General features: G+C 68.3%; 61 protein-coding genes and 3 pseudogenes (2 of these 64 running past the window's edge). 21 read left to right on the top strand and 43 right to left on the bottom strand.

Annotated features, from left to right (window positions below; translation table 11 throughout):
- A protein-coding gene (urtB, locus tag DI276_RS25900; RefSeq protein WP_112267864.1) for an urea ABC transporter permease subunit UrtB crosses the window boundary here: on the bottom strand, nt 1–739 show its 5' portion. The gene continues 146 nt to the left of window position 1, outside the view; the window shows 739 of its 885 coding nt (coding positions 1–739); its start codon is at nt 737–739; the stop codon falls past the left edge of the window.
- 73 nt (nt 740–812) lie between these two features.
- The gene (gene urtA, locus DI276_RS25895) at nt 813–2066 is read right to left on the bottom strand and encodes an urea ABC transporter substrate-binding protein (protein ID WP_198680902.1); all 1254 of its coding nucleotides are present in this window, start codon (nt 2064–2066) and stop codon (nt 813–815) included.
- Nucleotides 2067–2326: 260 nt separating this feature from the next.
- On the opposite strand from urtA, the gene DI276_RS53450 reads away from it, so the two are divergent.
- Nucleotides 2327–2575, top strand: coding sequence for a hypothetical protein (locus DI276_RS53450; RefSeq protein ID WP_112267860.1), 249 nt, complete (start codon nt 2327–2329; stop codon nt 2573–2575).
- A 335-nt stretch (nt 2576–2910) separates the two neighbouring features.
- On the opposite strand, the gene DI276_RS25885 is transcribed toward DI276_RS53450, so the two are convergent.
- From DI276_RS25885 to DI276_RS53445, 14 genes and pseudogenes are all read right to left on the bottom strand, one after another.
- Nucleotides 2911–3600, bottom strand: a complete 690-nt coding sequence (locus tag DI276_RS25885) for a helix-turn-helix domain-containing protein (RefSeq protein ID WP_198680901.1) — start codon at nt 3598–3600, stop codon at nt 2911–2913.
- Complete coding sequence (locus DI276_RS25880) at nt 3554–4108, bottom strand: integrase core domain-containing protein (protein WP_198680900.1); 555 nt, start codon at nt 4106–4108, stop codon at nt 3554–3556. The genes DI276_RS25885 and DI276_RS25880 overlap by 47 nt, the downstream gene beginning before the upstream one ends.
- A 536-nt stretch (nt 4109–4644) precedes the next feature.
- The gene (locus tag DI276_RS25875) at nt 4645–8475 is read right to left on the bottom strand and encodes a cation-translocating P-type ATPase (protein WP_112267856.1); all 3831 of its coding nucleotides are present in this window, start codon (nt 8473–8475) and stop codon (nt 4645–4647) included.
- A complete protein-coding gene (locus DI276_RS25870) occupies nt 8472–8738 on the bottom strand; it encodes a hypothetical protein (RefSeq protein WP_112267854.1) in 267 nt (88 codons plus the stop codon). The genes DI276_RS25875 and DI276_RS25870 overlap by 4 nt, the downstream gene beginning before the upstream one ends.
- A 145-nt stretch (nt 8739–8883) precedes the next feature.
- Nucleotides 8884–9678 carry an HD domain-containing protein gene (locus tag DI276_RS25865; protein ID WP_232836917.1) on the bottom strand — a complete coding sequence of 265 codons (795 nt, stop codon included), beginning with the start codon at nt 9676–9678 and terminating at the stop codon, nt 8884–8886.
- 182 nt (nt 9679–9860) lie between these two features.
- Nucleotides 9861–10379, bottom strand: a complete 519-nt coding sequence (locus DI276_RS25860; RefSeq protein ID WP_112267852.1) for a flavodoxin domain-containing protein — start codon at nt 10377–10379, stop codon at nt 9861–9863.
- A gap of 22 nt (nt 10380–10401) precedes the next feature.
- Nucleotides 10402–10560: a hypothetical protein gene (locus DI276_RS51245; protein ID WP_198680899.1), complete on the bottom strand. Its 159-nt coding sequence runs from the start codon at nt 10558–10560 to the stop codon at nt 10402–10404.
- A gap of 66 nt (nt 10561–10626) precedes the next feature.
- The gene (locus tag DI276_RS50215; RefSeq protein WP_157984939.1) at nt 10627–10782 is read right to left on the bottom strand and encodes a DUF5994 family protein; all 156 of its coding nucleotides are present in this window, start codon (nt 10780–10782) and stop codon (nt 10627–10629) included.
- Between the two features lie 98 nt (nt 10783–10880).
- Nucleotides 10881–11039, bottom strand: coding sequence for a DUF6307 family protein (locus tag DI276_RS51240; protein WP_198680898.1), 159 nt, complete (start codon nt 11037–11039; stop codon nt 10881–10883).
- A gap of 195 nt (nt 11040–11234) precedes the next feature.
- Nucleotides 11235–11621, bottom strand: coding sequence for an HAD-IC family P-type ATPase (locus DI276_RS25855; RefSeq protein WP_232836916.1), 387 nt, complete (start codon nt 11619–11621; stop codon nt 11235–11237).
- Nucleotides 11622–12223: 602 nt separating this feature from the next.
- Nucleotides 12224–13321 (bottom strand): N-acetylglucosamine-6-phosphate deacetylase, encoded by a 1098-nt coding sequence (nagA, locus tag DI276_RS25850; protein WP_112267850.1) that lies wholly within the window; start codon nt 13319–13321, stop codon nt 12224–12226.
- Nucleotides 13321–13683 carry a carboxymuconolactone decarboxylase family protein gene (locus DI276_RS25845; RefSeq protein WP_112267848.1) on the bottom strand — a complete coding sequence of 121 codons (363 nt, stop codon included), beginning with the start codon at nt 13681–13683 and terminating at the stop codon, nt 13321–13323. Before DI276_RS25845 ends, nagA begins: the two co-directional genes overlap by 1 nt.
- 38 nt (nt 13684–13721) lie before the next feature.
- Nucleotides 13722–13916, bottom strand: a complete 195-nt coding sequence (locus DI276_RS52380) for a hypothetical protein (protein WP_232836915.1) — start codon at nt 13914–13916, stop codon at nt 13722–13724.
- Nucleotides 13917–13993: 77 nt separating this feature from the next.
- Nucleotides 13994–14098: pseudogene (locus DI276_RS53445) on the bottom strand (flavodoxin domain-containing protein); the annotation flags it as partial.
- 633 nt (nt 14099–14731) lie between these two features.
- Between DI276_RS53445 and DI276_RS25835 the strand changes: the two are divergent.
- Nucleotides 14732–15091 carry a hypothetical protein gene (locus DI276_RS25835; RefSeq protein ID WP_112267844.1) on the top strand — a complete coding sequence of 120 codons (360 nt, stop codon included), beginning with the start codon at nt 14732–14734 and terminating at the stop codon, nt 15089–15091.
- A 199-nt stretch (nt 15092–15290) separates the two neighbouring features.
- Here the strand turns inward: DI276_RS25835 and DI276_RS25830 are convergent, their stop codons facing one another.
- Nucleotides 15291–15836, bottom strand: a complete 546-nt coding sequence (locus DI276_RS25830; protein ID WP_408610576.1) for an RtcB family protein — start codon at nt 15834–15836, stop codon at nt 15291–15293.
- A 108-nt stretch (nt 15837–15944) separates the two neighbouring features.
- Between DI276_RS25830 and DI276_RS52375 the strand changes: the two genes are divergently transcribed.
- Complete coding sequence (locus DI276_RS52375; RefSeq protein WP_232836914.1) at nt 15945–16232, top strand: fructose 1,6-bisphosphatase; 288 nt, start codon at nt 15945–15947, stop codon at nt 16230–16232.
- A gap of 44 nt (nt 16233–16276) precedes the next feature.
- On the opposite strand, the gene DI276_RS52370 is transcribed toward DI276_RS52375, so the two are convergent.
- Complete coding sequence (locus tag DI276_RS52370) at nt 16277–16696, bottom strand: universal stress protein (protein ID WP_232836913.1); 420 nt, start codon at nt 16694–16696, stop codon at nt 16277–16279.
- Nucleotides 16693–17154 (bottom strand): universal stress protein, encoded by a 462-nt coding sequence (locus DI276_RS52365; protein ID WP_232836912.1) that lies wholly within the window; start codon nt 17152–17154, stop codon nt 16693–16695. The genes DI276_RS52370 and DI276_RS52365 overlap by 4 nt, the downstream gene beginning before the upstream one ends.
- 131 nt (nt 17155–17285) lie before the next feature.
- Here DI276_RS52365 and DI276_RS25815 point away from each other — a divergent pair, with 131 nt between their 5' ends.
- The gene (locus DI276_RS25815; protein WP_112267840.1) at nt 17286–17768 is read left to right on the top strand and encodes an adenosine-specific kinase; all 483 of its coding nucleotides are present in this window, start codon (nt 17286–17288) and stop codon (nt 17766–17768) included.
- Here DI276_RS25815 and phoU read toward each other — a convergent pair.
- The 4 genes from phoU to DI276_RS52360 all read right to left on the bottom strand — a co-directional run bounded on the left by phoU (nt 17765) and on the right by DI276_RS52360 (nt 20906).
- Complete coding sequence (gene phoU / locus DI276_RS25810) at nt 17765–18421, bottom strand: phosphate signaling complex protein PhoU (RefSeq protein ID WP_112268244.1); 657 nt, start codon at nt 18419–18421, stop codon at nt 17765–17767. The two genes, DI276_RS25815 and phoU, sit on opposite strands and share 4 nt — an antisense overlap.
- Nucleotides 18422–18455: 34 nt before the next feature.
- Nucleotides 18456–19115, bottom strand: a complete 660-nt coding sequence (locus DI276_RS25805) for a CBS domain-containing protein (RefSeq protein ID WP_232836911.1) — start codon at nt 19113–19115, stop codon at nt 18456–18458.
- Between the two features lie 160 nt (nt 19116–19275).
- The gene (locus DI276_RS25800; protein ID WP_232836942.1) at nt 19276–20118 is read right to left on the bottom strand and encodes a hypothetical protein; all 843 of its coding nucleotides are present in this window, start codon (nt 20116–20118) and stop codon (nt 19276–19278) included.
- Between the two features lie 44 nt (nt 20119–20162).
- A complete protein-coding gene (locus DI276_RS52360) occupies nt 20163–20906 on the bottom strand; it encodes an HAD family hydrolase (RefSeq protein ID WP_157984937.1) in 744 nt (247 codons plus the stop codon).
- A gap of 179 nt (nt 20907–21085) precedes the next feature.
- Here DI276_RS52360 and DI276_RS25790 point away from each other — a divergent pair, with 179 nt between their 5' ends.
- The 5 genes and pseudogenes from DI276_RS25790 (at nt 21086) to DI276_RS25775 (ending at nt 24741) form a co-directional block, all read left to right on the top strand.
- Nucleotides 21086–21967, top strand: a complete 882-nt coding sequence (locus DI276_RS25790) for an AMIN-like domain-containing (lipo)protein (RefSeq protein WP_112267832.1) — start codon at nt 21086–21088, stop codon at nt 21965–21967.
- Between the two features lie 61 nt (nt 21968–22028).
- Nucleotides 22029–22346: pseudogene (locus DI276_RS52355) on the top strand (nicotinate phosphoribosyltransferase); the annotation flags it as partial.
- A gap of 118 nt (nt 22347–22464) precedes the next feature.
- Complete coding sequence (locus DI276_RS25785; RefSeq protein WP_232836910.1) at nt 22465–23367, top strand: nicotinate phosphoribosyltransferase; 903 nt, start codon at nt 22465–22467, stop codon at nt 23365–23367.
- Between the two features lie 184 nt (nt 23368–23551).
- Complete coding sequence (locus tag DI276_RS25780) at nt 23552–23818, top strand: hypothetical protein (RefSeq protein ID WP_112267830.1); 267 nt, start codon at nt 23552–23554, stop codon at nt 23816–23818.
- Nucleotides 23815–24741, top strand: coding sequence for a hypothetical protein (locus DI276_RS25775; protein ID WP_157984936.1), 927 nt, complete (start codon nt 23815–23817; stop codon nt 24739–24741). Before DI276_RS25780 ends, DI276_RS25775 begins: the two co-directional genes overlap by 4 nt.
- Nucleotides 24742–25249: 508 nt before the next feature.
- Here the strand turns inward: DI276_RS25775 and DI276_RS25765 are convergent.
- From DI276_RS25765 to DI276_RS25750, 4 genes are all read right to left on the bottom strand, one after another.
- Nucleotides 25250–25693, bottom strand: a complete 444-nt coding sequence (locus tag DI276_RS25765) for an OsmC family protein (protein ID WP_112267826.1) — start codon at nt 25691–25693, stop codon at nt 25250–25252.
- Complete coding sequence (locus DI276_RS50210; RefSeq protein WP_157984935.1) at nt 25690–25953, bottom strand: DUF2180 family protein; 264 nt, start codon at nt 25951–25953, stop codon at nt 25690–25692. Before DI276_RS50210 ends, DI276_RS25765 begins: the two co-directional genes overlap by 4 nt.
- 67 nt (nt 25954–26020) lie before the next feature.
- Nucleotides 26021–26365, bottom strand: a complete 345-nt coding sequence (locus tag DI276_RS25755) for a hypothetical protein (protein ID WP_112267822.1) — start codon at nt 26363–26365, stop codon at nt 26021–26023.
- Between the two features lie 31 nt (nt 26366–26396).
- Nucleotides 26397–27137 (bottom strand): sulfite exporter TauE/SafE family protein, encoded by a 741-nt coding sequence (locus tag DI276_RS25750; protein ID WP_112267820.1) that lies wholly within the window; start codon nt 27135–27137, stop codon nt 26397–26399.
- Between the two features lie 427 nt (nt 27138–27564).
- Here DI276_RS25750 and DI276_RS53080 point away from each other — a divergent pair, with 427 nt between their 5' ends.
- Entirely contained in the window at nt 27565–27687 is a 123-nt protein-coding gene (locus DI276_RS53080; protein WP_269814304.1) for a hypothetical protein, read from the top strand.
- Nucleotides 27688–27755: 68 nt separating this feature from the next.
- On the opposite strand, the gene DI276_RS53440 is transcribed toward DI276_RS53080, so the two are convergent.
- Nucleotides 27756–27938: an alpha-L-fucosidase gene (locus tag DI276_RS53440; protein WP_408610582.1), complete on the bottom strand. Its 183-nt coding sequence runs from the start codon at nt 27936–27938 to the stop codon at nt 27756–27758.
- A 339-nt stretch (nt 27939–28277) separates the two neighbouring features.
- Here DI276_RS53440 and DI276_RS25740 point away from each other — a divergent pair, with 339 nt between their 5' ends.
- The 4 genes and pseudogenes from DI276_RS25740 to DI276_RS52350 form a co-directional block, all read left to right on the top strand.
- Complete coding sequence (locus tag DI276_RS25740; RefSeq protein ID WP_112267816.1) at nt 28278–29291, top strand: AraC family transcriptional regulator; 1014 nt, start codon at nt 28278–28280, stop codon at nt 29289–29291.
- A gap of 90 nt (nt 29292–29381) precedes the next feature.
- Nucleotides 29382–30281 carry an alpha/beta hydrolase gene (locus tag DI276_RS25735; protein ID WP_112267814.1) on the top strand — a complete coding sequence of 300 codons (900 nt, stop codon included), beginning with the start codon at nt 29382–29384 and terminating at the stop codon, nt 30279–30281.
- A 40-nt stretch (nt 30282–30321) separates the two neighbouring features.
- On the top strand, nt 30322–31089 hold the full coding sequence (locus DI276_RS25730) for an SDR family oxidoreductase (RefSeq protein WP_112267812.1): 768 nt from the start codon (nt 30322–30324) through the stop codon (nt 31087–31089).
- 203 nt (nt 31090–31292) lie between these two features.
- Nucleotides 31293–31760 (top strand): annotated as a pseudogene (locus tag DI276_RS52350) (AraC family transcriptional regulator); the annotation flags it as partial.
- 498 nt (nt 31761–32258) lie between these two features.
- On the opposite strand, the gene DI276_RS25720 reads toward DI276_RS52350, so the two are convergent.
- The 6 genes from DI276_RS25720 to DI276_RS25695 form a co-directional block, all read right to left on the bottom strand.
- Nucleotides 32259–33563 (bottom strand): cytochrome P450, encoded by a 1305-nt coding sequence (locus DI276_RS25720; RefSeq protein WP_112267808.1) that lies wholly within the window; start codon nt 33561–33563, stop codon nt 32259–32261.
- Nucleotides 33564–33983: 420 nt separating this feature from the next.
- Nucleotides 33984–35420 carry an NAD-dependent succinate-semialdehyde dehydrogenase gene (locus DI276_RS25715; RefSeq protein WP_112267806.1) on the bottom strand — a complete coding sequence of 479 codons (1437 nt, stop codon included), beginning with the start codon at nt 35418–35420 and terminating at the stop codon, nt 33984–33986.
- A 26-nt stretch (nt 35421–35446) separates the two neighbouring features.
- The gene (locus DI276_RS25710; RefSeq protein WP_112267804.1) at nt 35447–36871 is read right to left on the bottom strand and encodes an NAD(P)/FAD-dependent oxidoreductase; all 1425 of its coding nucleotides are present in this window, start codon (nt 36869–36871) and stop codon (nt 35447–35449) included.
- Nucleotides 36825–37508, bottom strand: a complete 684-nt coding sequence (locus DI276_RS25705; protein WP_269814302.1) for an HtaA domain-containing protein — start codon at nt 37506–37508, stop codon at nt 36825–36827. The genes DI276_RS25710 and DI276_RS25705 overlap by 47 nt, the downstream gene beginning before the upstream one ends.
- On the bottom strand, nt 37471–38787 hold the full coding sequence (locus DI276_RS25700) for an alpha/beta fold hydrolase (RefSeq protein ID WP_112267802.1): 1317 nt from the start codon (nt 38785–38787) through the stop codon (nt 37471–37473). Before DI276_RS25700 ends, DI276_RS25705 begins: the two co-directional genes overlap by 38 nt.
- A gap of 132 nt (nt 38788–38919) precedes the next feature.
- The gene (locus tag DI276_RS25695; protein WP_112267800.1) at nt 38920–39243 is read right to left on the bottom strand and encodes a 2Fe-2S iron-sulfur cluster-binding protein; all 324 of its coding nucleotides are present in this window, start codon (nt 39241–39243) and stop codon (nt 38920–38922) included.
- Between the two features lie 128 nt (nt 39244–39371).
- Between DI276_RS25695 and DI276_RS50205 the strand changes: the two genes are divergently transcribed.
- Nucleotides 39372–40463 carry a hypothetical protein gene (locus DI276_RS50205; protein ID WP_157984932.1) on the top strand — a complete coding sequence of 364 codons (1092 nt, stop codon included), beginning with the start codon at nt 39372–39374 and terminating at the stop codon, nt 40461–40463.
- A complete protein-coding gene (locus DI276_RS50200; RefSeq protein WP_157984931.1) occupies nt 40385–41113 on the top strand; it encodes a TetR family transcriptional regulator in 729 nt (242 codons plus the stop codon). The genes DI276_RS50205 and DI276_RS50200 overlap by 79 nt, the downstream gene beginning before the upstream one ends.
- A 206-nt stretch (nt 41114–41319) precedes the next feature.
- On the opposite strand, the gene DI276_RS25685 is transcribed toward DI276_RS50200, so the two are convergent.
- The 5 genes from DI276_RS25685 to DI276_RS25665 all read right to left on the bottom strand — a co-directional run bounded on the left by DI276_RS25685 (nt 41320) and on the right by DI276_RS25665 (nt 45923).
- Nucleotides 41320–42363 carry an aldo/keto reductase gene (locus tag DI276_RS25685; RefSeq protein ID WP_232836909.1) on the bottom strand — a complete coding sequence of 348 codons (1044 nt, stop codon included), beginning with the start codon at nt 42361–42363 and terminating at the stop codon, nt 41320–41322.
- Nucleotides 42324–43151 (bottom strand): MBL fold metallo-hydrolase, encoded by an 828-nt coding sequence (locus tag DI276_RS25680; protein WP_112267796.1) that lies wholly within the window; start codon nt 43149–43151, stop codon nt 42324–42326. Before DI276_RS25680 ends, DI276_RS25685 begins: the two co-directional genes overlap by 40 nt.
- 136 nt (nt 43152–43287) lie before the next feature.
- Nucleotides 43288–44478: an NAD(P)/FAD-dependent oxidoreductase gene (locus DI276_RS25675; RefSeq protein WP_198680897.1), complete on the bottom strand. Its 1191-nt coding sequence runs from the start codon at nt 44476–44478 to the stop codon at nt 43288–43290.
- Nucleotides 44475–44672, bottom strand: coding sequence for a ferredoxin (locus DI276_RS25670; protein WP_112267794.1), 198 nt, complete (start codon nt 44670–44672; stop codon nt 44475–44477). Before DI276_RS25670 ends, DI276_RS25675 begins: the two co-directional genes overlap by 4 nt.
- Before the next feature lie 45 nt (nt 44673–44717).
- On the bottom strand, nt 44718–45923 hold the full coding sequence (locus DI276_RS25665) for a cytochrome P450 (protein ID WP_112267792.1): 1206 nt from the start codon (nt 45921–45923) through the stop codon (nt 44718–44720).
- Between the two features lie 167 nt (nt 45924–46090).
- On the opposite strand from DI276_RS25665, the gene DI276_RS25660 reads away from it, so the two are divergent.
- Entirely contained in the window at nt 46091–46744 is a 654-nt protein-coding gene (locus DI276_RS25660; protein ID WP_112267790.1) for a TetR/AcrR family transcriptional regulator, read from the top strand.
- 217 nt (nt 46745–46961) lie between these two features.
- Here DI276_RS25660 and DI276_RS25655 read toward each other — a convergent pair whose 3' ends face one another.
- Complete coding sequence (locus DI276_RS25655; protein ID WP_112267788.1) at nt 46962–47960, bottom strand: AraC family transcriptional regulator; 999 nt, start codon at nt 47958–47960, stop codon at nt 46962–46964.
- Between the two features lie 186 nt (nt 47961–48146).
- Here DI276_RS25655 and DI276_RS25650 point away from each other — a divergent pair, with 186 nt between their 5' ends.
- Nucleotides 48147–48998: an oxidoreductase gene (locus tag DI276_RS25650; RefSeq protein WP_112267786.1), complete on the top strand. Its 852-nt coding sequence runs from the start codon at nt 48147–48149 to the stop codon at nt 48996–48998.
- A 157-nt stretch (nt 48999–49155) separates the two neighbouring features.
- Complete coding sequence (locus DI276_RS25640; protein WP_232836908.1) at nt 49156–51363, top strand: family 78 glycoside hydrolase catalytic domain; 2208 nt, start codon at nt 49156–49158, stop codon at nt 51361–51363.
- Nucleotides 51364–51821: 458 nt separating this feature from the next.
- Here DI276_RS25640 and DI276_RS25630 read toward each other — a convergent pair whose 3' ends face one another.
- Nucleotides 51822–52178, bottom strand: coding sequence for a histidine kinase (locus tag DI276_RS25630; protein WP_112267782.1), 357 nt, complete (start codon nt 52176–52178; stop codon nt 51822–51824).
- Between the two features lie 162 nt (nt 52179–52340).
- On the bottom strand, nt 52341–53000 hold the full coding sequence (locus tag DI276_RS51235) for an IS110 family transposase (protein ID WP_232836941.1): 660 nt from the start codon (nt 52998–53000) through the stop codon (nt 52341–52343).
- Between DI276_RS51235 and DI276_RS52345 the strand changes: the two genes are divergently transcribed.
- A complete protein-coding gene (locus DI276_RS52345; protein WP_232836945.1) occupies nt 52905–53276 on the top strand; it encodes a hypothetical protein in 372 nt (123 codons plus the stop codon). The two genes, DI276_RS51235 and DI276_RS52345, sit on opposite strands and share 96 nt — an antisense overlap.
- Nucleotides 53277–53489: 213 nt before the next feature.
- Nucleotides 53490–55604, top strand: a complete 2115-nt coding sequence (locus tag DI276_RS25620) for an NB-ARC domain-containing protein (RefSeq protein WP_112267780.1) — start codon at nt 53490–53492, stop codon at nt 55602–55604.
- Between the two features lie 427 nt (nt 55605–56031).
- On the opposite strand, the gene DI276_RS25615 is transcribed toward DI276_RS25620, so the two are convergent.
- Nucleotides 56032–56067, bottom strand: the 3' end of a protein-coding gene (locus DI276_RS25615; protein ID WP_112267778.1) for a response regulator transcription factor. Its footprint extends 567 nt past the window's final position; only the last 36 of its 603 coding nucleotides appear in the window; the start codon falls outside the window, past its right edge; it ends in the stop codon at nt 56032–56034.

Below are 56067 nucleotides of genomic sequence, written 5' to 3'. Positions count from 1 at the left end.
CCGCGATCACCGCGCCCTTGATCTGGCCGACCCCGCCGACCACGACCACGAGGAAGGCGTCGACGATGTAGTTGGTGCCGAGGTTCGACGAGATCGAGCCCATCAACGTGAGCGCCACCCCGGCGACTCCCGCCAGCCCCGAACCGACGAAGAACGTGATGCGGTCGGTGCGCCGGGTGGAGATGCCCGAGCTCTCCGCGAGCGACCGGTTCTGCACCGTGGCGCGGATCCGGCGGCCCAGCGGTGTGAACGCGAGCAACGCCGAGAGCACGACCACGGCCACGATCGCGAGCACCAGGATGAACAACCGGGTCTTCGGGAACGCGACCCCGAAGACCTCCACCGGACCGGACAGCCACTCCGGAGCAGCGACGTCGACGCCGGCGGTGCCGAACACGTCGCGAGCGAGTTGTTGCAGCACCAGGGAAACACCGAAGGTGACGAGCAGCGTGTCAAGTGGACGGTGGTACATCCGTCGCAGCAGCAACGCCTCCAGGGCGAGACCGAGCAGGCCGCCCACCACGAAGGCCGCGGGCAGCGACACCAGCAACGACAACCCGGCGTCGCCGAGCAGGTTCTGCACGACGAACGCGGTGTAGGCGCCGGCCATGATGAACTCGCCGTGCGCCATGTTGATGACGCCCATCTGCCCGAACGTCAGAGCGAGGCCCAGCGCGGCCAGCAGGAGGATCGACCCTCCCGACAGGCCGTTGAACAGCTGGCTCAGCAGGATTTCCACGACATGCCTCCGTGAGATCGGACCGGCAGGTCACCGGCCGGGTGGTCCCCGGCCGGTGTCGGAGTGTGGATGCTCAGCCGGACAGACCGGTGGCCCAGGGGTAGGACTTGAGGTAGGGGTCCGGCTCGATCGGCTTGCCCGAGGTCCAGTCGGTGTGGATCAGGCCGTCCTGGCCGATCTTGCCGATGAGCGCGGTCTTGGCGATGTGGTGGTTCTCCCCGTTGACCGTCACCTTCCCTTCGGGAGCGTCGAAGGTGACCCCGCCCGCGGCCTTCTGGATGTCCGCCACCGCGAAGGACTTCGCCTTCTCGACCATGCCCTTCCACAGGTACAACGAGGTGTAGGCGGCCTCCATCGGGTCGGAGGTGACCTTCGTCGGCCCGTAGGCGGCCTTGAAGTCGGCGACGAACTTCTTGTTCTGCGCGCTGTCGATGGTCTGGTAGTAGTTCCACGCCACCGGCTGGCCGACGATGTTGCCGACGCCGATGCCGCCGACCTCCTCCTCGGCGATCGACACCGACAGCACCGGCATCGCGTCCGCCGTCAGGCCCGCGTTCTTGTACTCCTTGAAGAACGCCACGTTCGAGTCGCCGTTGAGGGTGTTGAACACCGCGTCCGCATCGGCCGCCTTGACCTTCGAGACGATGGTGGAGAAGTCGGTGTGCCCGAGCGGCGCGTACTCCTCGCCTTTGACCTCGATGCCGTTCGCCTTCGCGTACGCCTTGATGATCTTGTTGGCGGTCTGCGGGAAGACGTAGTCGCTGCCCACCAGGAAGAGGCTCTTCGCGCCCTTCTCCTTGAGGTAGTCGAGCGCCGGCACGATCTGCTGGTTGGTGGTGGCGCCGGTGTAGAAGATGTTCTTCGACGACTCCAGGCCCTCGTACTGCACCGGGTAGAACAGCAGGGCGTTGTTGGACTCGAAGACCGGCAGCATCGCCTTGCGCGACGACGAGGTCCAGCCGCCGAACACCGCGGCCACGCAGTCACCGCGGATCAGCTTCTCGGCCTTCTCCGCGAACGTCGTCGGCTCGGACGCACCGTCCTCGGCGACGATCGCGAGCTGCTTTCCCGCGACACCGCCGGCGGCGTTGATCTGGTCAGCCGCGAGCTTCAGCGAGTTGTAGACGGTGTTCTCGCTGATCGCCATCGTGCCCGAGCGCGAGTTGAGGAAACCGATCTTGACCGACGACCCCGAGGTGTCGACGCAGCCGGCACCCGCCGCACCGGTCGACGGGTCGTCGGACACACGAGCGCCGCAGCCGACGAGCAGTCCCATCGCCGACACCGTTGCCACGGCGACCAGCCGCCGGGCTAGTGAGATGTTCATCCGCATGCGCCTTTCACGAAGGCCGAGGCAGCGCGGAGCTCGTCGAAAGCCGCCTCTGAGCTGCTGGATACAGGCCTGTATCCAGGGAGGCAACGCTAGGTACGCGATGTTGCGGTGGTGGCGGCGCGCGGTTACGACGTCGTAGCCGAACGGTCCGGCCAGGCCCGGATCGCGAGATCCGGCGGAAACATCAGGTCGTGAGCACCGCACGAGTCGACGCCGAGCGCGAGGAGCGTTTCCAGGTGTGGGCCTGACCCATTTTGACCGACACCAGAGATCAGGGGTTTTGCCCGATCGCGCAGGTCGCGAAGGATTTCGACCTGACCGAGACCGCTGTGCGGGAGTGGGTCCGCCAGGCCGAGCGTGACGCCGGGCCCCGCGAGGACGGCGGGCTGAGCAGCGACGAGAAGGCCGAGCTGGCCGCGTTGCGGCGGGAGAACCGGCGGCCGCGTGAGGATGTGGAGATCCTCAAGCGGGCCACGGCTTTCTTCGCGAAGGAGCCCCGGTGAACGTGTATCCGTTCATCGAGACGGAGACCGCCAGCGGTAGCGGCAACGTCAAGCGCGCGTGCGAACTGCTCCAGGGCTCCCGATCCTGTGCCACTCGAAAAGTCATCGCTGCACGTCATGCGGCGTATCTGTACTCGTTGATGAGTCCACCGAGAACCGGGGTGCGCAGCAGTCTTCGAGCGCCGAGGTCACCTGCCGGGGCGGGGGCGAGCCGGAACCGTTCGTCCTGGCGCTTGGTGCGTCCGCGGAACCCAGATCCCGAGCGCGTCGAGGTTGGCGCCAGTGTGGAAGATCGATCAGCAGTACGGCGTTCTCGTGGCGTGGCACTGCCCGGGCTAGGTCGCTGCTCGGTAGCTGAAGTCTTGGTTGGGTGCGAGTTCGAGGAGCCGGTCGAGGGTGGGGGCGGTTTGCCGGCCCCAGGCGTTGGAGACCAGCCAGGTGGCATCGTTATCGTGGATCGGGTGGTCGGTGAACCATTTGTGGCGCTGCCCAGTCAGCGTGACCGTCTCGACGAAATCCATCGCCAGGATCGCCTCCGCCTGCGAACGCAAGAAGTCAGCCCAGGTGACGGTCGTCCGGCGAGGGGCAGGATCAACGCCGGCAGCCTTGAGGATCTCCCACACCGTCGACGCGGCGACCGCGACACCGATAAGCGCAAGTTCACCGTGGATGCGTCGATATCCCCACGAGGGGTTCTCGGTTGCCAGGCGCAGGACGAGCCGGCGGATCGAAGCGACAGTGCGCGAGCGTCCGGGCCGACGGTTCACGCTCAAGCGGGCATGGCGGCGCTTCATTAAGTCGCGATGCCACCTCAGCACCGTGTCCGGGCTGACCAAGAGCCGGAGCCGACGCAACGTCGCGCGGGCCAAAGGCACAAGCAAGGCTGCGAGCAACGCCCTGTCCTCAGGCCGCAATCGTGGACGGTAATCGCCGAGTTGCCGCCGCAGGTGTGCGTGCCGAAAACTGCATCCGCGCTGTTCAAGCGGCGCGGTGATATTCGTGGATGACTCCCCCAAGACGGTCACATCGATCGACGGTGAGGCGTTTGATCTGATCGGGTTCGAGAGGCCTCGGTCGGGCCTTTAAGGGTGCTGCGGCGGCGAGTGATCGGTGGGTTCGGTGTCCGTTGTAGTGCCGCTCGTACTCGCGCAGGGCGTGCCGGAGATGGGCCTCGCTCCAGATCAGTGTGCGATCGAGGAGCTCGCCGCGCAGCGTCTTGACCCAGCGTTCCATGATCGCGTTCATGCGGGGCACCCGGACGCCGGTCAGAATCGTCGCGATCCCGGCGCCGACAAGGATCTCGTCGATCAGTGCGGGGTACTTGCCGTCACGATCACGAATGAGGAACCTGATCCGCGCGACGTATCCGGTGTCCTCGATGTCCATGAGCAAGTTACGGATCGCCTGGGTGACCCAGGCATGGTTGAGCTGCGCGGTGGTGCCAACTATCCACACACGCCGGCTGGAGTGGTGGATGACGGCGAGAATGTACTGGCGCTGCCCGGTCAGCGTGACAGTCTCAACGAAATCCATCGCCAGGACCGCCTCCGCCTGCGAACGCAAGAAGTCAGACCAGGTAATGGTCGTCCGGCGAGCCCTGTCCTCTGGCCGCAATCGTGGGCGCTGATCGCCGAGTTGCCGGTGCAGGACCGCGAGTTGATGGCGTCACGCGAGGATCTCGACGTCCTTCTCACGCTCGGTCATGCGCGGCAGCCACAGCGCGGCGAAGGCGTGAGAGACGGCGAAGTAGGCGAAGCGCACCAGCACAGCCGCGATCATGCCCGATGATGATCAGTAACACGCCGATGCGTGCTGACCTGCGCGGACGTACTTTCGGCACGCACAGGGCTCGACGCGGTCGTGCGGCTCGGCGCGGCTCAGGCCGCAGCCAGTTTGCGTCCGACCACGACGACGAGCTTCTCGATGAGGAGCATCACGATGTTCGCCAGAACAGCCGCGAGGAAGTCGCTCATGGGAGATCACCTCTGGACCGGTGCGGAGGAAGTCGTTCCACGGTAGGGGTGGACGCGGTGATGGCGGGTGGCTTGCGGGTGAGCGTTGCGTGAAGCTCAGTTGATGCGCCGGGCCACCAGGGTTGCCACGAGTGCCGCGGTGAGTGCGATCGCCCACTGGTGCGGGAAGAGCGGCCGGCAGCCGAAGAAGTGGCTCAGCCACGGCATTTGCACGACGAGGCCGAGTGCTGCGAGCGAGACGACACCGGAGGCGAGCACGATCGGTGTGCGGCCGCGCACGGCGATCGTCTGGCCGAGCTGCGCGGCGACGACCCCCACCAAGGCCGTGGTCGACGCTTGCCATGGCGCTCCGGTGATCCGGCTGAGCAGCCACGACACGAGTCCGGCCGCCGCGGTGGTGATCGCGCGCACGGTGATCTGCCGGGTGAGCGCCGGACCCAGTGAGGCGTCGGGGCCTTCGGCGAGCAGGGATTGCGGGGTGCGGTCGGCGGGTGGCCGGGTGGCGACGGCCATGGCGGGCAGTGCGTCGGTGAGCAGGTTGATGAGCAGGAGTTGCCGTACGTTGAGCGTCTCGCGCGCGCTCAGCACGCCGGCGGCGACGGTGAAGGCGATCTCGCCGAGGTTGCCGCCGAGCAGGATCGCGAGTCCGTCGCGTACCGATGCCCACATGGCGCGGCCTTCGACGACCGCGTCGGTGATGGTCTCGATGCGGTTGTCGGTGATCACCACGTCGGCGGCTTCCCGTGCCGCGGTGGTGGCGTGCTCGCCCAGTGCCAGCCCGACCTCGGCGAGCCGGATCGCCGGGGCGTCGTTGGCGCCGTCACCCGTTACGGCCACGGTCTTGCCGGACTTCTGCAGCGCGGCGACGATGCGGGCTTTCTGCGCCGGGCTGACGCGGGCGAAGACCGCGATGCCGGGCAGCCGGTCGGCCAGTTCCTCGTCGGTCATCGCGTCGAGTTCGGGGCCGGTGAGCACGTCGCGGTCGCCGAGCGCGTCGACCTCCTCGGCGATCGCGGTGGCAGTGCCGGGGTGGTCGCCGGTGACCATGACGACGTCGATTCCCGCGCCGCGCAACGTGTTCACGGCGTTCCGCGCAGTCGGGCGCACCGGGTCCGCCATCGCGACCAGCCCGATCAGACCGAGCCGTTCGACGCGCGTGGCGTCCAGTTCACGTCGGCTGCTGGCGGTGCGTTCGGCGACCACGAGCACCCGGTAGCCGCGCGCGGCCAGGTGGTGGAACTCCTTGTCCAGCCGTGTCCTGGCCGAATCGTCCAGTGGTGCGCCGCGCCACGTCGTGCACCGCGGCAGGAGCACTTCTGGCGCGCCCTTCACGGTCACCGTCCAGTCCCGCGGGCCGCGGCCGAGCACCGCGTGGTAGCCGCGGGAGGATTCGAACGGCAGCTCGATCACCGGATGCCAGCCGGAGCGGTCGTCGTCGGTGCTGATGCCGAGCCGTTGCGCTCCGTCGATCACGGCGCGGTCGGTCGGGTGCGGAATCCGTTGCCCGCTCTGGGGACTGGCGCGCAGGGCGGCGGCGACGATCGCGCGCATCTCGGCGGGCAGGTCGTCCACGACGGCCTCGGTGACGCCGTCGAACACCCGCCGCAACGCCAGACGGCCCTGGGTCAGGGTGCCGGTCTTGTCGAAGCACAACACGTTCACACGCCCGAGCGCCTCGATCGTCGACGGGTTGCGCACCAGTGCCCCGCGTCGCGACAGCCTGCGCGCGGCGGCGAGCTCGGCCACCGTGGCGACGAACGGCAAGCCCTCGGGAACCGCGGCGACCGCGAGCCCGATACCCCGCACCACCGAGTGCCCGAGCTGACGGCCGCGCAGCAGGTCCGTAGCCATCAGGAGGACGCCCGCGCCGACCGACAGCGGGATCGTCACCTTCGCCAGCGCCGTCAACCGCGACCCGACCCTGCCAGACCGGGGTTCCTCGGTCCTGCCCGTGCGACCGAGCTCGGTGTCGCCATTGGTGGCGACGACGATCCCACTGCCGTGTCCCGCCGCGACGGCGGTTCCCTGGTAGGCCATGCACCGCCGATCGGCCACGCTCGCGGCCGGTGACGGTGCGAACTGTTTGTGCACCAGGCCGGACTCGCCCGTGAGGCCGGACTCGTCGACCTCGAGTCCCTCGGTGGTCAGCAGACGGCAGTCGGCGGGCACGACGTCCCCCGCCTCCAGCTCGATGACGTCGCCGGGCACGAGCCGCTCGGCGGTGATCCCGGCGACCTGGCCGTTGCGGCGCACCAGTGTTCGCACGGCGGTGGAGCCGGCCAGTGTGTTCAGGGTCTTCGTGGCGCGGAGTCGTTGTGCGCCACCGAGCAACGCGTTCGCGCCGAGCACACCCATGATCAGCGTCGCGTCCACAACGGACCCGATCGTGGCCGACACTCCGGCGCTGGTGGCCAGTGCCGGGGTCAGCGGGTTGTCGAGCTCGGCGATCGCCGCGTGCAGCAACGTCTCCCGCTCGTGGTCGTGCGCCGCCCCGTTGCGCGACCGGCGCGCGGCGACCGCCGTGTCGTCGATGCCTTGGGACGACGAACCCAGTCGCCGCAGCACGGTGTCCGGCGACATGACGTGCCACGCGGTGCGGTCGATCCCGGCCGGTTCGGGGCGACGCGCGGCACGCCTGGCCAGCCACGCTGCGGCACCGATCGCCATCAACGTCGCCACGTTCACCGGCAGCGTGGCCCGGTCGGTCGCCTGACGCCGCGGCGCGATCATCGTCAGCACCGACCCGCACCCGGCACCGATCACCGCGAGCTGTGCCGCCCGAGCCTCGGCCCGCCGAGCGGAGGCGACGGCGTCGAGCAGCACGCACACGCTCGCCAGACCCCGCAGACACAGCACATCAGCATCGGAGTCCGCTGTCAGCCCAACACAGATGTCCGCCACGTCCACCGCATGGTCGGACACGACCGCAACCACGTGTCCGTCCGCGCGCAACGCCCCCACCATCTCGGCAAGTTCTACCTCGGTAGGAACGACATCGACGGAACGGATCCGGTCGTCGGCTGCGGTGAGCAGCACCCGCCCCGCTCGACGTGCGCTGGCCACCAGCGCCTCCGCCGGTGGCGCGAGTTCTGGGGCGACTTCGATGACACCGACCGGCGTCCCCTCGCGGGACAGTTCGAGCAGCGGCCCGCCGGTCTTCGCCCGCACCGCCCAGGGTCCGTCGCGCCGCTCCTGCCGCGGTGACAACGGATCAACCAGCTCGTAGGCGCGTTGGCAGATCTCCCCGACGTCAGCGCCGTTCACGGGCCGCACGTCGCCGACGGCGTGCCGGCCGGTGTGCAGCAGCCGCGTGTCGATCACCACCGTGTCGACCAGGCCGAGCAGCCGCAGTCCGGCAGGATCACGAACCAGGACGTCACGGCCGGCCAGGTGTCGTGCGAGTTCAGAGGTGAACATCCGCGGACCAGAGCGCGCCGGTTTCGGCGTGCCTGCCGCCAGCATCGCCGCCGCCCGGCCGCGGTCACGCGACACCAGCAACGTCGCCGCGACACCGGCCAGCGCCAGCCCGGCAATGCGATTGGCCGCACGAGCGGCCGGACCGGCCGGTGGCGCCGCTGGTGATGGCTCATGCGGAACGTCAAGACCCGCTCGCCGCCAGGCCACCTGCTGAGCCTGTTGCGCGCCGAACTCGCTCAGGGCGCACAGCGCGTCGGCGAACAGGCCGAGCGGACGCTGTGCCATCGCCTGCGCCACCGCGTTGCCGACCGTCAGCACCCGCTCGCCATCCGCCCGAGCGGCGACCGACGCCCGCAACACCGGCGTGGCGTCCACAAAGGACAAAGCGCTGGCGAGCGACTGCAAAGCCCGCGGAACAGGCAGCACACTGCTCGCCGCCGCCCAAGCGAGCCCGGCAGTCGTGACGCCCAGGTCGAACAGCGCGTGTGGTAGCGGGCGCTGGCCGGTCACTGCTCGACGGAGGTGCGCTCTGCGGGGGTGTGCTCGGTGGCCGGCTTCTCCTTGCGCGCCATGCGCTCCGCGACCAGTACGCCGGTACCGATCGCCACCGTCACCGGCCACTCGAGCAGCCCGAACAAAGCCAGCACACCGAGACCCGCGAAGTACGCCAGATGCTCAGGCGATGGCAAGAGCGACGGGAGGGTGTGAGTCACGACCTGCTCACGCTCGTCCTCCGCCTGCGTGGTCTCCTTCGGGCGAACGGCGGTCGGCATGGGAATCCTCCAATACCCGCGCGGACGATGGTCCGACAATCGACGTTACGACCACGGGCGCCCATCTGCGAGTGGCCAGTTCCACACCCGACCTGACCTCGGTCGCGGCCAGAACCAGCGGAGCCGAGTTGCACCGCTCTGCCACTCACTCCGTCGTGCGGCGCAGCAGCCGGTGTGTGCGCCGGACGGCGGCCAAGCGCTCGTCGACGTTGATCGCCAAGGCGCGAACGACCGGATCATCCGGGCCGCGGCGCTCACGGATCTCCGAGAGCCGGTCGTTGACCATGATCGGCTGACCGTCCGGACTGGTCGTCATGTCGCAGTACCACAGCGCGTCCCGCAGCCGGCCGGATTCGTCCTCGAACACCGCGAGCCGGTCGCCGAGCCTGAGCACCTCGGCGACGGCAGCAGCACCGGAGTGATGCGCCACCAGCGCGCACAGACGGCGAGCGACACCTGCCCGGAGCAGGTACTCCGCACCGTCGAGCGAATGCAGCCCCGTGCCGACGAGCTCGGCGGCGTAACCGATGTCGTGCAGGCAGGCCGCGGCAACCAGAAGGTCCTGCTCTTCGACACGCAGCACCCGAGCCACCTGTTCGGCTCGGCGCGCGACACCCGCGGTGTGCGACCAGCGGCGGGGCAAGCGCTCGGCGAGCAGCCGGTGTGCCGTGTTCCGCGCCCAACCCGACACACCGGTCGCCGACAGGTCAGATAGCCCACGCGGGAAATCCTTCGCGCGGGCACGCACCGCCCGTTCCACCAGGAGAGGCACGAACTCCCGCACTGTCGCACGGGCGAAACGCGCTCGGGCACTCTCGACCCATTCGTGCACCAGGCTCGGCGGCACCAGGTCGTGGTCCCGGACCAGCCGCGCTTCCAGGCGCCGGATCTGGTCCTCCTCCAGGCATCTCCGTACGGCTACCGGCGCAGTCGTCAGCACCTCACACCCTCCACAGCCGTCGTCCCACCACTACAGGCCTCTCCGACCGGAGGGCCTACGTGACGAAAGAGACGACACCGCCTACCCGGCGCGCCCCTCGCCGTCCTGTGGCGGCCTCGCGCCCAACCGGGCAGCCAGATAGCGTGCCGCGACGGTGTAGCCCTTGAGCCGCAGCCGCCGTCTCAGCCGAGTGTCTCGATGTCGGTGAGCTCTTCCCCGATCTCCTTGGCCCAGGTGTCGATCGACTCCCAGTCGCGGAAGTCGCCGAATCTGCCGCCCGCTGCGCGGAACATCCAGACACCGGCCTTGTCGAAAGCCTCGGGGGTGACGACACCGGTGAACAGCCGATGGCCCAGCGGACGTACGTCGTCCAGTTCCGCCAGGATGTCGGCTTCCTCCAGGGCCACCCACTTCCGCATCGGGCCGCGATACGCGCCGGGCAGGCCGACGCTGAACAACCACACCGGTTTTCCGGCGAGTGCATTGCGTTCCTGTGACAGGAACGCACTCGCGTTGGGCAGCCAGGCCTGATCGTGCACCGCGCTGCCGAGCACGAACGCCTCGTAGCCGTGCACATCCGCAATCTCGTCCACGTTGCACGTCTCCGTTTCGTGGCCGAAACCACGTACGACGCCGGCGATCCGCTGCGCGACGCTCTCGGTCGATCCGGCGGCCGTCGCGAATCCCACGAGCACCTTCATCCGGTCCTCCTGTTCTCCGTCGTCACCGGCGGAGTGTCTTGCGACGGATGAGTCCGACGACGGCCGTACCGAGGAACAGCACGATTCCGATGATGGCCAGCCACATCAGACCTTTGAAGGCGAACCCGATGACGGACATGACGAGCCAGAGCACCAGCAGGACGATCACGAGGACCAGCATGATGTTCTCCGATCCGTCGGGACCGCGGTCCCGACATTTGGGTTGCGAAGTGCGGGTTCGGTGCGGTCAGTTGCTCTCCACGGGTGACTGCGCGCGCCAGGCCGTCAGGTTGAAGGTGACCTGCGTGGCGCGCCCCAGCCGGCCGGCCAGCGCGGCGATCAGCGGCGGCAGCTCGGCGGCCAGGTCCGAGCTGCGCGGCCACCAAGCCCCGTCCCCGAACACAGAGGCTTCAACGCCACGCGGCAAGCAGTCGGTGTGCGCCCGGTTCCACCGGGTCCGTCGTTCCTCATGACCGCCTCCTGACCACCGGCATCCTGGGGTCAGCGAACCTTCTCGGGGATCCGGTCGAGCGTCCGCAGCAGCTTCATCGCCAGCGCGCGGGACTGTTCGACCGTCAACGGCGTGTCGGCCTTCAGAACGTCCTGCACCAGCTTCACGCGTTGTTCGTAGCGAGACACGTACACCGGTTCCGTGACCATCGCTCCTCCTTCTCCTGATGACACACGCCTGGTACTTCCATGGTCGATCCAGTCCCCTGCGTCCAGAAGAGCGGAAGGGCACGTGCTACGGCAGACCAACTGCCCTGACACCGCGGTTCCCCGCACTGTTCAGCTGGAAGCGCGACAGGACGCAGGGTTCATCCATATTGGACAGTGCTGGGAGGATCCGTCAGATCATCCGGTGATCCGGCCCTCGGTCAGCGTGCCGGTCTTGTCGGTTAACAGGACCTCGATGTGTTCCAGATCCTCGATGCACAGCAACCGTTTCACCAGCACCTTGTGCCGGGCGAGCTGCCGTGAGCCCACCGCAACGCCGGTGGACACCACCGCGGGCAGCAGCTGCGGGGAGATGCCCACCGCGATGGCCAGGGAGAACAACAGCGCGTCGAGAACAGGTCGGTCCATCACCAGGTTCACCGCGAAGACAGCGACGGTGAGCACAGCCGCGACCTTCACCAGCAACATCGAGAACCGGCGCAGCCCGATCTGGAACTCCGTCTCCGGTTGCCGTTGCCCGAGACCGAGCGCGATCCGCCCGAACTCGGTCGCACCGCATCGCACTCGCCACCACGACGTCCATCGGACGCGCCGCCGAAGAGCCTCCGACGACACGCTTCCCGCCCACCACAGTTGTGTCCACAGCAACGATGCTCGCGACACGTGTGGCACCAGGCGAGGGACCAAGGACCTGGTTCCACACCTGTGCAGTCCTCCATCGGAACAACGTGATCCGGTGAATCCCAGCAGGTCCAGGTGAGGCCGGTCAGGGTGGTGGCTCGGTGCGCGGACACGCCGCCGCAACACCAGGGCCCTGCGGATTCCGCACCGTGACTTGGACAGCGCCCGGTGGACGGATGGTCAACCTCGCCGACGTGTCCGGCGAGGCTGCGCAGCGAGGCTGCGTTGTCCGAGCTCACTGCGTCACCGCGCGATCGCCCGCACGCCGGCGCATTCCGCGAACCTCACCCAGATCGACACCTGCTTCGTCGCGCGGAACATGGACGCGGCCAAGGGGCCGCCGATGCTCGGACCGGACAGGAGATCTCCAGCGCCTGCCGCCGCGGCGCCGGGACCCCGTCGAGGTGAACGAGGAGACGAGCGCACAAACTGGTGGAGGCAAGCGATGGCGACGTCGCCCAATCCGATGACCATCACCTGACCCGCTAGACGTCGAGCGGGACGCCGTGCTGCAGCACGGTGCGCACGCTCAGCTCGTCGTCGAGCACGAGCACGTCCGCGCGGTCGCCGGGGCGCAGCAGGCCGATGTCCTTGCCGGGGAACAACCTCGCGGGTGTCCGAGTGGCGGCGTTGAACGCCTGCTCCACGCCCACGCCCGCCGCGTCGCAGGCGTGCCGCACCGCGTCGACGAGTGTGATCGTCGACCCGACCAGCGTGCCGTCGGCGCGGCGGGCCACCCCGTCGGCGACGTCGAACTCCACCTCGCCCAACTGGTAGTGCCCGTCCGGCTGTCCGCAGGCGGCGAGCGCGTCGGTGACCAGCACGACCCGGCCGGGTGCGGTCTGGAAGGCGAGCCGGATGGTCTCCTGCGCGAGGTGGCTTGGATCGGCGATCAGGCCTAGCAATACCTCACCTCGAGTCAGCGCGGCGCCGACGATGCCGGGGTCGCGGTGGGTGAACGGTCGCATCGCGTCGAACAGGTGCGTGACCAGCCGCGCCCCGCGGTCGAACGCAGCGTGCGCGTGCGCGGCGGTGGCGTTGCTGTGCCCGCAGGACACCAGCACTCCGGCGCGCACGCACTCAGTGACCACGTCCAGAGCGCCGGGCAGTTCGGGGGCGAGCGTCATCTGGGTCACCGGTCCCGCCGCCAGCAACCGGCGCACCAGCGCGACCTCTGGTGCCCGCAGCAACTCCACCGGGTGGGTGCCGGGTCGCTGCGGCGACAGGAACGGCCCCTCCAGGTGGACACCCAGAATCCGAGCTCCACCGTTCATCCGGGCCTTGTTCGCCGCGGTGATCGCGGCGATCGTCTGCTCCGGTCTGCTGGTGATCAGGGTCGGCTGGTACGCGAGCGCACCGGTCCGCGCGAGTCCCGCACCGGCATGAGCGAAGGCCTCCGCGTCCGCGTTCAGGAAGTCCACCCCGGCGAACCCGTTGACCTGGAGGTCGACCAGCCCCGGCACCGCCAGACCACGTCCATGCCCCGGCACACCGACCGCCGCGACCCGGCCCTCGTCGTCGATCTCGACGTCACCACGCCGGTACACGCCGCCGACCAGCGCCGCGGCCACACCCAGGCGCATCACGCACCGGCCCGTTCACCCTGCGCCTCGTGGAATTCGGTGAACGCGGCGAACGCGCGAGCGCCGTACACGGTGGCCGGGCCACCGTTCATCAAGAAGGCCACCCCAATGGCCTCCGCCGCCTCCTGCGGCGTCGCTCCGTGCTGCACCGCGCCGTGGGCGTGCGCGGCAATGCAACCGTCGCACTCCTTGCTCACCGCGATCGCCAGCGCGATCAGCTCCTTGGCCTTGGTGTCCAGCGCGCCGGGCGCCAGCGCGGCCTCGTGCAACTCGCGATACCCCTGGTACACACCCGGAATCGCCTGCCGCAACGCGCGAGTAGGCGCCCGCAGCGCCTCTCGCACCTCTTTGCCGTAGCTCATGTCCCACCTGCCTCCCGAGAACTCATCGCACCGCCGTCTCAACCGAGCGTTTCGGTGTCGGTGAGGTCTTCCGCGATCTGGTTCGCCCAGGCGTCTATCGCCGCCCAGTCGCGGAAGTCGCCGAACCGACCGCCCATGACCCGGAACTTCCACGCGCCGACTTTGCCGAATGCCTCGGGGGTGACCACGCCGGTGAACAACCGGTGCCCCAGCGGGCGCACATCAGACGCCAAGTTCGCCAGGATGTCGGATTCCTCCAAGCCGGCCCACTTCCGCATCGGCCCCGCAACGCACCGGGTAAGCCGACGCTGAACAACCACACCGGCTTGCTGGACAGCGCCTGGCGTTCCCGTGACAGGAACGCCGCCGCGTTGGGCAACCAGGCTTGGTTGTGCACCGCGCTGCCGAGCACGAACGCGTCGTAGCCGAACGTGAGTCACCTCGTCCACGTTGTGCGTCTCCACCTCGTGGCCGTACCCACGCACGATTCCCGCGATCCGCTGCGCGACGCCCTCGGTCGATCCGGCGGCTGTCGCGAAACCAACGAGCACCTTCATCCGACCCTCCTGCGGTTGCGCGCCGCCGTGCGTTGTCGTGGAGGTTCGCCCTGTCGACGGACCATGATCCGAGTCTGTTCGTCACTGTTGGACGAGCGGAACAGTCCTTGGCGTGCATCGGCATGGGACCTTCGCCTCTTTTTTCGCGTTCTCGCAATTGAGGCGCCGACGAACGATTGCATTCCTCGTGACGCCCGATCAACCCAAGCCACCTGGACAAACACGTGACGAAACGGCCCCTTGCCTACCCGTCCTCACGGAAATAAAACTGATGATCTAACGCAGATCCTGGCCGCGAGCACCGGCACACATCAGGAAGAATTCTTCTCGAACCTTCCGATGGCACATCTCCACGGGCCGGATCGCGTCCGCACGAATGGGACGAGAGGTAAAGCAACGATGAAATACCGACGTTTCTCCTGGCGCAACCTCATGACGAGCACGGCGACCGCATGCCTGGCCGCAGCCGGGATCACGGGAGTCGTGTCGCTGTGGGTGCCGCCGCGGCCGCGCAGCAGGAACCCTCCGACACCGGCACCGAGGTGGGGACCGCACAGGTCGCGCCGGGCAGTGGCACCTTGTTCTACGACTGGGGCTGCGACGGCACCTACAGCTCTGTCACGATCACTTTCAACGCCAACGGGACGTTCGCCACGAGCTCCGGCAGCAGCGGCAGGTGGGTCCGCATCGGCGGCACCGGGGCGGGCAACGTGGCGGGCATGCTCACCTTCCAGTACAACAACCTGACCACGACCTACTCCAGCGTGACCACCAGCCGGTCCGCGAGCGGCGTCCAGTCCACCTTCGCCCCCGGCGGGAACGGATGCCACTACATCCTGGGGACGGGGTGATGACGGCCGAACACGACGACAGCCACGACGACGCCGGCACCCCGATCACGCGGTAGAGCACGGCGGCCGCTCGTCTGTCCACAACAGACCGTGATCAGCCGGGACCCACGGGCCGGTCGCGCGCTCGCGACGCCGGACAGCAGATCTGCCGCTGGTGTCCGAAGAGCTCAAGACCTGCCCAGAGGGTCGACACGGACCATCAGGCTGCTCGCGCCGGCGTGCCGGGGTGCAGTCGGTTCCGCAACCGTGCCAATGCCCGGCTCTCGATGCGGCGGACGCTCTCGGTCGACAGCCCGCGCGAGCCGCAGTGGCTCATCACGCAGATCTGGTGAGGTCGCAGGCCGAACGCAGCAGCCGTGGTGTCGTCGTGGATGTGGTCGACCTCCTGGGTCTCCAGGGAGTGTTTGCCGGAGCCGAGGCCGCCGACCTGCCCGAGTCCCCGTTCGAGCGCTCGGGCGCTGCTCCGGGTCGGGTCGGCGCCGAGCACCACGCCTCCGTCTTCGCAACGGTCCAGGTCGCGTTGCACGCCATGCCGGCAGTCCAGCGCATAGGGCACTCCGTCGGCGAGCACGCGGCGCAGGTGCGGCTCACCGGACAGGCTCCACACCCCTCCCCCGTGCATCCCGCGGGGTATCGCGTGGTCGAGGGTGTTCATCACAGCCTCGAGATGCGGGGTGAGCGTGGCCCGGTCGATGCCGGGCAGGGGTCGCGATGTTGACGACCTGCTCGAGTGCGAGGTCGGCACGCGGGTCTGGCAGCAGTTCCTCCGAGGCGAACACGATGCCGGAAACGCGCATCCGGCCGTGTGGTTCGATCCTCAGCCGGAACCGTCCTTCCCGGATGAGGTTCATCGGTGTCGCCATCGCACGACGAGTCGGTCTTCCACCTGGGTCACGTCGGTGCCGAACTCGGCGCAGGCCTTGGTGAACCGGTCGTGGATCCATCGCGCCTCGTCGCGATGCGCCAGCCTGGTGTAGCCGAACCGCAGCGACAACTGGACTACCTGCGCAGGCACGGCCCCTTCGAACCACACCGCCTGCCACTGGAGGACCTCGAGTACACCACCATGCACCAGCTGGAGCAGCGGCTCGCAGACCGCTGGGAACCCATGGCCGCCGCACCGCTGCCGGTCCCGCGGTAACCAGGGTCGTGAGTGGCTTCCGTAGCCATAGCTACGGACACCATTCACGATCGCCGGACGACCGCCAGCGGGCAGGGCGCGTGGTGCACGAGGGTTCTGGCCGTCGAACCGAGCAGCATCCCGGTGAAGCCGCCGCGGCCGTGGCTGCCGACGACCAGCAGCCGCGCCCGCTCGCCGAGCCGCATGAGCACCCGCGCGGCGCGGTCGCGCTCCACCACCCGGTCGACGTACACGTCGGGGTACTTCTCCTGCCAGCCGGCGAGCCGTTGTGCGAGCAGCCGCCGCTCGTCGTCCTCGACCTGTGTCCAGTCGGTGGCGATCTTCGTGTCGTGGTAGCCGCTGTCGAGCAGGAAGTCCTGCCACGACATCACGGCGGTGAGCGACGCGCCGCGGATCGACGCGGCCTCGAACGCGAACGCCACCGCGGCCTCGCTCACCGGTGAGCCGTCCACGCCGACGATCACGGGTCCGTCGGGCGCGGGTGTGTCCCGCGCGACGACCACGGGGCACTTCCGTGTGACACCAGTGCGAGGGCGGTGGATCCGACGAGGAGGTCGCTGAAGCCGCCGAGACCTCTCGAACCCAGCACGACCAGCCGGGCCCGTTCGGACTCGTCGACGAGCAGCGGCACGTCACCGGTGCAGGCGATGCGGGTGGTGACGGTGACGTCCGGTGCGATGACACGAGCCGTGTCCTGCGCTCGCCGCAACCACTTGCGGCCCTGCGCCTGCAACGCACGGTTCAGGTCTTCGCCGACGAGCCCGATGTCATTGCGACTGGGGATCGGCATCAGATACGCGTGCACCAGACGCAACGGCGCACGGTGGCGCAGGCACTCGTCGGCTGCCCACGCGACAGCCTCGAGCGCCGAAGCCGAGCCGTCGACACCGACCACGACCGGAGCTCCAGGTCCCTTGCTCATGCACCCAGCGTCCTGCCCGCCGGTGGTCTGCGGCAGGGCGCACGGGCACGGATCACACGGGGCAGAGTTGCCTGGTCCGCGAGGACTTTCGCCACTGAACCCGACGGTCGCACGCAGGCCAAACTCGATCGATGTCCATCATCGCGGTCAGGGTCGAGAAGCCCGACGACCTCAACGTCATCATCGGGCAGGCGCACTTCATCAAGTCGGTCGAGGACCTGCACGAGGCACTCGCCGGCGCGAGCCCGCACCTGCGGTTCGGACTCGCCTTCTGCGAGGCCTCCGGGCCCAGGCTCGTCCGCCACTCCGGCAACGACCCGGACCTGGTGGAGCTCGCGATCAAGAACGCTCACGCCATCGGAGCCGGCCACTCGTTCATCGTGTTCCTACGCGAGGGATATCCGGTCAACGTCCTCAATGCGATCAAGCAGGTGCCCGAGGTCTGCACCGTCTTCTGCGCCACTGCCAACCCGGTCGACCTGCTCCTCGCCGGCACCGCGCTCGGCAGGGGCATCATCGGCGTGGTGGACGGCGGCCAGCCGCTCGGCGTCGAGACCGCCGACGACCAGGCCGAACGCAAGGCACTGCTGCGTCGCATCGGTTACAAGTCCTAACTGGACGGAGCAGCCTCCGGTCGACGGGTACCCGCGGCGAACGCGACCCGCTTGGCCACGGATACCGCATGGTCGGCGAACCGCTCGTAGTACCGGCCCAGCAGGGTCAGGTCCATCGCCGTCTCGACGTCCCACCGGTGATCGACGACCAACGTGCGGTAGAGCGACGTGAGCAGATCGTCCATCACGTCATCGGCACGCTCCAGAGCCGTTGCCGCGTCGACATTCTCCGTCGTGACGGCGTCTTGGGCTGCCCCAGCCAGCCGGACTGCCACCGCGCCCATCGCCACCACGGTCTGGCGCACCTCGGACGGCACGACCGGCCGCGGGTGCCGTCGCGTCACCAGCTCGGCGATGTGCCGGGCCAGCGTCGCCATGCGCTTGAGGTCTGCACTCATCCGCAACCCCGCCATGATCGTGCGGAGATCGCCCGCCACCGGTTGCTGCCGGGCGAGCAGCACGAGAGCCTGCTGATCGATCCGGTGATGCAGGCCCACCAGTTCGTCGTCATCGCCGACAACACCGGCCGCCTCGGCGAGGGAGTTGTCGAGCAGTGCCGTTGTGGCACGGGTCATCGCGTCTTTCGTGTCCTTGGCCAGAGCGGCCAGCTGATCGCGGAACCGGGCGAGTTCCGCGTCGAACGCCTCGCGCATGGTGAACACCTCTCCAACACCGATTGACCGTGGCTCAGCCGAAGGTCCCCGCGGGACGGGGGCGCAGAGTGTCGTCCCACTCGTACGACAGGAGGTTCGTCAGGTCCACGACGCCTGGCATCGCCCGGACCAAGTGCGCGGCGAGCTCCACGTCGCTGCGCCGTTCCACCAGTCCGCGCAGCGTCACCACACCGTCGTGCACCACGACTTCCACCGTCGCCGGATTGAGCCACGTCGAGCTGCCGAAGACCTCGTGCAGAATCTCGTCGTGCAGCGTCTCGTCGTCCTTCACGAACACCTTGAGCAGGTCACGCCGGGACAGCACGCCCACGAGCGAGCCGTCCACGTCGGCGACGAACAGCCTGCGCGCACCGGCCTTCGCGAGCTCCCGCGCCGCAATACCGGCCGAGGCGTTCATGCCTATCATGCGCACCGGCGTCGTCATCACCTCCCGCGCGGTCACGCCGTGTGCCCGCTGCCAGCGGCGTTTCTCCGCCCGGCTCGACAGGATCGCGGGCTTCTCCGCGGTGCCGCCGCGGAATTCCTCCTTCGGCAGCAGGTCGGCGTCCGACACCACACCTATGGCGTAGTCACCTTCAACGATCGGGACGGCGCTGATGCGGTGTTCTTCCATCAGCTCCACGAGGTCCTTGAACGGCGTGTCCGGGTTCGCGCTGATCACCTCGCTGGTCATCAGTGAAGCAACAGAAGGTTGGCGCATGGCGTACTCCGCGTGTCTGGTCGATGAGGCGCAGCACACCCAGGCTGCTCCTGAAGCACCGCGGACCACAGGGACTTTCGTCTCCGCGGCGTTGAGCCGGTGGGCTCCAGCCGGTGGGCTCCAGCCCGCGAGCTCATCCGTCCGTCGAGATCCGCGTCACCTTGCTCAAGCTGTAGCGTTGCTCGATCGCCTTCACGAGCAACGGCCTGACCTCGCCGGCGGGTGCGCCCGCCGCGATGCGGCTCTCCAGCCTGCGCAGGTGGCCGGCCAGCGTCTGGTCGCGGTGCACGTCCCGGATCCACCGAGACATGTCCCGGCCCATGGAGTGGTGGTGCAGCACGCCGGTGTCGCAGTGGCGCAGGACGTCGACGAACTGGTTGAGGTTCGCCGCGACCGCACCGGTCGGCCCGTCGTCGTCGCGGAAGTGGAAACCGCGGTACCGCGGCAGGTCGGTGCTCGTGTACTTGTGCTGGTGCCGCACGTGATCCGTCCGCCGGTCAGCGATGCGGAAAGCCGTCATGACGCCGGCTCCGCCCAGCACCGCCTCACCATCGCCGCACACGGTGACGTGCCACTGCACTCCCTGCGCCACGGCGGGAGTGAGCTCGTGTGGCTGGTACGTGGCGAGGCAATACCCCAGACCGTCCGGCCGGAACGCGTGGTGGTGCAACCGTCCCAGCGGCCAGTGCGCCTCGTCCAGCACGATCCAGTGCGGCAGCCCGGTGCGGTCGCGGTGGTGCTGCAGCAACCGGGACACCTCACGGGCGTAGTCGTTGCGCCGCCCGTCGTCCAGCAACGACAGGTCCAGCACGACGCTGTTGTCGTGGCGCACGAACTGGATCAGCTCCCACGGCGGTGGGAGGCGCCCGTCGGCGCCGAACACCGTCGTGCCGTTGAGCATCCCGAGCTCGGTGTGATCACCTTCCGGATCGAAGACCACGATCGAGTAGCCCATCCCGATCAGCTGCTCGGCCACCAGCCCCGCCAGATAAGACTTGCCCGCACCGGGTTTCCCGGTGATCAACACGGACGTCTGCGCCGCTGGGACGGTGACCGTCCGGCCCTCGCTGTCGATTCCGAGGTGGATCCTCCAGCGGCCGGAGACGGCCAGCTCGGTGCCGCCGAGCACCGGGCCGGCGAGCAGCGCCGCCACCCGACGCCGTTCGGCGCGGGCAGCACGAGATCGGCGTGCGCGACGAGGGAGTCCACCGCATTGCTGACGGCGACTCCCAGCTCGGCCGCCTCGAGCAGGGCGTGATCGTTCTCGGCATCACCGACGGCGATCGCACTGTGCGGTGACACTCCCAGCTCGCTCAGCGCGTCGACCAGACCGCCGCCCTTCGTCACACCCGCGGGCAGCACCATGAGCTCGCCGCGGTTGCGCACCAGCTGCGCGTCCAGCCGCAGGTCCTGCACGGCGTCCAGCGCGAGATGCGCCGCGGACGCCTGCAGCGCCAGGATCACCATTCCCCGGCGCACCGCGACACCGCGCTCGGTCAGCCACCGCAACAGCTGTGGATCCACCGGTCGTGCGAGCGGACGTACCACCCCGGACAACGCCAACACCGCTCCGTTCTCCGCGACGACAGCGTCGAACTCACCCGCCAGACCGGGAAACTCAGCCTCCAACTCGGCGAGAATGCGCCCAGACACGAGCAGCACCCGTATTCCGCCCGCACGGGCATCGCGGACGGCGGCCAGGACTTCCTCCCCCGGCGGACCACCGCAGGCGATTCGTCCCGTCCAGGTCCAGCGCCACTGCACGGTAGTAACGGAAACTCATAAACCCCTTGCTACACAGGTATTCCACCTGCTCCCAGAGCAGTTCGTCCCACGCCGCCGACGGGCTACCGGGGACCTTCTGCTCTACGGGGAAGGCGGCCCGAGGTCTAGATCTGGGAACGGCGAGCACAACGCCCGCCCAGTCCACGAGGGGGACCTCGATGACCAGAATTCGCATCCTCGCCGCAACGCTGCTGCTGTTCGCCGCATTCGGCGCAACGGCAGCACCCGCTACGGCCGCACAGCAGACCACCACGCTCATGGCGATCCGGGCGGCACACCACCCCGACTACGACCGCGTGGTGTTCGAGTTCGCCGGGCCGCTTCCCGCGCAACGTGACGTCGGATACGTGCCCGAGCTGATCGGCGACCCCTCCGGCTTACCGGTGCCCGTGGTCGGCGACGCGATCCTCCAGGTGCGCATGGCGTCCGCGTCCGGGCACGACGAGAACGGCAACGTGACCTACGGCCCGACCCGCCGCACCTACCCGCTGCCCAACGTGATCCAGGTCGTGAACTCCGGCGACTTCGAAGGCGTCCTCACCTTCGGCATCGGGCTCGCCCGCCAGACCACGGTGAACACCTTCACCCTCACCAACCCGAGCAGGGTCGTCGTCGACATCAGCACCCCGTTCCGCACCGTGCCGGTCGACGTCCACTTCCTCGACCTCAACCGGTTCGAACCGGGCATCGAGCCCTACACCCGAGCCGTGTCCCGGCCGGTGATCCCCCCGGCCACCGCGCGCGGCGCGCTGCAACGCCTCTTCGCTGGCCCCACCCAGGAGGAACTGGCCCAGCGACTGCGGTTCGTCAACTCCGACGCCACCGGCTTCACCAACCTGTCCATCTCGAACGGCATCGCGCGCGTCCGGCTCACCGGCGGATGTTCCAGCCACGGCTCGACGTTCACCATCGCCGGAGAAATCTTCCCGACGCTCAAGCAGTTCAGCTCGGTGCGCTGGGTCAAGATCTACGACCCCGCCGGAAACACCGAACAGCCGACCGGCCAGACCGACTCGATCCCCGAATGCCTCGAGCCGTAGGCACCCGTGGCAGGGTCGTTCGGCCCAGTCCGCCCGGCCCCGGCTGGGTGAGCCTCGACGGATGACGGGCCTGTGCACCGACCTGTACGAGATCCGGATGGCGGTGAGCTACCTGCGCCGCGGGATGACGGCGCCGGCGACGTTCAGCTTGTTCGCCCGCGCCCTTCCGGCGGCGCGCGGCTTCCTCGTCGCCGCCGGTCTGGCGGACTGCCTCTCGTTTCTCGAACGGTTCCGGTTCACCGAGGACGAGCTCGACTACCTCCGCGACGCAGCCGTCCTGGACGCTGCGGCGTGTACCGCGTTGCGGGATCTGCGGTTCACCGGCGACGTCCGAGCTGTCCCGGAGGGACGGGCCGTGTTCGCCGGTGAACCGCTGCTCGAGGTGACCGCGCCCATCGCCGAGGCGCAGCTGGTGGAGACGGCGTTGCTGAACCTGGTGACGTTCCAGAGCACCATCGCCTCCAAGGCCGCCCGCTGCCGTATCGCGGCGGCGGGACGTGACGTCGTCCACTTCGCCGCGCGCCGCACGCACGGTCACGAGGCAGCTCTGGCAGTCCGCGAGGGCTTCGGCGCTCGCGGGGTTCAGCGGCACCAGCTACGTGGCCGCCGCCCGGCGGTACGGACTCACGGCCACGGGCACAACGGCCCATTCCTACATCCTGGCGTTCCCCGGCGAGCGGGCGGCGTTCGAGGCGTTCGCCGAGGACTTTCCCAGCGCGACGGTCTTCCTGGTCGACACCTACGACACGCCCGAAGGCGTCGGCAGGGCCATCGAGGTGGCGCGGCACCTGCCTCCGCAGCATCCCTTCGGAGTCCGGCTCGACTCCGGTGACCTCTGCTCGCTGGCAGCGGACGCCCGCCGACAGCTCGACAAGGCCGGGCTGACCGCGGCACGCATCGTCGCCAGCGGCGGACTCGACGAACACTCCATCGCCGCACTCGTCGCGCATGGTGCACCGATCGACGCCTTCGGTGTCGGCACGCGCATGGGCGTCTCCGCCGACGCACCGTCCCTGGACAGTGCTTACAAGCTCGTGGAGTACGACGGCAAGCCGGTGATGAAGCTGTCCACTGGCAAGGCCACCGCACCCGGCGCCAAGCAGGTGTTCCGCACCGCCTTCGGGCCGCGAGACGTTCTCGCGCTGCGCAACGAAGACCCACCGCCCGGCCACGAGCCACTGCTGACGACCGTCATGACCGCCGGAGCACGAACAGGTCCACTTCGGACGGAACCCGAGCAGGTCGATGACGCGCGAGACAGGTTCACCGTCGACCTGGCGTGGCAACCGGAGCACACGCTCGACCTCACCTCCCCCGTTCCGGTCGAAGTACGGACCAGCGACCGGCTGCGCGCGCTCACCGAGCGCGTGCACCGGTCGCTCACCGGTCAGCCAAACTGACCCAGCGGGTCACGAGCGGCCGGAATCTCCCTGTCCAGGAACGTGTTCATCGAGCGGACGCTGTCCATGAACTGCGCGGGGGAACACGATCGCCGAGTTCCGCTCGAGCGCGATCTCCCATGCAGCCTGCCGCGGTGCAGTATCACCAACCGACGCCCTGCTGCGGTACGCGAACCACACGCCGTTGACGAGCCGCCGCTACGACCACCTCTGGACCCGCATTCCGACAGCACTCCCGTGGGCTGCGAAGCTCGGTGTGTCCACGCATTGGCGGCGCCACACCACACTCATCTGCGTCGAACGCAACTTCGGCTACGGCATCGCACGCGCCTACGCCGGTCACACCGACGCCAAAGACGGCTCCACCCTCACCTACATCAAAGGTGTGCCGCGCGAAGTCGCCACCGCACTGTCGGCACTGACCGGCGAACCACATCCACTGTCACGTTGATCAGCGCATTGGAATCTGTCGCTCGTATGGGTGGTGCTGAGCCCATCGCTGCGGCAGTTACAGTCAGCGACAGCCCAGGGCATGCCGACGAACACGAACAAGGACACGATGAAGCCCGACGAGCTGACCGCCCAACAAAACAAGAGGAACTCCTGGTAGCGCAAATGCTGCGCCACCAAGTCGGCATCGATCCCGATCAGGTAGGCGCGGTGCTGGACATGGCGGCCGTCGGGCTGGTCAACAGCGCGTGGCGCAACAGTCCCGTGGAGGACTGGCATGCAGGTGATGGACCGCTCAGTGACGGCGGCATCCTGCGAGTCAACTCCCACACAACCCATCGGGTCCGCGACATGATCCGACGCTGGCGCACCGACTGCGGCATCGACGCCCACTCCTCCACGACCGATCTCGACACAATCGACATCGGCGCCGTGGAATGGCTTCTCCGCAAGCTCTACCGCTGGTTCACCGACCCCAAGCGCAATCTGCCCATCGGACTCACCCTCGCGGACATCGCTGGCGACGGACTCGGCGAATTCGACGACCACGTCGCCGAAACCCTGGGTGCCGTCGTCGCCCTCGCCGAGGAGCGCAGCAACCACTTCGCATTCGGGCGCGCCGCAGCGCACGGCGGACTCGCGTGCCACCATTGGTGGGGCACACCGGCGTGGCCACATCTGGTCGACCGCTTCGCCGCCGCGGTGGATGACGCTTCAGACCCGCACTGGGGTCAGGACGGACAGTGGTTCGCTCGACTTCCCACACGGCCGGCACAGATCGCGGACAGCAGCAGCCTGCGACGCCTGCTAGTGCGACATCCCTGGAAGCTGGATGCGGCATCGGCGAACTACGTCGTGACCGCGGGCATCGGCTACATGCGCGACTCTGCACCACCACTGCCGGCCACACCAGACAACCACTGACCTCCGGCCAGCATCCTGGAATGGGCGGCTGGCTGAACTGGCTTCCGACGTCAGCCGTGCTCGTTTCGGCCAGCGGCCGGTGATCTGCTTCCGCCGAACCTCAGCTCTGTGGCTTCGACTGGTCCGGAACCATCGGTGCGCACGTGGTAGTGGACCGTACTTGCGGTTCTCACGACCGTTGTGCGTGCCGAAAAGCCCGTCCATGCAGGTTAGGCCGCACAGCGATACTCGTGGATGACTCCGCCCAGACGGTCCTGCCGATCTACTCTGAAGCGTTCGATCTGATCGGGCTCAAGAGGCTGGGGCCGGACCCGCAAGGGTGCTGCGGCGACGAGTGATCGGTGGGTCCCGTGCTCGTTGTAGTACCGCTCGTACTCGCGCAGCGCACACCGTAGGTGGGTCTGATTCTAGATCAGCATGCGGTCCAACAGTTCGACGCGAAGGGTCTTGACCCAACGTTCGATAACCGAATTCATGCGTGGCATGCACGTCCCATTCGGCGACCGCGTCATGGCTGTTGTTCCGACGGTGAGATGGTGGCGACGCGACCCTGGACCTCGCAGACGGCGGCGAGGGTGTTGTACACGGTGCCGTACCGGCGCAGGTTGCGGTGCAGCAGTTCGACCCGATGCTGCGGCTCGTCGGTCACTAGCCGCACCTCGTAGGTGATGGTGGTGAACTTGGGTGGGGTGTCCTGACGGCGCGCGGTCACATCGACCTCGGCGCTGTCGTAGCGGAACGGCAGCAGTTGGCTGGAACGCTCGACGTTCTTGAGCAGACAGGCTGCGAAGGCGGATGCCAGGAGCTCCGCGGGGCCGGGCAGCCCGGAGGGCGACTTGGCCCAGGAGGCATCGACGGGGATCGTCTGGCCGGCTGCCTCGATCCGGGCCGGACCGTCAGGACTGGCCTTGGCCCGCACCTGGTAAACGGTGCGGGCCTGGGCGGCGTTCATCGCTGTCCACGCGCCACATGCTCGCGCGGCGCGGCAGTGCCGTCCACGCTCTCCTGGGTGCCGTGTTCCGCGTGGTAACAGGTGCCGCACGAGATGCGGCGGGCGAGCGGCAGCCGGTCAGCCGGACCCATGCCGGAGAAGTGGCGGAAGGCCTCGGCGATCACATGGGCGTGTTCGGCGCACACAGCGGCACCACAGTGCCGGCAGACAGCTGTCGCCGTGGTTGTCTGGTTCTCGATGGCGCAGTCGTAGCAGTTCATGGCTACCCTTCTCTCCTCCGGTGTTGAGTTGGAGCGCCGTGCCCACAGCACGGTGACGAGCACGGGATCAGAACGAGATGACCGTGGCGGTTTCGCATCCGTAACGGGCGAAGGCGTCGCGGGCGAACTCGAGCTGGATGCCGCGCCTGGCGAACTTGTCCGCGGCATCGTTGGCGGCGGCGATGTTCAAGCACGTCTTGGCCGGAACGCCGTGCTCGACCAACGCGTCGATCTGAGTGTTGAAATCGCCCTCGGCAGGATCGAGCAGTGCCCGTTCGGCGGGGCCGAACAGGTAGACCTCCAACTCGACGCCACGATCGGCGGCGACCTGGCGGATCCGTTCAGCCACGTGGGCGCCCGTGGTCAGCGAGTCCTGGTCGGCGTTGAAGATGTGGACCACCGTCTTCGGCATGGCTTCGGTTCCCTTCTCCTCACCTTCGGGCTCAGGTGAACAGCGTGACGATCTTGTAGCCGGTCATGACGACGATGAGCACGCCGAACATCTGCTTGATGCGCTCACCTGGGACGTAGAGGCTGGTGAGCCGCGCGCCGACGAACGCGCCGACCGCACCCACCACCAGCAGCGCGACGGTCAGGCCGGGATCCCACTGGGCCGTCGGCAGATGCGGCACCAGGGCGGAGAACGACGGCAGGGTGACCGCGACGGCGTTGATGGCCGCCGCCCTCTTGGTCTCGAAACCGACCAGAACCAGCGTGGGCATCAGCAGGAATCCTGGACCGACCCCCAGCAGGCCGGACAGCACCGAGATGGGCACCGCCCAGGCCAACGCGGCGCGGTAGTTCTCCCCGCCGGGCCGCTCCGTGACCGGGCGGAACAGCCGGTAGGCCAGGTAGCACACGCTGACCAGGTAGACCGCCCAGATCGCGGTCGGCTCGATGACGTTCGCCAGCACAGCACCCAGCGGGGCGAAGACGGTGGTGACCGCGACCAGGCCGAGCGCCCGACGCCAGTCGATCAGGCCACTGCGTGCAAAACCGAACACCGCGAACAGCGCCGTGATGCCGTTGAGCAGCAGACTCAGCGGCTGCACCTGATCGACCAGGTCGGGCAAGAACAGTGCCAGGAACGGCACCGCCGCGAACGCCACCCCCAGACCCAGCATCCCCGAGACCACGGACAGCACGAGCAGCCCGCCCACCATGACAAGCACGGCACCTGTCATCGAGGGCCTCCAGCTCATGTCAACTTCGGCTGAGCGATCAACTCGAGACTCCACCGCGCGCGGGCACCGCGACAGGGGACGTAGGACTTGTTCGCAAAGGTCGGACTACCCGGTCTCGCGCCCCAACCGAGCCCAGGATCTTCCGCAGACGGCATGCCTGGCCCGTGCCAGGCCGACGACAGAGCCAACGCCCTCGATCAGCTCATCCGATATCGCACGCTGCCAAGCACGAGACGTCTGCGCATCCTGGAAAATGCTCGTCGACATCCGCCCGTAGAACGCAAAGCGCAAACCAGGTTCCCAGACAGCACCACGGAACGGCATCGTCCCGTCAGCGCGGTGAGCAGTTCGGTGTTCGTCAGCGCGGCCACAGCAAGCTCCCTCGGTCAGAACCAAGACCCAGAGGCCACGGGATGGTGACGGCGTCATGGGGGACTCCACTCGAACAGCCCACAGCAGAGTTCGCGCCGCCACCGATGACGACACCGGTGGCGCCGGGCACACCGTCGCGTCCACACCCGTTGCCGTGCCGTTGAGGAAGCCGACGTAGTCCTCCCAGACGAGACCTGAGTTCTGCCGGTGCCAGAACGCCGGGCGGTGCCAGTCGATCAGCGACCCCTAGAACCCGAGCTTGATGTCCCGCTTCGAACATGCCTCGGCGAGGTCAGCAAGCGGATGGCGGCCGTACTGCGAGTTCGTGATTCTGAAGTTCGACAGCTTTGTGTCGTACATCGAGAAGCCGTCGTGGTGGCGTGAGGTCACGGTGATGTACCGCCGGCCCGCGGCGGCGGCGATGTCCACCCACTCGTCGGCGTTGAACTTCTCGGGTTGAACCGATCGGCGAGCTGGGCGTAGAGCGCGAAGGGCGTCCTGGACTAGAACCAGTCCCACTCCCCCTTCCCGTGCAGTGAGTAGCGGCCCCAGTGCGCGAACATCCCGAACCTCGCCTACCGGAACCACTCGAGACCTTCCGATTAGACCTGGCGTGCCGTCATCACTTGCTCCGCCCGTACAGCGCGATGAGGTAGGGACCGACTTGCAGCACGAGTCCGTTGGCGAGCGGTCGCGCCGGCTCTGGCAGGACCACGTCTTCGCGCCGCTACCGCTCCGCTGAAGCCGCGACCAGCGATACTGCGAGTCATGGACCTCATCCGGGCCAGCGCGCTGCAGGGCTTCCCCGAGCTCGTTGACGAGCTCGGGGGTGACAGCTCGGCGGCGCTGCGGCGATTGCGCCTGGATCCGGCGCTGATCGGGGATTCGGAGGCGTTCCTTCCGTTCCCATCAGTGGTGCGAGCCATCGAGACAGCGGCGGCTGAACTGGCGTGCCCGGACTTCGGGCTGCGGCTGTCGGAACGACAAGGTGTCGAGATCCTCGGGCCGGTCGCTCTGATCGCGCGTCATTCCACCACGGTCGGAGAGGCACTGCGGGGATTCGCCCGGTATCTCGCGGTGTACAGCCCGGCTCTGCGGATCGACTTCGACGAGCTGGACGCCAGGACGGTGCGGTTCCGCTTCACCATCCTGGCGTCCTCGCCCGTACGGCGGGCACAGACGAACGAGCTCGCCCTCGGTGTCACCGTCCGGGTGCTCCGGATGCTCATCGGCGATCAGTTCCGGCCGGTCGCGGTGTCACTCCCCCACACCGCCATCTCCACGGCGGCCCGCTACATCGAGTTCTTCGGCTGTCGCCCGAGGGCCAACCAGGACTTCTGCGGCTTCGACTTCCACGCGTCCGAGCTCACCCGGCACCTCGCCGACGATGCGCAGCTCGCCGTTCTCGTCCAGCACTACCTCGACGCCGCGCCAACCGATCCCGCCGGCCTCCTGCTGACCCAGGTCCGGCACCTCGTGACGCGCAGCCTGCCCACCGGCGGCACGGGGATCGAACCGATCGCTGCCCACCTGGGACTTCACCCGCGGACGTTGCAGCGCCGGCTGGGCGGCCACCGGACGACCTTCGAACAGCTGGTGGACGAGGTGCGTCGCGAACGTGCGGAGCGGTACCTGCTGGAGTCGGACCTTCCGCTCGGCCACATCGCCGCTCTGCTCGGTTACTCCGAGCAGAGCTGCCTGAGCCGCGCGTGCCGCCGCTGGTTCGGAGAGAGCCCGCGGGCGGTGCGCACCCGAGGGCAAGACCGATCCGCTGTCGTCTGAAGTCAAGTTTATGTCGTAACAAGTCAAGACACGGGCGGCCTGTTCCTGGCACCGTTTTCGCGTACCGCCTCAGTGCCGAGGAGCGAATCGATGACCTCCAGCGACGCCCGCAAACCCGCACGCCGGGACATCACCTTCACATCGGGAGGTGAGCGCTGCGCGGGCTGGCTCTACCGCACCGACCGAGACGAGCCCGCGCCGTGCGTCGTCATTGCCCACGGTCTGGCCGGGGTCAAGGAGATGCGCTTGGACGCCTACGCCGAGCGCTTCGCCATGGCCGGCTACCACGTGATCGTGTTCGACTACCGCCACTTCGGTGCCAGTGGAGGCACGCCCCGGCAACTGCTGGACATCCGACGCCAGCACGAGGACTGGGCGGCGGCGGTTCGCTTCGCTCGGAGCCTGCCCGAGGTCGACTCCGGACGGATCGCGTTGTGGGGGTCGTCGCTGTCCGGCGGCCACGTCCTCGCCGTGGCGGCGAAGCTGCGGGCGGCGGCCGTCATAGCGCAGGTTCCCCACGTCGACGGGCTCGCCTCCACGCTCGCGTTGGGACCGCGGCAGTCGCTCCGCCTGGCCGGGCACGGCGTGCTCGACGCTGGCCGCGCGCTACTGCACAGGTCTCCGCACTACGTGCCTGCGTCCGGACCGCCTGGTTCGCTCGCCCTCATGACCGCGCCCGAGGCCCAGGGGTACCTGGCGCTGGTGCCACCGGGCCTGTCGTTCGACCAGCGCGTCGCCGCCCGGTTCGCGCTGCGGGTCGGTCTGTACTCACCCAGGAAGGCGTTGCGCCGGCTGGAGATTCCCGCCTTGGTCCAAGTCGGCTCCAGCGACCGCACCACCCCGCCACTCGCGGCGATCAAGGCTGCTCGCCGCAACCCGAACGTCACCCTGGCCATCCACGAAACCGGGCACTTCGAGCCCTACACCGGGGAACTGTTCGAGACCTTCGTCGGCGAGCAAGCCGCCTTCCTCGACGGCGTTTTCGTCTGATCGCCCGACACCCACACCCACCCGCCGCGGAGGAAGCACCATGTCCCGCACCATCGTCATCACCGGCGCCGGCGCCGGAATCGGAGCGGAAGCCGCCCGGCGCTTCGCCCGCCAAGGCTGGATCGTGTGTGCCACCGATGTCAACGAAACCGCCCTGAAGGCGCTGCAAGGTGAACTCGGCGACAGGCACGCCTACAAGCGGATGGACGTCACCGACAAGGACGAAGTGAACCACGTGCTCGCCGCCTTCGCCCGCGCCCACGGCGGCGCGTTCGACGTCCTGCTCAACAACGCCGGTGTCGCCTTCATCGACAGGTTCGAGGACTTGACGCTCGAGCAGCACGAGCTGGTGCTGCGGGTCAACGTTCAAGGCGTCCTCAACTGCACCTACGCAGCCTTCCCGTATCTGGCCGCAGGTCGCGCAGCGAAGGTCGTGAACATGTGCTCGCGCGCGGCGGAGTACGGCGTGCCGAGCGAAGCGTCGTACTCGGCGAGCAAGTTCTTCGTCCGCGGCTTCACCGAGGCGATGAACATCGAGTGGGAGCGCCACGGCATCCACGTCTGCGACATCATGCCCAACTTCGTCGACACCCCGATGATGGCGGCCGCGGAAGGCGACATCGTCGACTCGATCGGCATCAACCTCACAGCGTCCGACGTGGCCGAGACCATCTTGCGCGCCGTGGACGACCGGACGCGCGTCCATTGGAGAGTCGACACCCGCAAGAACCACATCGTCATCGGCGTGCTCAACCGCACTCCGAGTCGCGTGCACCGGGCAGTGATGAAGCGGCTCTCCGGATTTTGAGTCCACGTTGTGGTCCGCGTGGTCGAAGCGCACGGGCGGGCACGACCACTCGGACCGGGAAGGGATGGCCGCGGCGATGACATCGCAAGTCAGGCGGATGCCGCGATGCTCCGTGTCGCCGCGGTGAACACGGCGGCGGAGTGTCCAACCGAAGTCGACGTGTCGTTCGACTCCGCTGAACCGTTCGTTCGCGACCGGCGGCAGTGCTGACCGACGTTCGATCCGACGAGACCACCGCCGCGGTGCCCCGGCTGTCGCTGGTCGCGACCGACGAGCTGCTGCCGCCCACCCGTCTGCTGTACGAGCCGATGGTGAGCTTCGTCGCCGCCGGCGCCAAGCGCACCGTCGCCAGCGCGCAGAGCTGGAGCGTGCCCGCCGGCCGGATGCTGCTCAACACGGTGCAACTGCCGGTCACCGCGGTCTTCGAGCAGGTGCCTTACCGCTCGGCGGTCCTGGCCCTGGACAAGCAGATCCTCACCGAACTGCTGCTGGAACTCGGGCCGACCGCGCCGCCCCCGGCCGTCGAACCGGCCTGGCGGGTCACGACCGACATGCCCGCTGAACTGATCGACGCCGTGACCCGTCTGGTGCGCCTGCTGGACACCCCCGACGACATCGGGGTCCTCGCGCCGCGGGTCGAAAGCGAGATCCTCTACCGACTGCTGACCGGCCCGCTCGGACCGGCGCTGCGCCAGACCGCGGCAGCGGCTGGCACCCGGATCCGCGCCGTCATCACCTGGCTCGGCGACCGCTTCGCCGAACCGGTGAGCATCGACCAGATCGCCGCCGAGGCCGGCGACCCTGCACCGCCACTTCAGTGCTGCCACCGGTTCAGGACATCAGCCGCCTGCGCGCCGACACCATGTCGAACGCCCCGGAGCCCCCACCGCACCGACCGAGGCGATCAACGGACGCCGCGAACACCTCCGCGGATCCGCCACCGAGTTCCGCAAGCTGACAACCAAGGCCCACAACGCGATCGTCTCCCCTGCGCGTGCCGCTGGACCGCGCCCGGTGGTTCCGCATCGTCAAGCGGCAGACTGCGCAGTACCCGCTCCTCGGCTGGTTGAACGGCGTTCGTTCGTGCGCGTCCTGGAAGTTCCCGCGGTGGTGGGTGCCGCTGGCACCGCGCTTGGTGCATGCGCGGTGCCAGCGGTTGTACCGAGGGGTCAGACGCTGGCTGCGGCGGAGCTGCCGACGGGGGTGAAGCGTGCCGGGACCGTGGCGAAGCCGAGGGTGCCGCCCTTGCGGGGGTATTCCACGACCTCCTCCTCGATGACCTGGAAATCCGGAAGACGCTCCAGGAGCTCTTCGAGGATGATCTTCAGCTCCAGGCGCGCAATGGGTGCGCCGAGGCAACGGTGCGGTCCGGAACCGAAGGCGATGTGGTCTCGGATGTTGTCGCGGTCGAACTTCGCCGTGAGAGGGTCCTCGAACTTGCGCGGGTCGCGGTTGGCAGCCGAGTTGAGCAGCAGGACGCGCTGACCTTCCTTGAACTCGTAGCCGAAGAAGTCGGTGTCTCGCGCGACGGTGCGTGCGATCCCGAGGCCCGGGGTGAACAGGCGAAGGAACTCCTCGATCGCGGCCGGGATCAGGTCGGGGTTGCGGCGCAGATTCTCCCGCTCCTCGGGATGGGCGCTGAGCCACTGGACCGCGTGCAGGAAGGTCGTCGCGGTGGTGTCGGTGGACCCGAACGTCAGACCGTTGAGGATGGTCTGGGCCTCAACGGGTTGGACCGGGTCGTCGAAGATGGTGCCCTTCATCAAGGCACTCGCAACGTCGTCCTGGGGGTCGTCTTTGCGCTTGGTGACGAGCTCGAGGATCTGACCCTGCATGGATCGGAACAGGTCCATGGGGAACTCAGGCGACGACGCCGGGTGAAGCAGCATCTGGTTCACCGTGTCGGAGAGCGTCCTCCAGTCCGGCGTGCCCTTGCCGATCAGCTCCGATGCCATCTTCACCGGGATGACGTGCGCGATGTTGGCGGCGAAGTCGATCCGGCCGGTGGCCTGGACCGACTCGATGGCCTCGACGGTGTGCTTGCGGATGAAGTCCTCGTGGGAGCGGGTGGCCTTCGGGGTGAAGAAGGGTGCCTCCAGGCGCCGGATCTGCGAGTGCATCGGGCCGTCGCACTCGGTAGGCACGAAGCGTGACGGCTGCTCCGGGATCGAGAGTCCGGTGCGGGGCGTCCGGTCCTCCGGGTACAGGCCGACGTCGCGCTTCGCGAACGGGTCGCCCTCGACGCCGTCGTGAAGGGAGGAGAAGGTCTCCCAGTCGGAGTAGGCGGTGTTGCATTCCTCGTAGCCGGCGATGACCCAGAAGCCGCCGTATGCGGTGTTCCACACGATCGGCGTCTCCGACGCGTAGCGGTTCAAGCGATCCGTGACTTCTGCGAGGGAAACCGGGGCGTTGTGGTCCCAGTTCTCGGTCGGCGCCTGTGTGGCGGTCTTGGCGGTGTCGCTGGCGGTGGTCATGCTGTGTCCTGCTTTCCGTGGTGGGTAGCTGGCCGCTTCGAGTCGGCGGGATGTTCAGGGGTCGCGCACCGCCGCCGCGTCATCAGGCCCTTCCTGCGGCGGTGTTCTGCGCATCTCGCTCACTGAGCGCGCCCGTCGAGGCCCGATTGGCGCGGACGCTTGAGGCCGACAGCTGCGAACAGAGAAGTCGTCGAGGCACACCTCGTTGACCGGTGACCTCTGTTTGAGGAAGCTGCTGCGTCTCGTTCGGGCTTCCGCGCGTCGGGTTGTGCGTCGCTCGCCGCGAGACGGGCGGCGAAAAGGGACGCCTTGATCGTCCACGTCGGACGGACGTGTCCACCGGTGGTGTGGGCGACATCCGTGGATGTGTGCACGCTTGGATGCGGCGAGCACGCTCGATGCCGGTTTCCAGCAGGCGGGTCATCGCGAGACCAGCGTGTAGGTCGACGAGAGGTACTCGGCGATGCCCTCCACTCCGCCTTCGCGGCCCAGCCCGGAGTTCTTGAGCCCGCCGAACGGTGCGGCCGCATTCGAGACGACGCCGGTGTTGATCCCGAGCATGCCGGTCTCGAGGCGATTGATGAGTCGGTGTGCTCGTTTGATGTCGCGGGTGTATGCGTAGGCGACCAAGCCGTATTCGGTGCTGTTGGCGGCCGCCACGGCCTCGTCCTCGGTGTCGAAAGTGCTGATGGCCAGCACGGGTCCGAAGATCTCGTTGCGCATCAGCTCTGAGTCGACGGGGACGTTGTCGACGACGGTCGGCGCGAAGAACGAGCCGGGTCCCTCGACCGGCGACCCGCCTGCCCGGATGCGCGCCCCCCGTGTCCGCGCATCCGCCAGGAGCTTCTCGGTGTTCTCGACGGCGCGGTCGCTGATGAGCGGGCCGATGGACACACCCGGCACGGTTCCGGCGCCGACCTTGAGGGCCTCGACAGCCGCAACCACCTGAGTGGTGAACCGCTCGGCAAGCGATGAGTGCACGAAGAACCGGTTCGCGGCGGTACATGCCTGGCCGACGTTGCGGAACTTGGCGATCATCGCACCTTCGACGGCGGCGTCGAGATCGGCGTCCTCGAACACCAGGAACGGGGCGTTGCCGCCGAGCTCCATCGAGGTGCGCAGGACGTGCTGGGCAGACTGCGCGATGAGCTGCCTGCCGACTGGGGTGGATCCGGTGAAGCTGACCTTGCGCAGACGCGGGTCGGACATGAGCGCGTCCGAGACTGCGGCTGGGTTGGTGGTGGTGACGACGTTGACGACCCCGGCGGGGACGCCCGCGTTCGCGAGCACTGAGCACAGGAGCACGGTCGTGAGCGGCGTCAGGTCGGCAGGCTTGACCACCATCGTGCAGCCGGCTGCCAGCGCGGGCGCGATCTTTCGGGCGGCCATCGCCAGCGGGAAGTTCCACGGCGTCACCAGATAGCAGGGGCCGACCGGACGGTGACTGACGATGACCTCGCCGGTGCCTTCAGGGTTCGGGCCGTACCGACCGGCGATGCGTGGGGCCTCCTCGCTGAACCAGCGGAAGAACTCCGCGCCGTATGCGACTTCACTGCGGGACTCGCTGAGCGGCTTGCCGGCCTCGGCGGTGATCACGGCAGCGAACTCATCGGCGCGGGCGACGATCTCGTCGTAGACGCGGCGCAGGATCTCGGCGCGGGCCCGCGCCGGTACCTGCGACCACGCCGCAGCCGCATCGGCGGCAGCGTCCAGGGCAGCCGTCGCATCCCGGCCGTCGGCGTTGGCACATTCCGCGATGGGGGCACCGGTGGCCGGGTCGCACACCTCGAAGGTCTGCTCCGTGGCGGCCGGGAGCCATTCGCCGCCGATCCACAGCTTGGACGACCGCGGAAGCATTGAGGTTGGAGCAGGGGTCAGGGTGGTCACGCCACGGCCTCCTCGGACACGGCGTCGGGGTCCTCGACCTCGGCTGTGCCCTCCACAGTTGGGTTCACGGGGATGTCGGAGCCGCCACCCGGGGTGCTGTCGGGAGCGCTCCGGGCTCTGGTCGCGGCAACCGAGGCGTTGGTGAAGTCGGCGATGAGGGACTTCAACGGGATGCTCGGGTCGTGAGCACGAGTGGGGTCGATCGTGCGGCCGGCCGCGATGGCGGACTTGGCCGCTAGAAAGTCGGCGGGGCGGTTGATGCACTCAACGGCGACCAGCCGGTCGGTCTCGTAGTGGAGGACGGTGGCCGCCGTCGATGCAGTCTCGCGACGCAGCAGAGTCGTGGCCGTTGCCGGCACGATGCCGGCCACTTGCAGCTTGAAGTCGAACTGGTCGGACCAGAACCAGGGCGCGCTGGTCCAGGGCTGCGGCCTTCCGACGATGGTGGCGGCGGCGACCTTGGCTTGCTCGGTGGCGGCGTTGACGGACTCGAACCGCGTGGCACCGTGACCGGTGCCGTCGGCGGGCCACACGGTGCAGTCGCCGGCAGCGACGGTGACGCCGTCGGAGGTCAGAGCGTGGCCGTCGACGACGATGCCACCGCGGACGTCGAGGCCGAGCTGCTCAGCCAGCTCCGTGCGGGGCTGCGCGCCGACTCCGACGACGACCACCTGTGCCGGAAGGACGCGTCCGTCGGCGAGCTGGACACCGCCCACGCGTCCGGTTCCGTCGTCGAGGAACGCGACCGGCATGGCCTGGGTGCTGATGTCGATGCCGTGACTCTGGTGCAGGGCGTGGAAACGGCTGCTGACAAAGGGGCTGACCGCGCGGGACATGATTCGGTCGTCGGCGAGGACGACGCTGACCTCGCAGCCGAGTCGTCGAGCCGTCGCTGCCACCTCGAGGCCGATGAAGCCGCCGCCGATGACCACGGTGCGCGGCGTGGATACCAGAGCCTGGCGCAGGCGGTCGGCGTCGGCGCTGTCACGCAGGTAGTGGATGCCGGCCAGAGCGGCGCCGGGGAGGTCAAGTCGGCGGGGCCGGGCTCCCGTGGTCAGCGCGAGGCGGGCGAAAGGCAGCCGGCGTCCCGTTTCGGTGCTCGCGAACCGGTGGCCATCGGCCGTGACGGTGACAGTGGCGACCTTCTCCCCGAGGACGAGCTCGATGCTCTTCTCTGCGAAGAACGCCTCGGACCGCAGCGCGAGGTCAGCGGGGACGATGCCGTCGTGTAGCGCCTTCTTCGACAGCGGCGGCCGCTGATAGGGCAGGTGCGGCTCGGCGCCAACCAGCGTGATGGGCTTCGACCAGCCCAGATCGCGAAGTGATGCAGCGAGCTGCACGCCGGCCTGGCAGGCGCCGACGATGAGGACGCCCTCAGCGTGGGCGTCGTCCACAGCTTCGGGGCTGAGGTGGATGGTCATGAGAGTGGGCCTCCGGGTGAGGGGGCAGAGCGATTCGGTGCTGTGTCCGCACCGTCGAGCCGGCGGTGGTCGGCAGGTTGAGAGCGATCGGGGCGAGCTCCAGCCCTTCGGGGTACATGCCTTGGAAGTAGTCGGCTCCTTCGGTGGTCAGCACGCAGCGCAGCGAGCCGTCAGGCCTGTGGGCGTTGTGGTCGGCGCTGGTCGGGCTGGGTGGAGCCGCCTCCGGACCGACGCTTGCGAGCCGGAGGCGGGTCTCCGGGGCACCTGGTTCCGCAGTCTCGACGAGCGCGTCGCCGGGGCCGTCGCTCCGGTGGGCGTCGACCGCGGCAATGCGGATGGTCAGCGTGCCGTCCGCCTCGATGCGCGGGTCGGCGAACAGCAGCTGAAGGAACCCTCCGTGGGCAGTGAGGGCCACCTCGCCGGCAAAGGCCGCCGGGCTGGTTCCGCCTGGGCCGGAGACGTCGTCGTCGAACGGAAACAGAAACTCGCCGTCTGCGTTGACCTCGACGTTCGAGCTGACCCAGACTTGACCGTCCGCAGTGCCCTGGACGTAGGCGATCAAGGAGTCCTTGATCGCCCACGCCAGGCAGCGACGTTCGTCAGCCGACGGCGACGGCGCTTTTGGAGCGGTACTCACGGATACCACGCTCGAGCTGCGGGAGGATCGCGTCGCGGAACCCGATCGGGTCGTCGGTCGGGGCGAAGTGGCTCAAGCCCTCGAGCATGATGTACTCCACGCCCGGGAACCGCTCGGCGACCGCGGGTCCTCCGTGCTCGGGGTCGTTGGAGACCGGGTCGTACTCGCCGGCGATCAGGTAGACCGGGTGCCGGTCGGTGTCGAAGGCGGGCTGGCCCTTGGTGAGGTCGTGGCCGGTCAGGAAGTAGTCGTTGTCGCCGGCGTAGACGCCGGGGAAGTTCGAGCGGTAGATGAAGTAGATCTCGCGCCGGTACGGCTCCGGACCGAGCGGTGAGGTCGCGGAGAAGTTGCCGGTCGCGTAGAGCTCGGTGGAGACCCGGTTGTCGCGGCACAGGTCGTTGAAGCCGAGGGTGTACTCGTCGTTGCGGCCGCAGTCGAGGGTTCCGTTGAGCGCGAAGAAGGCTCCGAACCGGTCACCGCGGTAGGCGGCGAGGTCGAGTGCGAGCTGACCACCGACCGAGCAGCCCATGAAGTGGGGGGCGTCGAGGTTCAGGGCGTCGGCGAAGGCGACGACGAAGTCCCAGTACCACTCCGGCTCGGGGAGGTAGGGCTGCTCCCACCAGCGCTGGGTGGTCGGCGGGAGCGACCGGCCGTGGAACGGGAGGTCGTAGGCGATGAGGCGGTAGCGCGACTGCAACTCGGGATCAGCGAGCTGGTGGCGCCACTGGCGGCCGTCGCAGCCGGCGGTGTGCTGGAGCAGGATCACCTCCTCGCCCGCGCCGGACTCCTCGTAGTAGACGCGGTAGGTGACGTCGTGGACGGTGACGTAGATGTAACGGCCGACCGCGTTGTCGGTCTCGGCGAACAGGGGCTTGTCGTCGGAGAGCGCGACCTCGGCGGCTCCGGCGGCGAATCGGAGCAGCTGGTAGATGCGGGCCTGCGCGCCGGCGTAGGGGGCGGTGTCGGTGAACAGGTCACCGGTGGCGTAGGCCCCTCGACCGGCGGCGAGGAAGAAGGACTCGGTGCCGGGGACGGGGCGCGGCTTGACCGCGTCCTCAAGCACGTCGGCCGGCACCACGATCGCGATCCGTGCGTCGCCGTCGGAGGCAGGCTCGACGGATGCCACGGTGCTGTCATCGACGGCGAGATCGAGGGTGATGTCGGCGACGGTGATGCGGATGCGGCCGGTGAACCCCTTCAGCTTGTACTTGAGCTCCTTGTCGTTCTGGAACAGCGGCGCGAGTCGATCCAGGCTGAGCTGGTCGAGGTTGAGTGGCATTGCTTTCTCCCTTGCATTGGTGCCGGCCATCGGTTCGTTGCTGGCCGTCGCCACGGCGATGTAGGTGGTGGTGGCAGGCGGCTGCTCGCATCGAGGCGTCCCAGTCGCAAGCCGTGTCGCGGTACGTCGGGGCTACTCCTGCATCGACGGCGTGGTCACGTGAAGGTCGCGGGAGCACTTCTCCGGGAAGATCTGGCAGCTCAGGCGCGACGTGTCGGCGCGGTCGACGGCGGTGCCGTCGAGCATCTCGTCCTCCATGTCGGACATCGGCTCGAGCATGTCGATGTCGTCGGAGTCGACGAAGACGTGGCAGGTCGCGCAGGACAGAACGCCGCCGCAGTCGCCGACGATGCCGGGGATGCCGTTGCGCGTCGCGAGGGTCATGACGGACTCGCCGGGCGCCGCTTCGAGCGTTCGAGCGGTCCCGTCAGCGTCGGTGTAGATCACGGAGGTCATGGCGATTCCTTCGGGTTTTTCAGCGGGGGTGCGGCTCGTCACACCGTTGCAGAACGTGGCAGACTCTGCCATGTTGCGTGTTACTGACACAATACCTCCCTGAAAACGATCCGAGCGAAGGAGCAGGAATGGACGCGACTCTCGCCGCGCAGCGCACGACGATCCGCGACGCGGTCTCCGAGGTGACCACCGAGGTTCTCGCGGAGAGCCTCGCGACGGCACGGGCCGTCTCCGCAACCGCGGCGCAGTGGCTCACCGAGCGCGTACACCTTGGCGAGCCGGCCTTCAGCGCAGAGCGGAACTCCTGGTGGCGCATGCCGTGGGCGCTCACGTTGAGCGGGCACCGCGACGTCGCCGCCGGCATCCTGGCGTGGGCCGACCGGGTCGCCCTCACCGATGACGGCGACCTGCGGCCTGGTCCCTACCGGGTCGACGAGGTTCGCACGCCCGTCTACCAGCTGACCCACCTCGCGCTCGCAGCGCACTTGACCGACCGCTACGACCTGTCCTCGAGGCTGTACGCCAAGGTCCTCGACTTCTGGAACCACAACGAGGGCGGCGCCTTCGTCTATCGGGATCAGCGCGACGGCGAGACCGACTGGCTGATGACCGCACAGGTCGGCCTCGTCGCCATCGCAGTCGGCGACAACACCGTCCGTGACCAGACCTTCGACTGGTTCCGGCAGATGTGGCAGTGGCAGACCGACCTGGACTCTCTCAAGCTCGTCACCGGTCGCAACGAACGCGGCCTGAACGCCCAGCAGCCCGCGGACCTTCCGTTCAACATCAACGTCGTCGACTTCACTCAGCCGCGACAGATGTACTTCCAGCCCGGCGCCGCCGCCGCGTTCCTGGCGCAGCATGCCGCCCAAGCCGGCTCCCAGGAGGCCATCGACATCGCCCGAGGCCTCATGTGGCTGAACATCGACGGCACGCTGGCCCAGCTGACCGACGAGACAAGCGTGCACGTTTGCAAGTTCCCGTGGGGCGCGGCCGAGCTCTGTGCACTCGACACCCAGTTCGACTGGGCGCCGTATCTCGTGCTCCTCAACGACTGGTTCCGCGACCGACAGGACAGCGACGGCTCCTGGGCCCCGTCAGCCTTCACCCTCGCCGGACCGGCCGAAGACGTCGACCGCATGTGGAAGACTGCCGAGCATCTGATGGAGGTCGAGAAGATCGCCGCAGCACTGTCGGCGCGCCTCGCCTCGGCACGGTAGGCACCGCAGCCCTGGAAGGGAGAGAGAGAACACTGTCTCGTCAGCCAAAGCTTCGCGAGCGGCAACGGACACGCGTTCGCGAGGACATCAGGGATGCCGCCTACGACCTGCTCCTCCAACACGGCGACGACGTCTCGGTCGGCGACATTGCCGAGAGGTCCGGAGTCTCGGAACGCACGTTCTACCGCTACTTCCCGACCCGCGAGGACGCGCTGCTCGACTGGATCGACGCAGTAGCAACCACCGTTCACCCGCGGGTGCGCAACCACCCCGCAGGCGAGTCCCTCATCGCGGCGCTTCAAGAGGCCATCGTGGCCTCGATCGACCTGCGCGGCAACGCCATCAACGCGATGCGCACAGTGTTCTCCTCCCCCCGGCTGTTCAACGCCTACTCCGAGCACCAGCGACGCTGGGTGGCTGAAGTCGCCGAAGTCATCGCCGAGAGGATCGGAACCAGTACTACCTCCGACCATCGGCCTCATCTCTGGTCGACGATCACGTTCGCCATCGCCACCAGCGTGAGCTACCGAGTCGCCATGGACGAGCAGCCCGAGAGCCTCGCCGAGGCCATGCGCGAGGCGTTCGGACAGGCAGCAGAACTGTTCGACCCTTCGCTCGACATTGGCGAAGTTCCCAGCGAAACCGACTAGGTCGGGTGGCCCAGGGGAATCTCGCCCCTGGGCTCCCACAGATCCAGGCGTAGCCGCAGGACGAGCGCCTTGATCACCCGACCCACAGCCCGGTCGGACCGATGCGATGACTGTGTCCCTGTCGGGCACATCTTCTTCTCCCAGCCGGATGATCACCGAACGGACGGTGTCGTGGTGTGCGTCCCGGCGGGGCAGCGGCGGAGGACTCAGATGATTCCGTTGCGGACCAGGGTGTTCGCCGCTTCGAGCTTCGTGATCTCCTCGGTGGTGAGTTCGAGTTCGAGACCGGCGACGGCGTCGTCGACATGGCGTTCCTTCGTGGCACCCACAATCGGCGCGGCCACCGGGGATTTGTTCGCCACCCAGGACACCGCGACCTGTGCCATCGGCACCCCGCGAGCCTCGGCGACTTCCTGCACAGCGGTTACGACCCGCTTGTGCGATTCCTCGTCACGGGTATACAGCTGTGGAGCCAGTGTGTCGTTGGCTTCACGCCCGGACCCTTCCGAGCCCCACGGCCGGGTGAGCCGTCCGCGCGCGAGCGAGCTCCAGGGCAGAATTCCCATGCCTGTGGCTTCGGCATAGGGCGCGACCTCGCGTTCCAGATCCCGCGCCAGCAAGTTGTAGTGCAGCTGATTCGACACGAACTTGGTCCACCCGTGCCGGTCTGCCGCGTTCTGCATGAGCGCGAGCTGCCACAACAGAAGATTGGATGCGCCGATATAGCGAGCTTTGCCGGCCTTGACCACATCGTGCAGTGCTTCCATCGTCTCTTCGATCGGTGTGTTCGGATCGAAAGCATGGATTTGATACAGGTCGACGTAGTCGGTACCGAGGCGGCGCAGCGAGGCGTCGATCTCGTGCATGATGGCGACCCGGCTCAGGCCGGAGCCGTTGCGAGACGGGCGCTGATGCGCGTACACCTTCGTCGCGATCTGGAACTCTTCGCGCGGACCCAGCTCCCTGGTCAGCGTGCCCAGGATTTCCTCACTCGTGCCGCTGGAATATGCGTTGGATGTGTCGAAGGTCGTGATACCCGCCTCGTAGGCGCGGCGGACGAACGGACGGGCCTCATCGAGGCCGATGGTCCACGACGGGTACCCCTGCTCGGGGTCGCCGTAGGTCATCATGCCCAGGATGAGGCCGCTCATCTCCAGGCCGCTCTTGCCGAGTCGGACAGTTTTCACCTGCTGATTCCTTTCATGTGCGTTCAGTTCGTGTGGATTCGGTTGCTCGGGATCGGCTGCCACTGCCGTGCGCCCTGCTTGTCACGGATGATGCGGCCGCCCTGGGTCCCCGGGAAATGTGCGCCAAGACCGATAGCTCCGGTACGTTCCATTTCCTCTGCAAGCCGGTCGCGGGCCCTGGCCGCCGCGGCGCGATCTTTGTCCAGGCGGTCGGTCCACCCGTCCTCGACGAGGAGTGCGGGGTGATGCGCGGTGTCCCCCAGTAGCAATACTCGTGCTTCGCCGGTCTCGATCTCGACGAGGCAGTTGCCGGGCGTATGACCGGCGAACAGCCGCAGCGCGACCGAATCCGCGATCTCCGTTCGCTCCTCCTCGGCTAATTCGAGAAGGTCGGAAACGGCACGGATGGTTTCGGTCACCTGGGCCGTGGCAGGGTTGCTGCCGGGATCGCCACGCATCCAGTCGTAATCAGCGCGGTGGCAGTGGTGCCGGGCGTGAGTGAAGATCGGTTCACCCACGGGAGCGACCCAGCCGACGTGGTCCAAGTGCAGGTGGGTGAGCACGACATCGGTGATCTGCTCGGGTGCGGCGCCGAGATCGGCGAGCGAGTCGAACAGCTTTCCGCGCGTTTCGACGACATCGATGTTCGGTCCCAGTCCCGCGTCGACCAGGATTGTCCGGTCTCCCGAACGCAGCAGGAAACCGCCCATCGGCATGATCCAGCCCGCACCGTCGAACCACGGCGGCGCGGTCTGCCAATTTTGGCTCGCGCCGGGCGGCGGCTCGAAGAATTCGCCCGGCGGTACTGGATGCTGAGCATCGAATACGGGATCAATGCTGGTGACGAACACAGGGTCCTCCTCGGCTTTATATAGGGCAGATGTCCGCTGTCCGGCACGGCGGTGTACATGGCCGCGGCACCCCAGCCGAATTTGCAGATCTGCACCGAATCGGGATCGTCGAACTGCGCTGCGGTGCGCCGCTACTTCATCGCGCCATTCCCGCGGAGGATGCGGGTACGGCGTCCTGCCAGCGGGCACGCAGGGCGATGGACCGCCGCCAGGCCAGGACGCCCTTGGGTGACATGCCGACGGACAGGACGCCGGTGAGTCGGTCCGCGGTGCGGTAGACGGCGGTGAACTTGCGTTCTTCCAGGCTGCCTTCGGCGATCCGCATCTCGTCGTGGCCGCGCAGGTGGCCGTAGGCGCGGATCTTCAGGTCGTACTGGTCGGACCAGAAGTAGGGAACGGGCGCGAACGGCCGCTGGGCGCCCAGGAGGTTGCGGGCGGCGGCCACGCCCTGCTCGGTGGCGTTGGTGCGGTGCTCGATCCGCATCGACGTGCCGAACAGCGGGTTGTGCCAGCGGGCCACGTCACCTGCGCCGTACACCCCGGGTGCGGCGGCGCAGAACTCGTCGCAGACCAGCCCGTCGTCGAGGGTGAGGCCGCTGCTGGTCAGCCATTCGGTGTTGGGGCGGGAGCCGACGGCCACCAGCACCGTGTCCGCCTCGACCACACTGCCGTCGTCGAGGCGGACGCCGCCGGGAACGACCTCACTGACCCCGGTCCCGGTGCGCAGGTCCACGCCGTGGTCGAGGTGGACCTGGGCGAGGACGCGGCCGACGTCCTCGCCGACCGCGTGGGCCAGCGGGACGGGCGCGGGTTCGAGAAGGGTCACGCGGGTGCCCAGGTCGGCCGCCACCGACGCGGCCTCGGCGCCGAGGAATCCGGCGCCGACCACGGCCAGTGTGCGACCGAGGCCCAGGCGGTCCTTGAGGGCGAGGGCGTCGTCCAGGGTGCGCAGGACGTGGGCGGGCGTGCCGGGCAGCACGCGGGGACGGACCCCGGTGGCCACGATCAGTCCGTCGTACGGCACTTCCGTACCGTCGGCGAGCAGCACGGTGCTCTCGGAGATGTTGACGCCGGTGGCCTCGCAGCCGTAACGGGCGTCCAGATCGAGGACGTCGAGATCGGCCGGAGCGCGCAGGGGTAGCCGGTCGGGGCTCCAGCCGGAGAGGATCTCCTTCGACAGGGGCGGGCGGTCGTAGGGGGCGGTGGGTTCGTCGCCGATGAGGGTGATGGTGCCGGTGTAGCCCTCCCCGCGGAGGGTTTCGGCGGCGGCGAGGCCGGCGGCGGAGGCGCCGACGACGATCACGCGGCCGGTCGGGGCCACGCTCACGCCTCCTCCAGGCGGATAGCGGCCGCGGGGCAGACGGTCGCGGATTCGCGAACCGCGTCGTGGAGTTCGGCCGGCGGGTTCTCGTTGAGGAGGACGACCAGGCCGTCCTCGTCGCGCTGGTCGAAGACGTCGGGGGCGAGCAGTACGCATTGGCCCGAGGCGACGCACCTGGGGACGTCGACTTCTACGTGCATGACGATTCTTCCCTGTTCTCGGTGGTGGGGATCAGGTGGTTGCGGTCACCAGGCGACGGGCAGTTCGACGACGCCGTAGACGACGGTGTCCTGCTTGAAGGCGATCTCGTCCATCGGTACGGCGATCTTCAACTCGGGCAGCCGGCGAAAGATCTCGGGCAGCACGATCTGGAGTTCGGCGCGGGCGAGCGGCTGGCCGAGGCACTGGTGGATGCCGTAGCCGAAGGCGAGGTGCTGGCGGGCGTTGGCGCGGTCCAGATCGAGGTCGTCGGGAGCGGTGAAGAGTTCCGGATCGCGGTTGGCGACGTGGATGGGGACGATCACGCCCTCGCCCGCGCGGATGGTGACGCCGTCGATGGTGACGTCCTCGACGGCGGTTCGGCGCAGCCCGCCGTGCACGATCGAGACGTAGCGCAGAAGCTCCTCGACCGCGCCCGCGACCTGCTCTTGCCCGCCGAGGATGTGCGGAATCTGGTCGGGATGGGCGAGGAGGGTGATGGTGCTCAGCGCGATCATGTTCGCGGTCGTCTCGTGTCCGGCGATCAACAGGAAGGCACCCAGGTCGGCGGCGTCCTGGTCGGTGATGACGCCCTCGTCCGCCTGCACGGCGAGCCGGGTGATCACGTCGTTCCCCGGCTCGGCGCGCTTGGTCTCCACGAGTCCCAGCAGATACTCGGAGACGCTCGCCAACGCCTGCGTGCTCTCCTGCGCCGTGGCGTTGAAGTCGACGATGGCCTTCGAGTGCTCCTGGAAGAACCCGTGGTCCTCGTACGGCACACCGAGCAGCTCGCAGATGACCAGGGACGGCAGCGGCAGCGCGAAGTGCTCCACGAAGTCGGCGGGACCGCTCAGCTCGGTCAGGTCGGTGAGGAGCTCATCGGTCAGGCGGGCGATGGCCGGGCGCAGCTCGTTGATGCGCTTGACCATGAACTCCCGGGTCAGGGTGCGCCGCATCATCGCGTGAACGGGGTCGTCCTGGTTGAGGAAGAACCCCCGTCGGCCCTGCGGGGTGTCTTTCCTGAAGGTGGGTGCGCCGGCATGGGTCGGATCGGCGCTGAACGCCGGGCTGCCCAGCACGGCGCGGGCGTCCTCCCACCGGGTCACCAACCAGGGGCTGAGCTGCCCCTCCCACAGGGAGACGCGGGAAATGGGCTGCTTCGCACGGAGTTTGGCGTACAGCGGCGAGGGATCCAGAGGGGCGTCCTGCGGGCGGACGAGCGTGAACGCGGGAACCGTTGGAGACGACGTCATGACTGTGCCCTTCCTTCATCGGCTAACACTGTTAGTCGAACAGAAGTTAGACTAACAGTGTTAGCCGATGAGTGGGAAGTTCCTGTGTCGGCCGGCACGAAGCACCGACCGTTGGAGGCGGGGTGCACCAAGGGCCGTAGGCTGCTGCGGGCGGTGAGGAGGAGGCGATGAAGTCGCAGGTCAAGCGGGTCCCCAACGCGCGGGGTGAAGGCGAGCGGCTGCGGCAGGAGATCCTCGGCGCGGCGACCCGCATCCTGGAGGAGACGGGACGCGAGGACGCTCTCTCCCTTCGCGGGGTTGCCCGCGAGGTCGGCATTTCCGCACCCAGCGTCTACCGGCACTTCAAGAACAAGGCAGACCTGGTGACCACCGTCCTCGACGTCACCTACCGCGCGCTGGCCGTCGCGATGAGCGAGGCCGGCGAGTCGGCCGCCGCGGCAGGCGCGGACCCGTGGGAGCGCGTGCGGGCCATCGTCACCGCCTACCGCAGGTTCGCCATCGACAAGCCCCGCCGCTACCGGCTGATGTTCAGCCTGGAGTACGAGCCCGACCGGCCACCGACCACCGGCCACCCCATCGGCACCATGCTCCAGGCGTGGACCGACACGACTGACGCCTACCTCGCCGAAGTGGCCCCCAGCCGACGGTCGGAGGCGCAGGACCTGGGCGTCCACCTGTGGACCGCCCTGCACGGCCAACTCGTCCTGTGGCACACCCTGCCGAGCGCCGCCGCCGGCAACGAAACCATCCTGATCGAGCTGGAGGAGTCCTTGCTGCGACGCCTGCTCCCGGCACCGGAGGCTCCGAGCACCGCTGAGTGACAGGTCAGGACGGCTCCCCGCTCCCGGAAGGTGGACGAGGGTGCCCGATCGTGTGCCGCTCGAAACGTCATCGCCGCACCTCACGCGGCATACCTGTACTCGTCGATGACTCCGCCGAGGATCCGGGTGCGTTACCTGATCATTCGCGACGTCGAACAGCGTCTCGCAATCCGATGGACCGCATGAGCGAGCCGGTCGAGATCCCGCGACGGCCCGTTCAGACTCGGGCGACGGCTGCGGTTCGGAGGGCGTCGGGGGTGGTTCCGGTCCAGGTGCGGAAGGCGCGGTAGAAGGAGTTGGTGTCGTCGTAGCCGAGCAGGTAGGCGATTTCGGCGATGCGCATGGTGCTGTTGCCGAGGTAGTGGCGGGCCAGGTTTTCGCGGGTCGTGGCGAGGATTTCCTGGAAGCTGGTTCCTTCGAGCTTCAGTTGTCGTTGCAGGGTGCGGCTGCTGACGGCGAGGTGACGGGTGACCGCGATCATGGAGCTTCCACCGGCGGGAAGTGTTTCGTGCAGCGCGGCCCGCACCCGCTCGGCGACGCTGGCCGTCGCCTGCAGGTCGGACAGACGCCTGCGGAGTTCCGGGGCGAAGAACCGCCAGAGTTGCTCGTTCTCGGTGAGGAACGGGCGGCTCGCGTCGCCGAGCGCGAAGGTGATCGCGTGCGTCTGTCCCTTGTGGACTTCTACGCCGAGGTAGTCGTCGAGGCCGGCATGCTCGGCAGGGAGCCAGGGATCGACGGCCCGGACCGGTCGGATGTCGTGGCGGGTCGCGATCCGGGCCAGGGCGACCCAGAACACCATCTCGACGGCGGCCAGCAGGGGCGGCGGGGGCGTGTCCGGCGGCCACCGGAAGCTGATCGTCAAGCCTTCTTCGTCGTTGTCGAGCCTCAGGTGCAGGGGCCCGACGAGGGGCTTGTGGGTGGCGATGCGCTCGGCTGCGGTCCGCAGGTCGGGGCTGCACAGGGCGGCGAAGATCGGCGGGTTGAACATCTCGACCGAGATCGACCGGCCGATCGCGACAGCCAGGTCCGGATCACCGCTCTCGGCGTCGAGTGCCTCCCACAGCCGGAAGTACTCCGCGAGTGGGAGTTCGACCGGGCCACGGCCGAACAGGTCGGCAGGCAGCTGGGCGCGCCGGAGCACCTGGGCGGGCGACAAGCCGAGGTCCTTCAGCAGGGCTTTGATGCTGGGATCCAGGGTGAACCGTCCGGTGCTCACGACGCGAGCGTAACGGCCGTCAGCATGCCTGACACCAGCAGATGCCGCCACTCCTCTCGCAAATCGCGCCACCGAAAACTGGCGTCATACGCAAGTGAGTTGGCGCGCCGCGCTAGTGCCAGGCCACAGATCCACTTCTAGCGTTCACGGCGAAAGGTCACCACGCCCGCTGAAAGGATCACCACCATGACCACCAAGGTCGCACTCGTCACCGGAGCCTCCTCAGGTATCGGCGAGGCCACCGCGCTCAGGCTGCGCGAGGCCGGCTACACCGTCTACGGCGCGGCGCGGCGTGTGGAGCGCATGCAACACCTGACCGAGCTGGGGATCCGGCTGCTGGCCATGGATGTCACCGACGACTCCTCCATGCGGGACGGCGTCGAGAAGATCATCGCCGACAACGGTCGGCTCGACGTCCTCGTCAACAACGCCGGCTACGGTTCCTACGGCGCCGTCGAGGACGTACCCCTGCAGGAGGCCAGGGAACAGTTCGAGGTCAACGTGTTCGGCGCGGCGCGCCTGACCCAGCTGGTCCTGCCGCACATGCGCGCGCAGCGCTCGGGAACCATCGTCAACATCACCTCGGTGGGCGGCCGCATGTGCACCTCGTTGGGAGCCTGGTACCACGCCACGAAGTTCGCGCTGGAAGCGCTCAGCGACTGCCTGCGCATGGAGCTCAAGCCCTTCGGGATCGACGTCGTGGTGATCGAACCGGGCGGGGTCAAGTCCGAGTGGGGCGGCATCGCCGCGCAGAAGGTCCGCGCCGCCTCCGGCACCGGCCCGTACGCCCCGCAGGCCAACGCCGTGGCCGACTCGCTCAGTTCGGAGGCCAATGAACGCCGCATGTCGTCGCCGGACTTGATCGCCAAGACGATCGTCAAGTCCGTCCGGGCACGCCGGCCCAAGACGCGTTACGCCGTCGGCTTCGGCGCCAAGCCCATGATCTTCCTGCACAACACGCTGCCCAACCGCACCTTCGACGCGTTCATGCGCCGCGCCACCGGCGTGCCCGCGAAGTACGTGCCCGCGAACACCTGACGTGACGGTCGTGAGGACCGCGCTGGTCACCGGCGCGCCGGAGGTGTCGGCGAAGCGGTGGCCACCAAGCTGGTCGCCCCCGGCTACATCGTCCACGGCGCCGCCAGGCGTGCGGAACGATTGTCCGATGTGGCCGATGTCCGCCCGTTGTCGATGGATGTCACGGACGACGCGGCCCGGCCTCAGCCACGTCACCGCGAGCTGCCACGGCGAAACCGGTCCCTCGGCCCGGCGCGTCGTCTTCGACCAGGTCGCCGGCACCGTCACCGGCATACCTCCACGGCCGGCTGAGCACATGCCTCACATCTCACCGGCTCTCGTGTCCGACGGCTGGTTCCGTGGCCGCACCGGCGCGATGCGAATCGCGAACTCGTTCGGCGACCGCACCGCCCTGTTGTGCCAGTTGCACGTTGTGCACGAGGACGGGTCCACGACTGTGTTGGGCACCGATTCCTCGTGGACGACCACACCGGCGTGGATCACGGCGGATCTCATGGACGGCCAGGCAACAGACCTCCGGCGGGCGATGCCCGGTTGGTCTGCTCCCGGCTACCTGGACGAGTCCTGGCCCAAGGCCGCAGTCGTGAGCGGTGGGATCTACGACGACTTCGCCCGGCTCACCGCATCACCGGCACCGCCAGTACGGCGCATCGAGGAATTGACGCCGGTGTCGGTCACCGAGCTGCCGTCGGGACGGCAGGTCATCGACCTCGGGCAGAACATCAACGGCTGGCTGAAGCTCGACGTTCCCTCTGGAGATCGCCTTGTACTGGCTCATGGCGAGGCACTCAGCCCGGACGGTGACGTGACCGTCGAACATCTGCGCGGGGTCGACTGGCAGACCCGTGAACCGCTCTCGGCCGGTCAGATCGACCAGGTGATCTCCGGCGGACAGGCGAACGAGGTTTTCGAGCCGCGGCACACGACGCACGGATTCCAGTACGTCAGCGTGGAAGGCGCGTCGCGTCCACTCACACCGGACGACGCGCGGGGCGTCGTCGTGCACACCGACCTCCGCCGCACCGGCCGGTTCCGTTGCAGCGACGAACGGATCAACAAGCTGCACGAGGCCGCGGTGTGGAGCTTCCGCGACAACGCCTGCGACATCCCTACCGACTGTCCTCAACGCGAGCGGGCCGGCTGGACCGGCGACTGGATGCTGTACGTGCCCACAGCCGCATTCCTCTACGACGTAGCGGGATTCTCGGTGAAGTGGCTGCGCGACCTCGCGGTTGACCAGTGGGACAACGGCTGCCTGACAAACTTTGCACCCGACCCAGGCGGACGCGCCGTCCAGCACCTGCCACCGGAGATCCTGGACCAGTTCGCTGGCTCCTCCGGGTGGGGCGACGCGTCGGTGATCGTGCCGTGGGAGCTGTACCTCGTCTACGACGACCTCGACGTGCTCGAGGAGTTCCGGCCGATGATGACCCGCTGGGTCGACTTCGCCGCCGAACGCGCCCGCACCCGAAGCCACCCAAGCCGTACGGCCCAGGCGCCACACCACGAATTCGTCTGGGACGGCGGCTTCCACTGGGGCGAATGGTGCGAGCCGCACGTCGACGAAGAGGCCTTCCGCACAGCGGACCACGGCGCGGTGGCAACCGCGTACCTGTACCGCTCGGCATCGCTGCTTTCCCGGATCTGCGCCCTCACCCGACACCACCACGACGCCGACCGCTACGCGCTCCTCGCGGCGAACACGCTCAACGCCTGGCGCACGGAGTTCATCGCCGACGACGGCTCGTTGATCCCGAACACCCAGGCGACGTACGTACGGGCGCTCGCTTTCGGCCTGGTTCCCGATGATCTGCGCACAGCCACCGCGGACCGGCTCGTCAGGCTGATCCGCGCCGCAGACATCCACCTGGGCACCGGATTCCTCGCCACGCCGTATCTCCTGCCCGTGCTCGCGGACACCGGGCACCTCGACGTAGCCTACGAGTTGTTGTTCCAGGACACCGAACCGTCGTGGCTGACCATGATCGACCGCGAGGCGACCACGATCTGGGAACACTGGGACGGCCTCGACGAGCACGGCACCCCGCACGCCTCGCTCAACCACTACAGCAAGGGCGCGGTCATCTCGTTCCTGCACCGCCACACCGCGGGAATCCGGCTGCTCGACGATGCACCGGGATACCGCCACTTCGAGGTGCGTCCACAGCCGGGTGGCGGCCTCACGTGGGCAGAGGCCGAGCTCGACTCCGTGCACGGGCAGATCGCGACGCACTGGCGGATCACAGAAGGCCGGTTCCACCTGTCCGTCACCATCCCGCCGGCAACAACCGCGACCGTGACGATGCCGGATGGACGGACCTACACAGCAGTCCCCGGCACACATTTGGACAGCTGCGACGCGTAGGCCGCGCGACGACCACATCTTGGCGTGCGCAGCGCCGACACGGGTGCTGACCCTGCGGGGGCGCCGAAACACGGCCCAGCAGCCTGACCTCCGCATCAGGCTGCTGCAGGTCCGAACTCGTCGATCAGCTGCGGCAGGCCGGCGATTCGGTGTTCCGGGTCAGCGAGGGCGGTATCCGCAGCCGCGCCTTTGCCACGGCGATCGCAACACCCTCGCAGCGGACGCAGCTCCCATCCGACATCGCGGCCAGCAGCGACGGACATCAGGCCTTCGCCGACCCACCGCCGCGCCACGGCGGTCACGCGGTCCAGGAACGCGCTCCTGGACGAGAACGGCGCCGCCACCCACACCTCGTCGAGGAACCACGGCGTCAGGCGTGCGGCGCACGGTGAGCGCGGCCCGCCCGCGTCCGTGGCGAGCCGCGTTGGTCAGCACCTCCTGCACCACCCGATAGCCGGTCACCGACACCAGGTCCGGTACGTCCTCGTGGTCGAGTCGCGCCTCGACCTCCACACCGCCTCGGCGGACGGCCTCGACCAGATCACGACGCGGTCGAGTCCAGGGGCAGCGGTGTCGTCGCCGTCGGCCCGCAACACTCGCAGGATGCCGGCCATCTCCCGCAGCACGGCGCGGGCGGCTGTCTCGGTCTCCACCAAGGCGTGCTCCGAGAGGTCGGGGTCGGTGCGCAGGGCGCGGCGGGCCAGTCCAGCGTGGACGTTGATGACCGCGACGTGGTCACCTACTACATCGTGCAGCTCTCGGGCGATGCGCAACCGCTCCTCCACGACGCGCCGTCGCGCGACCGCCTCCCGCATCTGCTCTGCCCGCCGCGCCCGCCCTGCACGGCAAGCACGTAGTCACGGCGGGAGCGAACGGCGTGGCCGACGGCCACCGCCCCGTCGTCCAAGCGATCATCGCCGCCACGTTCGCCTCGACTGCGGATCCGCGACCGCGCAACACCAACGGCAGGCAGAACATCAGCGCGGTGGCGACAGCCGCGACCATCCACTCCCTCCTCCGGGCGGTCGACACCACGTGCAGCAGGACGAGCTGGTTCTGCGGTGCACTTCGGGCTTGAACTCGTCGGCGAGCCTCGGCTCGGCTGGGTGGACCGCTCGATGGGGTGCCGCGATCGGCGGGGGCGACTCGGGCAAGATCCGTGATGCCATGATCAGTGGTGCGGTCGGTGGCGTGATCGGTGGTGTCAGCGGAGGCCTTGTGGGCAAAGGAATCAGCAAGCTCATTTGATCGGATCGTGAGGAGCGAGATGGATCCGAGGATTCGCAACGGCATGGTGGCCATGTTCTTGACGAGTGCCGCTGGAGTGGCCACCCTGCTGCTCGAATGGCCACTGGTCGTGCCGATCGTGCTATTCCTTGGTGCTTGTCTGGCGGGCGCGTACGTGGTGAGACAGTCCCTGCGTCGCCGTTGACGCGAGGCCGGCGATAGTAGACACGGCCGGGCGTGTCGTAGCGGAGCTGGACGATGGCCATCACATGCAGCACCCGGTTGATCTTGCGGTTGCCGGCCCGCGACAGCCGATGCCGTCGTTGATCACCGGAAGACGCCTCCAGCGGCGCCGTGCCGTTCCAGGACGCGAACCGGCCCTTGTCGATGAACCGGCCGATGTCCGCGATGTCGCCGAGCAGGTGCGCCGCGCTGGACGGGCCGACCCCGGTCAACTCCATCAGGGTGCTGCCGCTGGCGTCGACCAGCTCGCGCAACTCGGTGTTGGCGGACTTGATCCGTTTGTCGACGTGCTCCAGTTCGGTGACCAGGTCGGCGGCCAGCCGCTGGCGCGTGCGGCCCACGACACCCCGCGGCCGCACCGACGCCAGCAGGGCCCGGGCCTGGGCGGCGGACAGGAACTTCTTCGCCCCACCGGGAAGCAGTTCCAGCAGCAGGCGGTGTAGCCGGTTGACGGTCTGGGTGCGGACGTGGCCCAGTTCGTCGCGGCAATTCCCTCGAGGCGGAGAAAGATCCCCAGAGCCCGCACCAACTCGACGTGCTCATCCGACTCGTGTGCATACGAGATGAACACCCGGCGCGGACGGTCATCGGCTCGCTCGTCACCGCCATGACCGCCCTCCTCGGTACCTGTTCAAGCGCCTGTTAGCGTCACGACGATGGCTGAGTCCGGCAGGCGCTTCGTCAACATCGTGGAAGGTGACGTCCACGGCACCCTGGTGCAGCTCGGTGAGCTGCACGGTGATCTCCACGTCCACCAGGAGCCGCGCGCGCCGCTGACGTTGCCGGGGCGTTCGTCGTGGCCGCCGCTGGCCGGGGCGTTCGAACAACGGGGTGCCTGCGTGGAGTTGGCCGACGCGGTGGAGGCGGTGCACACCGTTGTGCTGTCCGGGATGGGTGGGATCGGCAAGTCGCAGCTGGCCGTGTGGCTGGCGGAGCAGGTGTGGGCCGCAGGCGCTGCGGACTTGGTGCTGTGGCTGACCGCGTCATCGCGCAGCGGGCTGGTCTGGGAGTACGCGCGGTGGGCCGCGGTGGTGACAGGCGTCGACGACCGTGATCCGGAAGCGGGTGCGCGCAGGCTGCTGGACTGGCTGGCGGCCACGTCCGCGCGCTGGCTGATCGTGCTGGACGACCTCCAGTCACCGCAGGATCTGGCGACGCTCTGGCCGCCGCGCAACGCCACCGGACGGGTGGTCGTGACGACACGACGCCGCGACGCCGCGTTGCGGAGCGCGGGGCGGCGGGTGCTGCACGTAGACCCGTTCACGCCGCAGGAGTCCGAGTCCTATCTGCTGACGACACTCGCCGACACTCTGAATGCCGCCGAAGGCGCCGCGGATTTGGGCGCGGAACTGGGCCACCTGCCGCTCGCGCTCGCCCAGGCGGCCGCTGTTGTGGTGGAGCAGGAGAAGACCTGCGCGTGGTACCTGGCGGAGCTCAGGGACAGGCGGCGGGCGCTGGACGCTCTGGGCCGGACCCTGGACATGCTGCCCGACGACCAGGAGCACACGGTGGCCGCCGCCTGGTCGCTGTCGGTGGAGCAGGCGGACCGCATGGAACCGGCAGGGCTCGCGGGCCGAGTGCTCGCCGCGCTCGCGCTGCTCGACCCGCACGGCGCACCGGAGGCGATCCTCACCGCGGCGCCCGTGGCGGAGCGGCTGGGTGCGGACGTCGAGCAGGTGCGGCAGGCGCTGAGGAACTTGCACAAGCTGAGCCTGCTGACGCACAGCCCGCACGAGACGCACACTGAGGTGAGAGTGCACGTGCTGGTGCAACGGGCAACCCGTGACCAGTACCCGGCATCGGTTGCGGCGGAATTCCCGCGTGCCGTGGCGACGGCGCTGCTGACTCTCTGGCCGCCGGTCGAGCGGGACATCGGACTCGCCCATGTGCTGCGCCGCAACACCTCGGCACTGCACCGCGCGGCGGGCGAGGCTCTGTGGCAGCCTGAACCTCACCCGGTCCTGGTGTTCGCCGAGAACTCGCTGGCCTCCAGCGGCCAGCTGACCGCGGCGCTGGACCACTTCGCCGAACTGCGGGCGAGGGCCATGAACACTTTGGCACCGGATCACCCGTACACGCTGTCCATCCGCTTCGCGATCGCCCACTGGCTGGCCACGACCAGCGACATCAAGACCGCCGCTGCGGAGTACGAGTCGGTCCTGTCGGCTCGGCAACGCGTGCTCGGAGCCGACCACCCCGATACGCTCACGACCCGCGCAGCACTGGCCCGGCTACGCGGTTTCGCCGGTGACGCGGCCGGGGCACTGGCCGTCTCCGACGACCTCGTCGCGCGGTGGCAACACGCCGCCGAACCCGACCGCCTCCAGGTGGTTCTCCTGCGCACCGACCGCGCCACCTGGCTCGGCACGACCGAGGGACCGGCACGTGCGCTGGCGGAGCTCGACGCACTGCTCGACGAGCACCTACCGGCCCTGGGCCCGAACAACCCGCTGCTGCTCGCCGCACGCGGGCACCGCGCGCTGTGGCAGCACCTGTCCGGCGACACCACCGGCGCGGCGTCGGCGATGGAGCAGGTGATCGAGGATCACACGACGGTCCTCGGGCCGCTGCATCCGCAGACTCTGGCCCTGCGCGGAAGTCTCGCCCACCTCCGGGCGGTGACCCACGGTCCTGCCCACGGGGTGAGCGAGCTCGAAACCCTGCTCGACGACCAGCTCCAGGTCTTCGACGCCGAGCACCCGCAGGTGCGCGGCACACGCCACGCGATCACCGTCATGCGCGAAGCCGCTCCACCGCCCGAACCACAGTAACTGCCCGCCGACGACGACAGGTTCCGCGACCTCACTGCTCTTGATGTTTACGTGGTGGATGGCTCGGTGATGGTCGCTCAGAGCGGTGGTGGTCCATGAGCCCAGACTGTCGAGAGTGGCAGTGAGGCCGGTCGGACAGTCGTGACAGCGGTACGGAGCCCGAGCCCTCCTCAGTGTGGTGCGCGGGTGGTGTCGTACTCGAAGTTCGAGGCGGCGCTGGAACTGTCCTGAACTTCGCGAATGCGGCGTTCCGTTGCGTCCTGGTGCCGGGCTCACCGCACCGAGGTCGATGCCGATCCGTGTTCGCCGATCTGGCCGGCACGCGCGTGCGTGCCCGAAGCGGTGGTTGGTGTTGGTGTGCCGCGCCATCGCGAAACGCCTCGGTGGCGATCAAGATCGTCCGGAAGGTCTGGTGCGAGCTTAGCCGTCAGAGCCAACCTCGGTCACGGGCGGTGTTCGCCGC

Origin of the sequence: Lentzea terrae (genome assembly GCF_003265345.1) — a bacterium.
Lineage (GTDB): Bacteria > Actinomycetota > Actinomycetes > Mycobacteriales > Pseudonocardiaceae > Lentzea > Lentzea terrae.
The sequence above is the reverse complement of the archived record's forward strand: the minus strand, read 5'-3'. Positions and strand labels throughout refer to the sequence as shown.

Coding starts and splice junctions, on each gene's coding strand:
- urtA (WP_198680902.1), bottom strand. CDS start 2,066: ATGAACATCTCACTAGCCCGGCGGCTGGTCGCCGTGGCAACGGTGTCG.
- DI276_RS25880 (WP_198680900.1), bottom strand. CDS start 4,108: ATGGATTTCGTTGAGACTGTCACGCTGACCGGGCAGCGCCAGTACATT.
- DI276_RS25870 (WP_112267854.1), bottom strand. CDS start 8,738: ATGCCGACCGCCGTTCGCCCGAAGGAGACCACGCAGGCGGAGGACGAG.
- DI276_RS25860 (WP_112267852.1), bottom strand. CDS start 10,379: ATGAAGGTGCTCGTGGGATTCGCGACGGCCGCCGGATCGACCGAGAGC.
- DI276_RS51245 (WP_198680899.1), bottom strand. CDS start 10,560: ATGCTGGTCCTCGTGATCGTCCTGCTGGTGCTCTGGCTCGTCATGTCC.
- DI276_RS51240 (WP_198680898.1), bottom strand. CDS start 11,039: ATGGTCACGGAACCGGTGTACGTGTCTCGCTACGAACAACGCGTGAAG.
- nagA (WP_112267850.1), bottom strand. CDS start 13,321: ATGCGCCTGGGTGTGGCCGCGGCGCTGGTCGGCGGCGTGTACCGGCGT.
- DI276_RS25845 (WP_112267848.1), bottom strand. CDS start 13,683: ATGAGCTACGGCAAAGAGGTGCGAGAGGCGCTGCGGGCGCCTACTCGC.
- DI276_RS52365 (WP_232836912.1), bottom strand. CDS start 17,154: ATGAGCAAGGGACCTGGAGCTCCGGTCGTGGTCGGTGTCGACGGCTCG.
- DI276_RS25815 (WP_112267840.1), top strand. CDS start 17,286: ATGTCCATCATCGCGGTCAGGGTCGAGAAGCCCGACGACCTCAACGTC.
- phoU (WP_112268244.1), bottom strand. CDS start 18,421: ATGCGCGAGGCGTTCGACGCGGAACTCGCCCGGTTCCGCGATCAGCTG.
- DI276_RS25805 (WP_232836911.1), bottom strand. CDS start 19,115: ATGACCAGCGAGGTGATCAGCGCGAACCCGGACACGCCGTTCAAGGAC.
- DI276_RS25790 (WP_112267832.1), top strand. CDS start 21,086: ATGACCAGAATTCGCATCCTCGCCGCAACGCTGCTGCTGTTCGCCGCA.
- DI276_RS25765 (WP_112267826.1), bottom strand. CDS start 25,693: ATGAACGCCGCCCAGGCCCGCACCGTTTACCAGGTGCGGGCCAAGGCC.
- DI276_RS50210 (WP_157984935.1), bottom strand. CDS start 25,953: ATGAACTGCTACGACTGCGCCATCGAGAACCAGACAACCACGGCGACA.
- DI276_RS25755 (WP_112267822.1), bottom strand. CDS start 26,365: ATGCCGAAGACGGTGGTCCACATCTTCAACGCCGACCAGGACTCGCTG.
- DI276_RS25750 (WP_112267820.1), bottom strand. CDS start 27,137: ATGACAGGTGCCGTGCTTGTCATGGTGGGCGGGCTGCTCGTGCTGTCC.
- DI276_RS53080 (WP_269814304.1), top strand. CDS start 27,565: ATGGGGGACTCCACTCGAACAGCCCACAGCAGAGTTCGCGCCGCCACC.
- DI276_RS25740 (WP_112267816.1), top strand. CDS start 28,278: ATGGACCTCATCCGGGCCAGCGCGCTGCAGGGCTTCCCCGAGCTCGTT.
- DI276_RS25735 (WP_112267814.1), top strand. CDS start 29,382: ATGACCTCCAGCGACGCCCGCAAACCCGCACGCCGGGACATCACCTTC.
- DI276_RS25730 (WP_112267812.1), top strand. CDS start 30,322: ATGTCCCGCACCATCGTCATCACCGGCGCCGGCGCCGGAATCGGAGCG.
- DI276_RS25720 (WP_112267808.1), bottom strand. CDS start 33,563: ATGACCACCGCCAGCGACACCGCCAAGACCGCCACACAGGCGCCGACC.
- DI276_RS25715 (WP_112267806.1), bottom strand. CDS start 35,420: ATGCTTCCGCGGTCGTCCAAGCTGTGGATCGGCGGCGAATGGCTCCCG.
- DI276_RS25710 (WP_112267804.1), bottom strand. CDS start 36,871: ATGACCATCCACCTCAGCCCCGAAGCTGTGGACGACGCCCACGCTGAG.
- DI276_RS25700 (WP_112267802.1), bottom strand. CDS start 38,787: ATGCCACTCAACCTCGACCAGCTCAGCCTGGATCGACTCGCGCCGCTG.
- DI276_RS25695 (WP_112267800.1), bottom strand. CDS start 39,243: ATGACCTCCGTGATCTACACCGACGCTGACGGGACCGCTCGAACGCTC.
- DI276_RS50205 (WP_157984932.1), top strand. CDS start 39,372: ATGGACGCGACTCTCGCCGCGCAGCGCACGACGATCCGCGACGCGGTC.
- DI276_RS25670 (WP_112267794.1), bottom strand. CDS start 44,672: ATGCACGTAGAAGTCGACGTCCCCAGGTGCGTCGCCTCGGGCCAATGC.
- DI276_RS25665 (WP_112267792.1), bottom strand. CDS start 45,923: ATGACGTCGTCTCCAACGGTTCCCGCGTTCACGCTCGTCCGCCCGCAG.
- DI276_RS25660 (WP_112267790.1), top strand. CDS start 46,091: ATGAAGTCGCAGGTCAAGCGGGTCCCCAACGCGCGGGGTGAAGGCGAG.
- DI276_RS25650 (WP_112267786.1), top strand. CDS start 48,147: ATGACCACCAAGGTCGCACTCGTCACCGGAGCCTCCTCAGGTATCGGC.
- DI276_RS25640 (WP_232836908.1), top strand. CDS start 49,156: ATGTCACGGACGACGCGGCCCGGCCTCAGCCACGTCACCGCGAGCTGC.
- DI276_RS25630 (WP_112267782.1), bottom strand. CDS start 52,178: ATGCGGGAGGCGGTCGCGCGACGGCGCGTCGTGGAGGAGCGGTTGCGC.
- DI276_RS52345 (WP_232836945.1), top strand. CDS start 52,905: ATGCCGTCGTTGATCACCGGAAGACGCCTCCAGCGGCGCCGTGCCGTT.
- DI276_RS25620 (WP_112267780.1), top strand. CDS start 53,490: ATGGCTGAGTCCGGCAGGCGCTTCGTCAACATCGTGGAAGGTGACGTC.